This window comes from Labrys sp. F242 (assembly GCF_057813875.1).
Genome location: NZ_JBVASG010000001.1, coordinates 672,110 through 729,780, shown reverse-complemented (window position 1 = coordinate 729,780; position 57,671 = coordinate 672,110). Strand labels below are relative to the sequence as shown.

Here is a 57,671-nt window from a genome sequence, read left to right as displayed (position 1 = left end):
GAAGAAGGGCACTCCGAACAGCACGGGATCGATGCTGTTATAGAGCGGTGTCAGCAATGCCAGTACGCAAGGTACCAGCAGAAGCAGATATTTCATGGCATTTCCCCCGGTATTGCGACAATCTTCCATCAAGATTGCCGCTGCGGATGCGGCCAAAGCCGAATCCAGCCTGCTATAAACTCTTCTGGCAGCTTTTTATTCCCTTGGAGAAAGACTGAGTCCAGAGGGGATTTTGGGGCGCCTGCCCGTGCGGGGTTGCGAGGGCAAAGCCGGCACCATTCGGGACGGACTGTCAAGGCTGTCGAAGACGCGGCCGGCGATCGGAGTCCCGGGCGCAGGCCGAAGGCCACCCTTGTATCCTCAGCCTTCCCAAATTCCTCACGCCGACTTATGCCTATACAAAATAGGAGTGTAGGATGAAGATCACCGCGGTCCGGGCCACCCCCGTCAACATACCGCTGGAGGCGCCCTATCTGTGGTCCTACGGCTCGCTGGCCGGCTTTTCCAAAGCCATCGTCGAGGTCGAGACCGATGAAGGCTTCACCGGCATCGGCGAAGCACCATCCTACGCACATGCGGCGATCATCAATCTGAGCCTCGGCCCCCGCCTCGTCGGGCGCGATCCCCTCGACATCGCCGGGGCCGAATTGATCTCGCTGCCGTGTTGGCAGGGCGTTTCCAACAATATCGACTACAATCTCATTCGCGCCTTCGGCGGCATCGAGATGGCGCTATGGGACCTGCGCGGCAAGCTTTGGAACCTGCCGCTCTATGCGCTGCTCGGCGGTGCGGTGCGCAAGGCCATCCCGGTCACGGATTATTTCTCCTTCCGCGAGAAGGCCGGGCCCGATGGCGGAGAGACCACGCCGGAAGCGGTCGTGGACTATTGCCTTGGCCTCAGGGAAGCGCATGGCACCACTTTTTTCGAGGGCAAGTTCTATACCGCCGATATCGGCCCCAGCGTACGCATGATGGAATTGCTGCACGAGGCGCTCGGGCCTGGCGCCATGCTGCGCATCGATGGCAACATGGCTCATTCGCTGACCTCGGCGCGCCAGATCGCGCGGGAACTCGAGCCGCTCAACATCCGCAACTGGGAGGATCCGTGCGGCTCGCTCTATGACCTTAAGGCCCTGCGCCAGCACACATCGATTCCCTTCTCGGTCCACAGCCTCGACTTGCGCCAGGCGGCACATCTAGGCGTGCCCGATGCCGTGGTCACCGATATCGCGACCCATGGCGGCATTGCCCGAACCATGCGCTTCGTCGGCGCCTGCGAGCAGCTCGGCCTCGATTTCTGGTGCTATTCCGGCGATTCAGGGGTGGCGAGCGCCGCCTATCTGCATCTGTGCGCGGCCATGCCGCATATCCGCGAACCCAACCAGTCGCTGTTCCGCATGCAGCCGCTCGACGTCATCGAGGAAGGTCCGTTTCGTCCCAAGAACAATGTCGTGCCGGTACCGGAGGGGCCGGGCCTCGGCGTGACGCTGTCACAGGACAAACTGAGGCATTTGCATCAACTCTTCCTCCATGATGGTCCCTACAACAAATATCACGACCCGGATCGCCCCGGCGTGTTCCGTCGCCTGCCGCTGAGCTAGCCCTGCAGTTGCGGCGCAGTGTCAGCCTCCTGGCTGACACAACGCTTGCCGGCGAACGTTTCGTTTCCAGATGTCAGCCAGGGGGCTGACACGCCCTATCCGTCACGTCCCAAACGTCAGATCTTGGCCGCCTTGACGAAGCTCGGATCGAAGGTCTTTTCGTAGGGAACGCTGGCATTGGCGAGTTCAGGGTCGAGGGCCTTGAGCGCATTCATCATCGACTCATAGCCGTCCTTGGTGACCATGCCGTCCGGCGAATACATCTGCCGCGAGTTCTGGAACGCCTGCATATAGAGGTCGCGATTGCCCAGCAGATATTCCTTCGGCACGATATCGGCAACGTCCTCCGGTTTGGCCTGGCCGAGCCATTTCAGAGCCTTCATCATGGCGTTGACCACGCGCTGTGTGGTCACGGGGTTCTCCTGCGCGAAAGACTGCTTCAGATAGACGGTTGCCGCCGGATTGGTGCCGCCGAACAGGGCCTTGGTGCCCTCCTCCGTGCGCGTGTCGAGCACGATGGCGATGTCATCGTCGTGCTGCAGCTGGCTGATCACCGGATCGAGATGCGACAGCCCGTCAATGCCGCCATTCTTGATGGCAGCTACGGCGCTGGCTCCGCCGCCGATGCCGATCTGCGCGACATCGGCCGAGGTCAGCCCGTTCTTGTGCAAGGCATATTGCAGCAGGAGAGCCGTAGAGGACCCCGGCGCGGTAACTCCGATCTTGCGGCCCTTGAGATCAGCAATGGTCTTGATCTCGCCGGCCAGGCTCTTGCGCACCGCGATCACGATGCCAGGGAAGCGGCCGAGGTCGCAGACCGCGATGATATCCTGCCCCTTGTTCTGCATGCGGATGGTGTGCTCGTAAGCACCCGTCACCACGTCCACCGAGCCACCGACCAGCGCCTGCAGGGATTTGGAACCACCGGCGAAATCGTTGATGGTGACGCTGAGCCCCTCCTCCTTGAAGAAGCCCTTCTGCTCGGCCACCGTCAGCGGCAGATAATAGAGCAATGGCTTGCCGCCGACGCCGATGGTCAGATCGGGCTTCTCCGGCTTGGCATCCTCGGCGAAGGCCGGCAGCGCTCCGCCGAGCGCGGCACCGAACACCATGCCGCCAGCGCCGATCAGGAAAGTTCTGCGTTTCATGTTTTTTCCTCCCAATTCGATTTCCAATATCATTTAGCCGCGCCAGACCAGAAGGCGGCGCTCCACCGCCGTCATCAGCCAGTCGACGATCAGAACGAAGGCCATCAGGACGAACATGCCGGCGAAGACGCCGGTGACATCGAATACGCCCTCGGCCTGCTGGATGAGATAGCCCAGGCCCGCCGAGGAGCCGAGATATTCGCCCACCACCGCGCCGACCACGGCAAAACCGACAGAGGTATGCAGGCTGGAGAACACCCAGGACATCGCCGAAGGCAGATAGACGTGGCGTAGCAACTGGCGCTCGTTCATGCCGAGCATGCGGGCATTGGAGAGTACGGCCGGGCTCACTTCCTTGACGCCCTGATAGACGTTGAAGAAGACGATGAAGAACACGAGGGTGAAGCCGAGGGCCACTTTCGACCAGATGCCGAGGCCGAACCACAAAGCGAAGATCGGCGCCAGCACCACCCGGGGCAGCGCATTGGCGGCCTTGACATAAGGGTCGAAAATGGCGGCGACCACGGGCTGGCGCGCGAACCAGAAGCCGAGAACCACGCCGCCCAACCCGCCGAACAGGAAGGCCAATGCCGATTCAGCCAGGGTGACCCACAAATGATACCAGATGGAGCCGTCGGTGAACCATTCCACGATCCTGTTCCAGACGCTGAGCGGATCGGCGAAGAAGAACGCCACCGTCTTGGGCGAACCGAACAGCGAGGTCGTCGAGGCGAGGTGCCAAACCGTGATGCCGATGACCGCGACAAGAACCTGCAGGACGAGCAAAACGATCTTGTTGTTCATTGGAGTCCCAAGGGTGTCGTGAAGATATCAGGGTGTCGTGAAGATATCGAAGACATGGAAAAAGCCAGCGAACTAGCTGTAGGCCTTCATCACCTCGTCGCGCAGGGCATCCCAGATGTCGCGATGCAGGCGGATGAAAGCGGGATCGTGGCGAATTTCCGCGATGGCGCGAGGCCGGGGCAGTGGCACGGCGAAATCCCCGATGATGCGCGCCTTCGGGCCGGCCGACATGATGACGATGCGATCGGCCAGTGCGATTGCCTCGTCGAGGTCGTGGGTAACGAACATCACCGCCTTGCGGTCTTCGGACCAGAGCTTCAGGAGCAGATCGCCCATGACCAGACGGGTCTGCGCATCGAGCGGCCCGAAGGGCTCGTCCATGAGCAGCAGCTTGGGATTGCGGATGAGCACCTGCGCCAGCCCGACGCGCTTGCGCTGCCCGCCGGACAGCATGCGCGGATAACGATCGCCAAAACGGGCGAGACCGACCCGCTCCAGCCAGCTCTGCGCCGCCTTCCTCGCCTTTTCGGACGGCGTGCCTGCAACTTCCAGGCCAATGGCGACATTCTGCAGGACGGTCTTCCAGGGCATCAGCGATTCCTGCTGGAAGAGATAGCCGGCCTGCCCGTTCAAGCCCTTGAGCGGCTTGCCGAAGACCTCGACCGTTCCGGCCACCGGGGTCAGCAGCCCGGCCGTGGCATTGAGCAGCGTGGACTTGCCGCAGCCTGTAGGCCCGACGATGGCGACGAACTCGTGATCGCCCACCACAAGGTCAACGGCATCAACGGCATCGAAACGGGAATCCCTGGTCGCGAATGAAATCGAAACGCCCTTCAGCGCAACGGCTTGCGCTGCGCTCATGCGGCCTCGGCCCTTGTCATCTGCGGTCCTCCCGGATTGGTCCTACGAGTCGGCTTTGCGCAAACTCTATACCCCGATGGCGAGTAACGGCCAGCCCCCGGAAGCGGGTTTGCCGGAAGCAGCAGCACCATTCTCAGGATGGCGAGAAACGCGCAACCAATTGATGGCGATCGCCCGGGTAGGTGAAGCGAACCGCCGTGACGAACTGGTCGCCGCGCCAGGTGCGCCGCTCCACCACCAGGCAGGCGCTGCCAGGCTCCAGCTTCAGCAAGGCCGCTTCCTCCCCGCGTGCCGCCGCTGCCTTGATGTGATGTTCGGCCACCGTCCAGGGCACATGGCCCAAGAGCCACACGCCGGGCGGCTCCTTGGTAAAGTCGGTTTCACCGGCCTGCGGCACCGCCTCGAGATCGATCAGGCGTTCCTCCAGGCAGAACGGGCTGTCGCCGGCGAAATGACGGCAGGTCAACGCCAGCAACGGCCGCGCACTTTCCAGCGCGAATGTCAGGCGCTCCGCCGGGGTAGGCCGCCGTTGGCGACGCTGCATCAATTCGAAGCGATAGGGCAGTCCAAGCGCGGTCACCTCCGCCTCGATGCCGTGAATGGCGAGCACGGCTGCCTCGCTGCGCGGCTGCGCCACGAAACTGCCTGCCTTGCGCCGGCGCTCGATCAGCCCGGCGGCGGCAAGCTGTGTTAGCACCTTGTTCACTGTCATGCGCGAGCAGCCATAGATCTCGGTCAGCTCGGTCTCGAACGGGATGCGATAGCCGGGCGGCCATTCGCCCGAAACGATGCGACGCTCGATATCGCCGAGGATGCGCTGATGCAACGTCTGCGCCTTGGCATCCAGCTCGAGGGAGGCGGTGTTGTTCATGATAGGCTCCCCCAGCCATATGGGCCAATCCGGACGGGCGGCGCAATCTCGACGATCTCGAAGAACTCCGCCTGCTTAGCCATCGCCGCTTCCCTCACCAAGTTCTGCTTTCCCGGTCAAGCCAATCGGCATTAAACTTTCATCATTCCACTTGCGCGTCAATTAATATGTCTATACATGTTCCCGCATAATAGCAGGGTGGAGAAATCGATGTCGACAAACAGCCATGGGCTCCGTTTGTGGCGCAATGCGCGCCTGGCAACCCTGGTCGGGGATGACCTCGGCATCGTCGAGCGGGGGGCCGTGCTTGCCGAGGGCGAGCGCATCGTCTTCGCCGGTCCCGAGAGCGACGTGCCCGCCACCATGCGCGACGAGGCCTGGACTGTCGACCTCGAAGGGCGCTGGATCACGCCCGGCCTGATCGATTGCCATACCCATCTCGTCTTCGGCGGCGACCGCGCCCATGAATTCGAGCTGCGCCTCAAGGGTGCCAGCTATGAAGAGATCGCCCGGGCCGGCGGTGGCATCGTTTCCTCGGTCAATGCGACGCGCGCCGCCAGCGACGACCAGCTTCTCGCCAGCGCCCTGCCCCGCCTCGACCACCTGATCGCCGAGGGCGTCACCACGGTCGAGGTGAAATCGGGCTATGGCCTGGAGACCCGCACCGAACTCGCCATGCTGCGTGCGGCCCGCAAGCTCGGCGAAGTGCGCAAGGTCAATGTTTCAACCACCTTCCTTGGCGCCCACGCCCTGCCCGTCGAGGCCAAGGGCGACAAGGACGCCTATATCGACCTCGTCTGCCGGGAGATGCTGCCGGCCGTGGCTGTCGAAGGGCTCGCCGATGCCGTGGACGGCTTTTGCGAAGGCATCGCCTTCCTGCCCGAACATATAAGCAAGGTCTTCGATGCAGCCAGGAAGGCGGGCCTGCCGGTCAAGCTGCATGCCGACCAGCTCTCCAACCTTCATGGTGCCAAACTCGCGGCCGATTACGGCGCCCTTTCGGCCGACCATCTCGAATATGCCGACGAGGAAGGTGCCGCGGCCATGCATGCGGCCGGCACGGTGGCCGTGATCCTGCCCGGTGCCTACTATTTCATTCGCGAGACCAAGCAACCGCCCATCGCTTTGTTCAGGGCTCACAAGGTGCCGATGGCCGTGGCGACGGACTGCAATCCCGGCACCTCGCCGCTGACCTCGCTGCTGACAACCATGAACATGGCCGCCACCTTGTTCCGCATGACCGTCGACGAATGCATCGCCGGCGTGACCCGCAATGCCGCCAAGGCGCTCGGCAAGGCCGGGGATATCGGCACGCTCGAAGCCGGCAAACAATGCGATCTCGCCATCTGGGATATCGAGCGCCCGGCTGAACTCGTCTACCGCCTAGGTTTCAATCCGCTACATCAACGCATCTGGAGAGGCCAGTGACCAACCCCGTTTTGCTGCGTCCCGGCAGTGTCTCGCTCGCACAGTGGCGGGCCATCTATGAAGGCGCAGCCGTCACCCTGGACGAAGGCTGTCGCCCGCTGGTCGAAGCCAGCGCCAAGGCCGTCGCCGACATCATCGCCAAGGGCGAGCCGGTCTATGGCATCAACACCGGCTTCGGCAAGCTGGCGAGCGTGCGCATCGAGAATGCCGATCTTGCCATCCTCCAGCGCAACATCGTGCTCTCCCATGCCGCCGGCGTCGGCGAGCCCCTGCCGGTCGAGGTCGTGCGCCTGATCATAGCTCTCAAGCTCGGCAGCCTCGCCCAGGGTTCCTCGGGCGTGCAATGGTCGACCATCACCATGCTGCGTGACTGTCTTGCCAGGGATCTGATCCCCGTCGTACCTGGCCAGGGTTCCGTCGGCGCCTCGGGCGATCTTGCACCGCTTTCCCATATGACTGCGGCGCTCACCGGCGTCGGCGCCTTCTTCGTGAAGGGCGAGAAGGTCGAGGCCACCGAAGCGCTCAAGCGCGTCGGGCTGTCGCCGCTCGTCCTCGGCCCGAAGGAAGGCCTTGCCCTCCTCAACGGCACGCAGGTTTCCACCGGCCTGGCGCTGACCGGCCTGTTCCAGGCCGAGCGCGTCTTCCAGGGCGCGCTGGTGACCGGTGCGCTCTCGACCGACGCGGCCCGTGGCTCGGACGGCCCCTTCGATCCGCGCATCCACAAGGTCCGCGGCCATCGCGGCCAGGCCGAGGTCGCCGATACGCTGCGCGCTTTGATGGCAGGCAGCTCCATCCGCGCCTCCCATCTCACCGGCGACGAGCGCGTGCAGGATCCCTATTGCCTGCGCTGCCAGCCCCAGGTGATGGGCGCCTGTCTCGATCTGCTGCGCCAGGCCGCCACGACGCTGGCGATCGAGGCCAACGGCGTCACCGACAATCCGCTGGTCTTCACCGATACGGGCGAGGTGATCTCGGGCGGCAACTTCCACGCCGAGCCCGTCGCCTTCGCCGCCGACATGATCGCCATGGCGCTGTGCGAGATCGGCTCCATCAGCGAGCGGCGCATCGCCATGCTGGTCGACCCGGCTCTCTCCGGCATGCCGGCCTTCCTCACGCCCAAGCCAGGCCTCAACTCCGGCTTCATGATCCCGCAGGTCACCGCTGCCGCGCTGGTCTCGGAGAACAAGCAGAGGGCCTTCCCGGCCAGCGTCGACTCGATTCCGACCTCGGCCAACCAGGAGGACCACGTCTCCATGGCCGCCCATGGCGCCCGCCGTCTCCTGGAGATGAGCCGCAACACCGCCAATGTCATCGGCATCGAATATCTCGCCGCCGTGCAGGGCTGTGACTTCCATGCCCCGCTGACGTCAAGCGAGGCGCTGGAGCGGGCCCGCTCGACGCTGCGGGCCGAAGTGCCGCATCTTTCCGACGACCGTCACTTCGCCCCCGACATCGCCGCCGCCACGGCCCTGATCTGGAACGGCGCGGCGCAGAAGGCCGCCGGCCTGAAGACACTGGCCAGCGTGGTGGAGGGCACGGCATGAGCCGGCCCGACTGGCTCGAGATCCGGCAGGGACAGGCACCATTGCTGGTCTCCCTGCCGCATACCGGCACTGAGATCCCGGCCGCGCTCGAAGCGCGGCTGGTCTCGCCCTGGCTGGCCCGCAAGGACACCGACTGGTGGATCGAGACGCTTTACGACTTCGCCGTCGGGCTCGACGCCACGGTCATCCGTACGCCCATGTCGCGCACGGTCATCGACGTCAACCGCGATCCCTCCGGCGTCTCGCTCTATCCCGGACAGGCCACCACGGAGCTCTGCCCGACCACCAGCTTCGACGGTGAGCCGCTTTATAAGGACGGCGAAGCGCCCGGCGCGGCCGAGGTGGCCGAGCGGCGCGCCACCTGGTTCGATCCCTACCATCAGGCCCTGGCCGACGAGGTCGCCAGGCTGAAGGGGCGCCATCGCAATCTCGTCGTCTATGACTGCCACTCAATCCGCTCGGTCATTCCGCGGCTGTTCGAGGGTACGCTGCCTGAGTTCAACATCGGCACCAATGGTGGCACGACCTGCCATCCTGCCCTGGCCGAGACCATCGAAGCGCTCTGCCGCTCCAGCGGGCGCGAGACCGTGATGAACGGGCGCTTCAAGGGCGGCTTCATCACGCGCAGCCTCGGCCAGCCGGACAAGGGCGTGCACGCCGTGCAGATGGAACTCGCCTGCCGCTCCTATATCGACGAGCCACTCGGCCCGGTCAGCGAAGCCGGTTGGCCTGTTGCCTTCGATGCCGCCTATGCCCAGCCCTTGCGCGAGACGCTCGGCAGCATCCTCAATGCCTGCCTGGTCTTCGCCCGGGCGCTGAAATAGTTGGAGTGCCGGTCTTCGGACCGGCATCTGACTCATATTGCGTTCATGCCGACCTCGCTTCATCGATGTATCGATGGAGCTGAGAAGATCGGCACACCGGAACCCCGCCATGAAGCTGATCCGTTTCGCCGACCTCACCCCCAAGCCATGGAAGAATGGCGGAGGCACCACGACGGAGATCGCGGTTTCGCCGGAAGGCGCCGGGTTCGACGATTTCGACTGGCGCCTGTCGGTGGCGGAGGTGGCCAGCGACGGCCCCTTCTCCCTGTTTCCCGGGATCGACCGCACTTTGACCGTGATCGAGGGTGAAGGCCTGGTCATGACCGTCGAGGGGCGAGGGATGGTGACGCTCACGGCGGCCTCCGCGCCCCTATCCTTTCCCGGCGACGTACCGGTTTCGGCCAGCCTGGCCGAAGGGCCCATCCGCGACTTCAACGTGATGACCCGGCGAGGACGGTTTGGCCATCAGGTGACCCGGCACGACCTTGCCGCTGGCCGCTTGGCGCTGCCGCAAGGCGACCTGCGATTGGTGGTGGCGCTCGGTGCCGGCTCTATCCGGCACGATAGGACGACGATCGAATGCGCCTTTGGCGACGTCGTCATCTTCGAGGCAAATGATGCGGGCAGCATCGAAGGAGCGCTGCCCGTTTTGCTGGTTACGCTGATGCGCAAAGCACTTTAGCTCATTGCACCGCGTGCTTGACGGCGCGGCCAGTCGACTTCACGTCCCGGCCGACACCGGTGACCGTGTTGGCGCAGGCGCTCAGGGTGAGCGCGGACACCACGAGAGCAATGATCGCGAAGGAAATTTTTGACATCGGTTCGATCCCTCAATTGGCCGTGCCGAAAGTGGCAACAACACGCGACTCGTTATGCCATATTCGTTCTGTTTGCACAGCCGGACTTTAGCTTCCCGAAGGGAATATAAATCTTCTACTTGATGGAGCCGGCAGACTCGCGTGGCCGACCGAGCCGGCGGCAGCCGTCGTTCCCAGCCGGGCCGCCCTCTCCCCCTATCCCACGCTGGCCGATACCGCTATGCTCCGCCCCTCGAAGCGGTCCGACATTCGTCGCGGGCCCGCAACCCCTCAAAGGCACCTTGTTCCTCGACATCGCCATCATCGTCTTCCTGACGCTTCTCAACGGCGTCCTCGCCATGTCGGAACTCGCGATTGTCTCCTCCCGCCCTGCCAGGCTGCGTGCGCTCGCCGACCGCAAGCGAGGCGCTGCGGCAGCGTTGGAATTGCTTGAAAATCCCGGCCGCTTCCTGTCCTCCGTGCAGATCGGCATCACGCTGGTCGGCGTGCTCTCCGGCGCCTTTTCGGGAGCCACGCTCGGCGCGCGTCTTGCCGGCTGGCTGCAGGCCCAAGGCTTGTCCGTCAACGCTGCCGATACGCTCGGCGTCGGCCTCGTGGTGGTGGCGATCACTTATCTGTCGCTGATCATCGGCGAACTCGTGCCCAAGCAGATCGCCTTGCGCGACCCCGAGCGGGTGGCGGCGCGCGTGGCGCCAGCCATGCGGCTCTTGTCGAAATGCGGAGCGCCGCTGGTCTGGCTGCTCGACATTTCCGGCCGGACCGTGCTGACGCTGCTCGGCCAGAACAGCAAGTCGGAGGAAAAGGTCACGGAAGAGGAAGTGCGCACCATTCTCAGGGAGGCCGAGAGCGCCGGCGTGCTCGAAACGGCCGAGCGTGACATGATCTCCGGCGTGATGCGCCTGGGGGATCGCAGCGCCCGCTCGCTGATGACGCCGCGGCGCGAAGTCGAGGTGATCGACCTCTCCGACTCCGCCAAGACGATCATGGCGCAATTGCGTGCCACCGCCCGCTCCCGCCTGCCCGTACAGGACGGCGAGGACGACAACATCATCGGCGTCGTCACCGTCAAGGACCTGTTCCAATCCCAGCTCGACGGCCGGGCCCTCAATGTACGCGATCATATCGAGGCGGCCCCCATCGTGATGGACACCAATGAGGCGCTCAGCATGCTGCCGTCGCTGCGCTCCTCCAAGGCCCACATGGCGCTGGTCTTCGACGAATACGGTCATTTCGAGGGCGTCATCACCGCCAATGACGTGCTGGAGGCCATTGCCGGCGCCTTCCAGGACGACGATGGGGACGAACCGGCCATCACCATGCGCTCGGACGGCTCCTATCTGGTATCGGGCTGGATGCAGGCCGACGAACTGGCCGAGACCCTGTCGATGCCGATCGAGCGCGGCGACTATGAAACCGCGGCCGGCTTCATCCTGGCCGAGCTCAACCGCCTGCCGCAAACGGGCGAGAGCTTCGTGCGCGACGGCTGGCGCTTCGAGGTTGTGGACCTCGATGGCAGGCGCATCGACAAGATCCTGGTGTCGAAGGAAGCCTGAGCTAGCTCAGGGCCCCCTCAGCGGGCCGAGACCGTCGCAGCCGAGGCGGCATTGGCCCATTGCGTCACCACCATGCCGCCGACGATGAGCAGGACACCGGCGAGGCGCGCCGGATTGACCGGCTTTGCCGCAAAGCCCATCAGGCCGAAATGATCGATCGCCAGCGAGGCGATCATCTGCCCGGCGATCACCGCCACCATGAAATTGGCGGCGCCGAGCCGGGGCGCCAACAGGAGCGCGGCGGTGATGTAGATCACGCCGGCAAGACCGCCCGTCCAGATCCACCACGGCCCTTTCGACGCCGCCTCGATGGTGGGGGCCGAGACACGAAAGGCCGCCATCACCGGCAGGATCACCACGATGCTCACCGCCAGCGAAACCAACGTCGCCCAGAGCGGATGGCCGAGCAGGCGGCCAAGCGTGGCATTGGCGCCGGCCTGAAACGGTACGACCGCGCCCGCCACCAAAGCCGGCAGCAGCAGAACGAGCGAGGTGGGATTGGTCATGGCAGTCTCCTTCAATCGCGGAAAAGCTATGCCATGCCGAAATCGGATGGAAATTCCGATTTCATATCCGTACTATGCACGCAATGAATAATCTTGCCGGCGTCGATCTCAACCTTCTCACCGTGCTCGAGGCTTTGCTGGCCGAGCGCCACGTCTCTCGCGCGGCCCTGCGCCTGAACAAGAGCCAGCCGGCCGTCAGCCATGCCTTGGCGCGGCTGCGCTTGCTGCTGGACGATCCCCTGCTGACGCGCCAGGGCGGCAGCCTCAAACCGACGGCGCGGGCGCTCCAGATCCAGCCCCATCTCGGCGAGGCGCTCGACCGCATGCGCGATCTGCTGGCCCCCGCCGGCTTCGATCCTTCGAGCGAGAGGCGCACCTTCCGGCTGGCGATGTCGGACTATGGCGCCGCCGTACTGCTACCCAGACTCGTACCGCTGCTGCGCACCGAAGCGCCCCACTGCGACCTCCTCGTCACCCAGGCGAGCCGGGAGGCGATGGCGGCCCAGATTCTCGATGGCGAAATCGACCTTGCCTTCGGCGTGTTTCCCGATCTCGGCGAGCGACTGGCCCATGACCTGCTCTTCGAAGACCGCTACATCTGCCTCGCCGATGCAGCGGCTCTGTCAGCCAACGACAGGCTCGATCTCGCTTCCTATCTTGCCCGCCCGCATGCCCTGGTGGCGCTGCGCGCCGATGTCGAGAATGAGATCGACCGCGCCCTTGCCATTCTCGGCCACAAGCGCCGGATCTGCCTCACCCTGCCGCATTGGGGCATGGCTCCGCGCCTGATCGCCGGCACGGACATCGTCCTCACCGTGGCACGCAGCATCCTGCCGCCGGCGATCGAGGCTGACGGCCTTCGCCTGTTCGAACCACCGTTCGCCCTGCCGGCCGTGCCGTTCACCCAGATCTGGCACCCGCGCCGCCGGGGCGATCCCGCCCATCAATGGCTGCGCCAGCGCATCGCTGGATTTTTCCGGGCGGACTGACGTAAAGGAGGCCGCCCGTTGGAGCCGGCAGCTTGGATCTGTCATCCCCGGCACGACCAAAGGCCGTGGAAAGGGGATCGAGGGGCTAACAGCGATGCGTCTGCTACTGGATGCCCTTCCCTCGTCACTGCGTGGCTCGCCAGGGATGACAACTCGGCTGTCGGCGCCCCTCTCCTCAATCCCCAAGATCGACCGGTTTGAGCGTGGGATAGAGATCGCCGGGACCGGGATTTTCGGCCGGCGAGTGGCCGCCGAGATGGGTCATCACGCCCCAGACCGCGTTGAGCGCCGTCTGCACCGCGCCCTCGACCCAGGCCGGCGTCCAGCTCACGCCGTCCCCGGCCATGAAGATGCCGCGCTGGCTCTCCGGCAGGTCCCCTTGCATGAAATGGCCGTACATGCGGTGGTTGTAGCGATAATGCCCCGGCAGCGCGCCCTTGAAGGCGCCGAGGAAGTTCTCGTCCGCCTCCCAACTCACGCAGATCGGCGAACCGATGATGTGGCTGGCGATGTCGAGCCCGGGATAGATCTTGCCGAGCGCCGAAAGGGCGAGCTCCACCCGCCGCTCGGCCGAGAGCGGCAGCACCTTCAAGGCATCCGTCATCCAGGAATAGGACAGGCAGATCACGCCCGGCCTGTCGTCGCCATTGTCGAACAGATAGGTGCCGCGGGTGATGCGGTCGGTCAGCGTCATCGACAACACGTCGCGGCCGGTGGCCGGATCCTTGTCCTTCCAGAACGGACGATCCACCATGATGAAGGTCTTGGCCGCCTGCATGTAGCGGGTGCGGTCGAGCGCCATCCACAGCTTCTGGTCGAACAGGCTCTCCTCGGCGGCGATGGAGGTGGTCAGCAGATGGCTCTGGCAGGTGACCACCACCGCCTCGTAATCCTCGCGATTGCCCCACTGGTCCGTCACCGTAAAGCCGCCCTTGCCGTTATGCGCGATCGCCTGCGCGCGCCCCCTGGTAGCGCCGGCATTGAGCCCGGCCAACGTGGTGCCGGCGGGCCAATGCGCGAGCTTCTCCGGCGCCTTGGACCAGATGCCCTGCGCCACCTGCTCGACCCCGCCGACCACATGACGCTGCTCGTCGTCGAAGGCGCCGAGATTGACGCGCAGGATCTCCAGCATCGAATTGGGGAAATCCGAATCCCAGCCGCCGGTGCCGAAGCCCACCTGCCCGAACACTTCGCGGTGGCGGAAGGAGAGCTTGCGGAAAGCCTCGGAGGACACCACGAAATCATAGAAGGTGCGCTCGTCCCAATCGCGCACGATCGGATCCCAGATCTCCTTGATGCGTTTGGCGTCGCGCGCGCGCATCGCCGCCTGCAGGGCCGAGAACTGGGCCCCTTCCTCCAGCGCCTGGTGATAGGCGTCAGCGACCTCCCGGTAGAGCGGCGGCAAATCGTCCAGCGTGCGGGCATAGAGGGTCTCGCCCTCCAGATCGATCACGGTGGAGCCGGCTGCCGGCGTGAGCGGATTGGGAAAGTCCCGCGTCTCCAGCCCGAGCAGGTCGACATAATGATAGAAGCCGCGAGAGGAGATCGGAAAGCGCATGCCGCCGAGTTCGGCGATGATGCCATCCGTGCCTTCGAAGCGCTGCGAGCGCAGCCGCCCGCCGAGCCGTGCCGATTCATAGAGAACCGGCCTGAGGCCCAGGCGCATCAGCTCATAGCCGGCTACCAGCCCGGCCGCGCCCGCCCCGATGATGGCAACACGCTTGCCATGCTTGTCGGCCGGCACCGCACCGAGCCCGGCCGGATGGGCCAGCCACGCGTCATAGGCAAACGGGAAATCCGGCCCGAAGGCGCTGATGGCATCGGAAGGGTGGTTCGGCATGGTTGTTTCCCTGCTGGCATGATGGGCGCCGGAAAGCGCACGCCATCATGCGCGAGGCAGGGGAATAGGGGAAGTGGGGTGATTTGGGGAGGGGGGTTCAAACTGCCCCTTGGTCGAAAGGCACTTCCAGAGCCAACGCGACGGCGTAAAAAAAATACCCAGCCGTCACTTTCTATGAACCGCCCCACGGTTGCGGACGGAGAGTGTGGACCATTTTCGCTGCACAACCAGATCTGGAAATTATTCCTAACCGCGCGCTAATCTTGCAATGCATCGCAATAATAATAATAGATATTAGACTTCCTAATTCAAGTATCGCAACCGAAAGGCACAGTTAAGATCCAAACTCACACGGCAACTCACGAAAAGACACTTTCAAGCCGCTATCTTCACATAATTTCTTGAATTCGCTCCTACATATTATAATATTTGGCTTCTTCAAATCCACCCCTATTTGACAATCATCGGGCATCTTCCTTGTAATAACGAAATCTTCATGTTTGAACTTTTTTAATTTAGGCCAATACTTAATCGGCTTAACATTCGTATCTATTATATCCAAAGTTTTTAAAGAAGCCGTATAAAAACCAAGCACTTCATCACCAATTATATTGGTTAAATTTTCACCACCCCACCATAAAGTAGTTTTTTTAAATTTTATGCAATTTACATTGAGCCCCCTCATAGCATCGGCAAATTTATGAGAATAAACTGAAACACAAAAAGATTTAATATAATCTATAAAATAAAAAGCGTCCGGATTAAAAGCGTCCGCGATAAAATCGCCATCATATGCCTTTCCCTCACACAAGGCCTGATCACAAGCACTTACATCTTTTGCCTCCAGATATGCAGAAGGGTGATACTTATTATGCTCTACGAGTCTATAGTACATACCACATCTACTCCTCACATTTAGCTATCTGAAGGGCGCCTGTACCCAGCATAGTTCTGGTTTCCAGCAACATTTCACGAAGAGCAAGTTGCTTACACGCCTTCCCCATGTTTCTTGTCATATTTTTTAGTACGTTCAATCTATCATCCATATATTGATTATAATCAACATGCCCACCAAAACCACGATGCTGTGCCGACCCACGCTGACCAGCAGTACCACCGCCGCTAACACTGCACGCCCTGCTTGGCAAATACATCATATTTTGCCTACTATTGATATCAAATCCTAGGCTTCGAAGAAATGGGTCATTCTGCATATGAAAAGGAATAATATGATGCCTCTGGAATTACGGTGACAGTGCATTTAATTAACTATCATTCGTCTCGTTTGTGCCTTGACTTCAGGCCCCTCTTGCCGGGACGAGGGTCTCGTCCCGTTGCTCGTGCGATCCGATCCATGAAAGCCTCGCCCCGCCAAGGGGCCTGCCGATTGTCTCGGAATTACGGTGACAGTGAATTACGGTGACAGTGCATTCTATGCCAGTCCAGTCGATCAACACCAGCTACCCTTGCTTAGGCTCAGGCCCGCGTTTCCCCGGCCTCACCTCGCGGCCGGTCAATACCGCGATGCGATCGATGAAGGCAGCATCGCCAAGAGGGCGTCCGATACTCTCCGCCCGGCGAATGCGGTTGAACATCGCCTCGTCCACATTGTCGAGCAGATCGGAGAAATCGGCGATACGCTGGCGGACCGGCGAAAGGCTGGTGATGCCGTCTTCCTGCCCGAACAGATGGGCCCGCGTGCTGGCCCAGGGCCAGTCCTGAGCCCGCTCCACTAGGCCGGCCCGCACCGGATTGAGGCTGACATAGCGCACCGCGTGCAACAGATGCGCCTCATCCATGGCAACCGCGCCATAGCGCCCCTGCCAGAAATGTCCCGTCCGTTGCTCACGCGCATGGACATGGCCGGCATAGCGACGATGGGTTGGCGCCAAGCCCCGCCGCAGGCCATCCGGATCAGGCGGCACGAGAATGAGATGCACGTGATTGGGCATCAGACACCAGGCCCACACCTCGACGCCGGCAGCCCGGCAATGATCAGCAAGACAGTCGCGGTAGAAGGCGTAATCCTCGACACCAAAGAAGGTGCGCTGCCGCCCATTGCCCCGCTGAGTGACATGATAAGGCAGACCGGGAACCACGATGCGTGCAAGCCGAGCCATCGTAGCACAATGCGGCCAGACTTAAGTGCCGTCAATAGAGTGCACTGTCACCGTAATCTAATCAATCACCTGTCCCCGCAATTCTCATACAGCATCTATTTCAATTCAGCTGGAATATGTTCTGGCCGTAAATCATACTCAGGAGGAGACTGCGCCGCAGTTGTGCTCAAACGTTTCCCTGCCCGTAACATCTGTAGTGCTTCAGGTCCCAACCACCATGACTGTATTTTTTTAAATTGTGTTTGCTTCAACAATGAAACCAATTTTCGCATTATCATTTGCGTAAAAGGAGTATTGTGAATAGTTTTTACAGATCCAGGTAGAAGAACTTTACCTTCCCAAATTCCGGCAAGCGTCATCTCAACAGAATCTTCATTAAATCCATTATAAACGCTCCATTGTTTCCTCCCAAACGTCGTCGGATCTTCGCTTATATATTCGCGAGAAATTACCTTGGAACTATTTGGCATAATAAGATACGATATAGAAGTACTTGCTGTCTCACTTGTTGCGATGCCCACATTTGATAGATCTTCACTTGATAGTGTAGGGGGATTAATAACGTCGTAATGCCCAGATCTAACAAATATTATACCAGAGCCTTTCTCCAGCGACTTGATCACTGGATATATGTCACTTTGAGTGGAAAAGAAAAGAACTTGTTTCACGGCTTTACCTTTGGCACTAAAATAAGTTGATCATTTGGAAAAGCGGCCCTAATACGTGCAGCGTTCGCCAATTCTCGTGGCGTAAGTGTAACACCATCTGCCAATGTATCAACTGTTTGCACCCTTATAGTTTGACCGTTCTTACTTGCCGTAATATCTACATAAGTTCCGCCTTTAGTACTGCCTTGAACCGCAATACTCGGAGGTGGAGGAATGTATTCCTCTGGGCCAAAACCGCCTCCCTGAACTCGATACCCTCTGGCATCGTAGCCTTTAGCGATATCAAAATTTTGTCTTCGGGTCGCCGCCGAACCCCACCTACCCCCTGGCCCATCATAGAGATAATGTCGCTGTGCAGCTGTCAATGCCTCCAAACCAAGTGGATCGACCCAGTCGCTGGGGCTATCCACATACCCTTGCGGCCTGTCACCGCCATCCAACCTGATGGGATCGGGGCTGGTATATTGGCCAGCCAGCGGGTCGTAATGTCGATGACGGTTATAAAATAACCCAGTTTCCCCGTCTTGCCATTGCCCCTGAAAACGGATTGGGCAGATGCATGCTTGAGATGCATCTTCGGCTACTGGCTTCAACACCAAATTACCGAAAGCAGGAGGAACCGTGCTGCCTTGGGGTACACAGGTATTCGCATAATCGTCGTTTGCCGCTTGAGATGCTGCAACCCTGAGCCCACGTATAAGACCCCACGCTGTGTAGCTCGCCGCCCACTGCACCTTACCGCGCTCATCCACCATCTCCCGCGGTGTGCCGAGATGATCGGTGATGATATAGAACAGCGCGTCAAGCCCCTCTTCCCAGCCGCCATCTGGCTTCTGAACTGGCTGTGGCGCTTCCTGCTTGGCCAGCGGGCGGAACGAGTTTGGCTCATAGTGCCAGCGCACGGCCCGATGCCAATAGATGGCACCGTCGAGCCGTAGGGGTGCTTCCTCAGCGATGACATCTCCATCCCAAGAATAGGCAATGCCAATGATCGGCGGCTTGTCCCTACCATCGTCCGACTGCCCCGGCAGGCCGCCCCGACGCTCAGAAGGCGGCGGCAACAGGCTGCTGGCATAGTCGGGCGTTACCTGGCCGACCGCAATCAACCCTGAAAAGCGGCCTGCATAGCTTCTTGCCTCGGCCTGGGTGAGTTCCCGCACCTTCCACACCCGCCGCCCGAACGGGTCGTAGCCATAGCGCCAGATATCGCCCTCTGGCGTAATGCACTTCACCAACCGGTCATGCCCATCCCACTCATAGCGCCAGACCTTGGGCCGGAAGCCGTTGCGCTCGACCTTGCGTTCGGTCACCCGCCCGCAGGCGTCATGGCTCAGGGCGAGCCTTTCCCCGAACGGGCCACGGGCGATCCGCACCACGCCGCCCGGCGTGTTGCTCCAGGCCGACAGCTTGCCGAGCGCCTCGCCGAAGCCGTGCAGCTTGCCGGCGCCGGCCGCCGCCGTGCCGACGAGATTGCGCGCCGCGTCATATTCGAAACGCTCGCGCAGTTCGTCGCTGGTGCCCTCGCCCGCCTTGGTCACTGCCACTTGACCATTGGCGTCGTATTCGTATGTGGTTTCGCCCCACAGCCCGTCGAGGATGGCAAGCGGCGAGTTGGCGCGGTCCCAGCGATAGCGGCGCTCGATGGCAGGGCTTGCGCTTCGGGAAGAAGCCTCCCCGAACGCCGCCTGTCGCATACGTTCGGCCGGATCACCACCACCTGTCTGCTCGATCAGCTGACCCACGGCGTCATGCCGGCTCGTCAGTTGGAAGCCGGCTGGGCTCGAGCGCCGTGTCTCCCGCCCCAGCGCATCATGCTGAAAGGAGAGCGGCGCGTGGCCATCGATGGTCAGGCCCTCGATCAGCCCCAGTGGATCGCGGCTGTAGGCAACCAAGCTTTCGCCTGGGCTGGTGACCTTGGGCGTGGAGAGCCGACGCTCGGTTCGCCGGCCCATCGCGTCGAGTTTCACCTCGACCCGGCGTCCGTTCATCGTCTCGGCGACGATGGCGCCATTCTTGTCTCGCTCATACTCGACCAAGGAGGCGCCATTCTCGGCCTTGATCACCAAGCCCCGCGCATCATACCAGAAGCGCGTCACATCCTGGGGAGCATCTTCGGGCTTGGCTTTCGGCGCGAAGGTTTCGATGCGCGTGACCCTATTGGTCTTGTCGTAGCCATAGACCAGCCGCCCGCCATCGGGCTTGATCGTCTCGATCACCCGCCCAGCGGCGTCGTGGCGGTAACGCGCCACCCGTCCGTCGAAGTCCTCTTCCTCGACCACTCGGCCGGCGACGTCGCGGTTGAGAGAATAGACCCGCCCCATCGCATTGGTCACGGTAATGAGGCGCCCTTCACTATCATAGGAAAAGGAGAGTTCGCCGCCCTTGGGATCGGTAATCGCTTCCAGCACCTCGAAAGCGCCGAAACGGTAATTCCAGCTGCGCCCTTCGCCGTCGCTCACCGAAGCAAGGGAGCCTTCCGCGTCGAAGCGGCGGCCGATACTCACGCCATCCGGCCGGGTCAGCCGGGTCGGGGTGGCAAAGCCGCCAGCACCGGCTTCGTAATCAAGCTTGGTGACCCCGCCGAGAGCATTAACGCGTTCGACAAGGCGACCGAAGACGTCATAAGCAAAGCGCGTCAGTCCGCCCTTGGCATCGCGGATCTGAGCAAGGCGGCCATAACCGTCATAGGCCCGACTTTCCTCAGTGCCATCGGCGAAGATCGTTTTGGTGAGAAGCCCGCGCTCGTTGCGCTCGAAGCGAGTCGAATGACCTTCCGCGTCCGTTTCGCAAATCACATTGGCATGATCGTCATGCTCGTACTGCTTCTTGTTGCCCTCACCATCCGCGACCATGAACAACTCGTCAGAATCGCCCCAGAAGTAGGTACTCGCTCGGCCTTCGGCGTCCAACGTCTCCTTCACCCGTCCGCGAGCATCATAGCGTGTTACCGTCTCATGCCCCAGTGGGTCAGTTGTCGAGATCCGAAAGCCATCGGCGTCATAACGGTGCACCACTATCCCGCCCAGCGCATCGATCTCCGCGGTAACATTTTCACGCGCATCATAGTCGAATCGCTGTGCCCGAGCCTCATCGCCTGCCGGCAGATAAATTGTCTGCCGGTGCTCACTGTCATAGCGAAACCGATCATCGTTCCAGATGCCGTTGGTGGCGGTATGGATAACGCGACCTTCGGCATCGTAAGTGAAGGTCGTCTCAGAACGTCGGGTTTGGTTATGCCAACGCGCAATCAGGTCCCTGCGTGCCTGCCACTCATAACGCACCGACATGCCGAATGTGCAGTCAGCCGAGACCATGCGACCCTTGTGATCATAGGCATAGCGGACAAGCGCCTGCGCCGTACCATCGGCACCGATCAGCGTTATGCCTAGCCGCCGCCCCTTGCCATCATTCTCGAAGGCAAGCGCCAAGCCATCCGGCCCCTCAACCCGGTTCAGCATTCCGGTTTCAGCATCCCGGGTGAACACCAACTCGAACCCGTTCATCTCCGCGATTTTGTCGAGCCGATAGAAGCCGTCGCCATATTGGCGGAAATGCTTCGTGAGCCGCCCGTCGCGCAACTCAAGCCGTTTTAACCAGGGCGCTTTCAGTTCCAGGTGCGGACAGGCTGAATTGACCGAGGGCAAAAAGCTGAATGGCCTCTCGAAGCCGATCCGTTTACCGTCCGCGCTATGAAACAACAGCTCACCGCGCGCCGGATTTGAAAAAATCTCGTCAAATACAGAAATTTGGCACGGCCCCAGCGGACCCATATAGCGCGTGGGTAGGCCCAGCTTCATCCCCATATAGCGCGAGCCGTCAAGAGAGAGGGTTCCGGGAATTAGAAAATCCCGCCACGTCTCCAGATATTCGCCAGTGGCGACCGAAACGGGTTCGCCCAAGAGAGGGGAGAACTTTCCCAGCATCGTTTTCGTGGCTAGCCCAAGACCTTCCCCTGCTAAGACCCCCCCATACATCCGCCCCAAATCTACAGCGCCGGTCCCCTGCGCGGCGCTTTCGTCCGCATTGAGAGCAGCTGTTTCCAGCGCATCCCCTGGGTGCGTCGCAGTATCTTTTATTGCTTTTGCTACATCACCAGGCTGAGTAAAAACATAGTAAATCCCCTTAGGAGTATCTATAAAAATTCCCTGAGCTGTCCCCTTTCCAATATCCTTCACCGTAGATCCGAACTGCGACAGAAAGGCCATTGGCGTGTCGGCCATCGTTATAGCCTCGCCACCATTTTGAATTCTATTATAATTCGCAATGGAAGGGCGTATACTTCTTGCTATTTCTTGTGAAGGATAATTATGATCATATCCGAATTTTCTGTAAAACTCTATTGTATCTACCGCTTCGTTTAAAGCCTTCTGCTTGTGCTCCAACTCTGATGGGTTATTTTCAATTCCCTCCTTCGCTTTATCGGATAATTTTCGTGAAAAAACAGTTGTTTTAGCGGTAGCATCTACTAGACACAGAGCATTTCCATTCGCATCTCTGGTAGCAATGCATTGTCCAAGAATTTGCCGCTCTCTGGCCCTGACGTTATACTTCTCCCTCAATACCTTTAGATTGCCCTCGAACGGAGATTTTTCCGTGGGCGCAGGAGTCTTGGTAGACGGAGAAGGAACAGAACCATCGTCAGCCATGGCGCACCCATGCATAAATTAATTTATACTTATCGAGATCTAGATGAAATTATAAGATCGCGAAGAACTACTCGACAAACCTACCAAATGAGGGAATCACCCTCTCTGTCTCACTCTTTTGAGGCTCCTGTGGTCCAGCGTCAGGCCGATTGATCCAGGCTTCTTGCATGTGCGCCCAGGTCGCGAACCCTTCCGAATATACGAAGGTCGAAGCGATATTTACGAGCGCGTACCCCTTATAGCCCGGGCTAACGACACCGCGCTCGGTACCTGGCTCATGCCCAGTTACACCCGGAACGGCAGTATTCAGTTGGCAATCAAACTTTCCGTTGTCACGCACCGATTTCGAATAGCGGATTGCCTTGTCGAGCGTCACCATGGAGGAATAAGCGACGGGCTTCACACCGCTCCCTATTGGTGTCAGGCACACGTCCGGCCCCTTTGATGCGATGACGTTTGAGGCGCATTTGCGCGCTGAAACCATGGCTTGACTCATGCCGCGCTCCTTTCTCTCAGACTTCTACGCAGATCAGCGGCTGAAACTGCTTTGATCACACGTTGGATAATGGCTTCTTCATGGATGTGCGGTTCGAAATTTACCCGCCATGACAGGAATACACGCCAGTCGCGCCAAGATGCGGCGGCGATATCGAGAAACACGGTATCGAGCACCATATCCTGGCGTTTCTCATGACCGTCCTCGCTGACGAGATCGACGAATATGCTTTCATTCGGTAGATTAAACGCCAAGGTCTCCCTTCCCATGGACAATCCGGTAAGTGTCACCCGCTCGCCACCTTTCAGATATGGTGTGACGATCAAATCGGGGTGCGCCGAATTGTGATAGGCAAAGTCATAATCCGCTGGCCACTTAGGCCAAATATTATCGATCCAGTTCTGATCGTAAGTTCCGCCTAGAGGATAACGTGGCTCCCAGGCAGGTGGAATCGGCCCTAGATTCTGAGGCACATAGGCCATGTAAGGCTCTATAATCGGAATCTTCGGATCTTCGATCTGCGGTGCGGGCACGTCATTTGCATGATCGGTCCATTCCCGGTCGAGTTTGCCCTGACCGATTGGATTGCACGCGTCCGTATCAAAGCATGCGGTGCCGTCATCATCCGCACCAGTAGCGATTTCGCCGCCATAGGCATATTCATACTGAAGTGGCAGTTGCGTAATCGGCTCGGGTTCAGTGAGCCGCCATTCCAGAAAATGCTCCCGGTACGCACACCAGTCGGATTTAGCCTTCTCGCGCATCTGTCCCCGCCAGATTGGCTCCCACTGTCGTGGGCCCGTGACACGTAATTGCTTGTCGAGGAGGATCTGCGCTCCATCCATGATCTTAATGCCGCAGAGCCAAGACGGCGTGGGCTTGCTACCTGGCGCGTATGCTATCGCGTTGACGATGACATCTGTGGCGGGCTTATTCGGCACCATATCCGAGGGATGCCACAGGGATGAGATATTCAAGGCACCATGCGTCAGGTCGGTGAACACCAGCGGTGCCTGCTCTTCGGCAATGAGTAACCGACCGGAGGGCGCAAGTTCATAGGTCGCTTTGACGATGATGACTCCAAAGTCGCGATTTTGATTGTCCGCACTGTAATAGCGAAAATTGGGATAAGGCGTGTGATTGACGAGCTTGGGCATGGTCATTTCTCGTGGTGGATTGCGCGTACCACACATACGGAAGGTCTGGATTTCGCGGCGACGGCAGAAAACAACGGGCAACCGAATGCATGGGTAGCTGCACATCTCTCCAAGCCACGAAAACCATTCATCATCATCTCATCTTCATCCTCTCAATTATTGTCTTGCATCGGTGTAATAAGTTGAATGTGAGTATCACCCTCAACGTATATACGTATGCCTTTGATTAGAATTGTTCCGTCAGATTTCATTAGCAATACAGATTTTGGTTCCTTCCCGTCATTTCCGCCGACTTCGACAAGAAGCTCTTCACCGACCCTTACCCGCTTGGTATGGCCGACTTTCTCCATCGACACTTGCCCCACATTCGACACCTTCGCGGTGCCGATATGCTCAGCGCTGGCCACGCCTACGTTCTTGACCTGCATCCGCCCGATGGTCTGGCTAAGCACGCCTCCTCCCAATAGCCCCCCCAGCGTACCCAGCGCCGATGTGCCAGCCGCAGCCATCGGGGCGCCGCCGGCTTGGAACAGGGCCTGGGGGGCGACATTGGCGGCAGCCTTCAGGCCTTGGTCAAAGAGGCCTGAGGCGACGCCGAGCACGTTGTTCATCAAGGAGCCGGCGATGCCCCCGGCAATGCCGCCCTGCCCACCGGCATCGGCCGGTGGCACGAAGGGCGGGGTGGAGAGGATGCCGCCATCGCTGGCACCGCCGCCTCCCCCTGCTGCCGAACCGCCGAGGCCGGATCCGCCGCCGAGACCGCCCAGCGCCGCTTGCGTCACGGCCGAGGCCGCCGCGCCGGCGGTCTTGCTTGCAGCGCTGCCCGGCTGGCTCGCGGCCGCCTGCGCGGCGATCGCCATGGCCTGCTGCAGCATGCCCGCGCTCTGGCCCATCAGCCCGGCGAGCGGGGCCAGCAAGGCAGCCGCGCCCATGCCGGTGGTGGCGCCCACCACCTGGTTGAGCCCGCCGCCGACCTGGTGGTTCATGTTGGCGCCCACGGTGAGCTGGTGCTGCTGGCCGTAGGAATGCAGCGCACTGGCATCCACCGTGTGGATCTGGTTGTTGAGCACCTTCGAGGTCATGTCCTTCTGGGCATGCAGGTGGAAGTTCTCCTGGCCCGGCGCGTCCTCGAAGGAGAACTCGTTGAACTTGGTCGGATCCTTCGACTTGTAGGTGTTGGAGCGGAAGATGCTCTTGGTCTTGTGCTCGGGCAGTTGGTAGGGCACCTGCTGGCTGGCATTGGGCACCAGCGCGGTGATGATCGGCCTGTCGGGGTCGCCGCCGAGATAGGAAACGATCGCTTCCATGCCCACGCGCGGGATGATCTGGCCGCCCCAATTGCCGCCGCCCCAGTTCTGCGCCACCCGGATCCAGCAGGTGTCGGTGCCGTCCTTCTTGGCGCGGCGGTCCCAGGGGAACCACACCTTCACCCGGCCATATTTGTCGGGATGGATCTCCTCACCCGGCGGGCCGGCGATGATGGCGATGTCGGTGCCGTCGATGCGCGGGCGCTGCGTCGAGCGGTGCGGCGTCGCCGGCACCCGGCTCGGCAGGGCCATGAAGCGGTTGGAATATTCCGGCTCGCCCTCATTCGTCTCGTAGGAGCGGTCTCGCGCCATATGCACGATCTGGAAGGTGACGTGCTCCTCATAGGCGTTGCCGGGATTGGCGACGTCATAGGGCCGGAAGAGCCGGCCGGGCTGCAGCGTGCGGATGGAGGAAGCGCCCTCGATGCGCTCGAAATCGGCCTCGGCCGCCTGCATCCTCAGCTTGGACTGGCGTTCCACCCGATCATTGGCGATGCCCTCGGAGGCACTGTCGGAACCGTAGCCGCCGACCATGGGATATTCATAGAGTTCATAGGCCTCGTTGCCCGGCAGCGACACCAAGCTCGGCGTCTCGCCGGAAGGCAGGGAACCGGGGGTGAGGAAGTTCCAGTCCCCCGCCGAGCGCTTGCCGGGCACATAGGTGAAACTGCGCTGGAATTTGGTGAGGTGGTTGCGGTCGCTCGAGCCCATGGCGAGACGCACATCCGTCTCCGGCCCGCTGGTGTAGCCCGAGACATGCGAGGCGATATGCATGACGTGCCTGGCCGCGACCGAGCCGGCCTCCCCGCCCTCATGCTCGAACCAGAAGAACAGGCCGTCCTCCTCCAGGCGGCGCAGAAGATAAGCGAGGTCCGTTTCATTGAACTGGACCGAATAATGCTGGGGCTTGGGTTCGGGGATGACGCCCGAGGTTACCGGCGCCTGCAGCTTGTGCTCGGAGAGCAAAGTGCGGGCAACGTCGAGCGAGCTCTTGTCCTGCCAGATCCGGCAGTCCGAACGCTGGCTCATCAGCCAGTGCTGGGGCCGGATCTCGAGCTGATAGGCGCGCAGGCCCCGCGTCACCGGCGGTCCCTCAACGAGGCGCACCACCAGCCCATTCCAGGTGCGCCGCTCGCCCTGGCCGAGTTCGAGGGAGACGTCGACCAGCTTGCCCACGATCTCGTTCGGCTTGATGTCGGTCTTCTTGGAGCGCACCGCGATGACGAGCGTGAACAGATCGTTCACCGCCTCGCGCATCTCCACATGTTCGGGCAGCAGCACATCCGAGCCCAAGGGCGTCTCGATGCGCAGGATGCGTTCGGCCTGGATGTAGGATGCTGAGCTGGCGTCGCCGTCCATCGAATGCAATTCCTGATCTGATGCTAGAATTCAAACCTCACGCAAGGCGGGGAGTATCGTTCTCCTGGCCTTCGAAGCGGCTATCTATGATCCAGACGAATATTCCGCGGCGAAGCGCCGAATGAAGTCGTCAGCGAGCGTCTTGAGATTGAACTGCCGCAATATTTCCAAGCGTCTCGTCTTGGTGTTGTAATAGGCGGCCGCGATGAGGTTCTCGTCGCCGTACTGGATGAACGGAACCGTCGCATTGGTATGCAGGATCACGCTCGGTGCCGGGTCTTCCCCGTAATAATCGATGAATCCGAGGGAGAGCTTCTTCTCGGCGCTGCCCAAAAAAGTGGCGCTGAAGGTGTTGTATTTCCCGACATAGGCGAGCGTTGGCGTCAATTCACCGGTTGGGCGCGTGGTGATCTGCTGGCCTGGCGTAATCCATTCCTCGAACAACTCCCTAGCCCCGGGCATGCCCGGCAATTTGCGCCCCTTGAAATAGACGTCCTCGACCTTGGCCAAAGTGATCACGTGCCGCAGGCCATGCTTGTGCTTGGTGCCGACGACCTTGATCCCCTTCACCTTCTGGCTTGGCGCGACCATGTCAAACAGAGGGCTGCTGCTATATTTTTCTTCGACAATGAGATGCTGGGGTGTGAGAGAAACCTTTCGAATACCGTCCTGGAATCCCATCGTACTCCCCTTCGCTGATGTGAAGCCTGTGTTGGTGGCGCCTCGATCGAAGATCCCGAGGCGTAAACGAACGAATTGGACGCCAGCCGATGAAGGCCGGCGTCCAGTGCGGCGCAGCTCTTAGGCGGCCTTCGTCGTGGCCAGATCGTAGGTGGCGATCGTCGGCGAGCCGTTGCTGTTGTCCTCGCCGTAGGGGGTGTACTTCACCTGCATCTTGGTGAAGTTGAGCCGGATCGTCTCGACCGGGCGGTCGCCATTCGAATCGACCGAATAATTGGCCAGCAGCGTGTTGGTCAGCGTGTATTCGATATAGGTGTTGCCGGGGCTGCCGGTGGACACCAGGTGGATCACCGCCGTCTTGCCAGTGCGGCCCGAGCAGGCTTCCTGGAACAGCCGGGTGGAGGAGGAATCGCTGACCTTGGTCAGGATCACTTCCGAAATCGTCGGCTCGGACGCTTCACGGTTGGCGGCGGAACCCGCCGAGGTGTTCATGTTGCGCGAAACATTCCAGTGAATGGCTTCGATATCCATCCACTTCTTATGCTGTTCCTGGGTGGCGTCGCCCTGGATACCATCGAGCTGCAGATAAATCGGCATACTACTTCTCTCCTGTTCGAAGTTGAATCGGCCTTGTCAGGTCAAGGCGCTCGCGCCTTTCTGGGTCGTACCGCATCCGAATGAGCCTTCTTGCCATTCGAGGCTGCTTTATCCGCCGGCCGTTTCCTCGGCCCGGCGAATTCCTTGGCGGCCGCCGCCGGCTCAGCGCCAATGCTGAAACGGCGTCCGTCAAATCCGATCTCGATCCGCGCCGCCTTGCTTCCGGCGGCGACCTGATCGAGGAAAAAGGTGGACAGATCCGGCAGAAGCTCGCGCGCGATCATCGCTTCGATGGCACGTGCGCCCATCTCGCTGGTGCCGGCGCGGGTAACCAGGGCCTCACGCGCCGCAGGCAGAAGGACAACGTCGCTGCCATAGCTCGCCGAAACGCGGCCCTGAATGCGCCCGATCTGGATGTCGACGATGCCCGACATCGCCGCCTTGTCGAGCGGCATGAAGGGCAGGATGGTGGTGCGGCCGAGGAAGGCGGGCTTGAATTGCTTTTGCAATTCGCCGAGCAGCAGCCCCTCCAGCGCCTCGCCTTCCGGCATGGTGTCGGGATCGCCAGCCAGTGTGGCCAGCAGTTCCGAGCCGGTATTGGCCGTCATCACGATGGTGGTGTTTTTGAAATCGATGTCGCGGCCTTCGCCGTCGCGCAGCGTGCCCTTGTCGAAGACCTGGTAGAAGATCTCCTGGACCCCGGGATGGGCCTTGTCGATCTCGTCCAGCAGCAGCACGCCATAAGGCCGGCGCCTGATGGCCTCCGTCAGCACGCCGCCCTCGCCATAGCCGACATAGCCGGGCGGCGAACCAAGGAGCATGGAGATCTTGTGCTCCTCCTTGAATTCCGACATGTTGATGGTGGTCAGATGCTGGCTGCCGCCATAGAGCAGGTCGGCGAGCGCCAGCGCCGTCTCGGTCTTGCCGGTGCCGGACATGCCGACGAACAGGAACACCGCCGGCGGCCGGCGCGGATCGGAAAGCCCGGCCCGGGCCGTGCGCATCGCCGAAGCGACACGACCGATGGCGCCGTCCTGGCCGATCACACGCTCCTTCAGGCGCGCTTCCAGCGTCTTGACCGTCTCGATCTGGTCGGTGAGCAGCTTGCCGATGGGTATGCCGGTCCAGCGCGCCACCAGCGAAGCGATCACCTCGCGGTCGACGGCGCGCGGCAACAGAGGCGTTTCGCCGGTAAGTTCTGCGAGGCTGTCTTCGGCGACCGCAAGCGCGGCGCGGGCGCTTTCGCGGGTACCGGGCTGCTCGGGGAAAGGCGCGACATTGCCGTCATCACCGACTGGCGACGAGGGCTCGCCTGCCTCGTCTTCGCCCGACAGGATCGCCTCCAGCCGATCGGCCTCCTCCACCAAACGCGCCTCGGCCTCGAAGCGGGCCTGAAGCCCCTCGATCTCGTCGGCGATCATCGCGAGTCGGTTATCGATCTGCCCGCGCCGTTCGAGACCTTCCGTGCTCTCCGGCTCCTTGACGAGCCAGGCGGCCTCGACTTCCAGCAATTCGCGTTCGCCCCGCAGCGATCGGATCGCCTCCGGAACGGCCTGCCGCCCCAGGGATACCGCAGCTGCGGCTGTATCGATGAGACTGATCGCCTTGTCAGGCAATTGGCGGGCTGGAATATAACGTGCGGATAATCGTACCGCCGCAGCCAGCGCTTCGTCGCGAATGCGCACCTTGTGATGGGACCGGAAGGCACCGGCCACGCCACGCAGCATGCGGATCGCGGTTTCTTCGTCAGGCTCATCGACCTTCACGGTCTGGAAGCGGCGGGTCAGAGCCGCGTCGCGCTCGATGAAGCGCTTATATTCACCCCAGGTCGTGGCGGCGATGGTGCGCAGTTCGCCGCGTGCCAGCGAGGGCTTGAGAATGTTGGCGGCATCGCCTTGTCCGGCTTGGCCGCCGGCCCCGATCAGGCTGTGCGCCTCGTCGATGAACAGGATGATCGGCACAGGCGAGGCCTTGACCGCATCCACCACGCCATGCAGCCGGCGTTCGAACTCGCCTTTCACCCCGGCCCCGGCCTGCAGCAGGCTGAGATCGAGCGACAGCAGGCGCACACCCTTCAGCATGGCCGGCACATTGCCGCCCGCAATCTCCAGGGCCAGCGCCTCGGCGATGGCCGTCTTGCCGACGCCGGCCTCGCCGACCAGAATCGGGTTGTTTTGCCGACGGCGCATCAAGACGTCGATGACCTGGCGCAGTTCACGGTCACGCCCGATCACCGGATCGATGCGACCGGAGCGGGCATCCGCCGTCATGTCCTGGGTGTAGAGACGCAGGAAATCGCTCTCGCCGGCGGCCGCCCCGGTCGGCGCTGCCACCCCAGCCAGCGCCTGATCCGCATTCCCGGTCTTGAGATCGGCAAGCGCCGCTTCGACGGCCTTGAGATCGATGTCCCGCAGGCTCGGGGCCGTGGCTCGCGCTACGATGCGAAGGCTCTGCTCGGTGGCAAGCGCCACCAGGAGATCGCCGAATTCCACGCGGCTGCGACCAAACTGCAGCGAAGCCACCAGCCACGCCTCACGGGCAAGCGTCAGCACATTCTGCGACAGAGTCAGCTGCGCCTGACCGTCCCGCGACAGGTCGGCAATGGCCATGTCGAGCTCGCGCCTGAGAGCTTCGACGCGGAGCCCTGCCTGTTCAAAACGCGCCACCAGATCGGGCGCTTGGACAAGCCCGCTCAGCCAGTGCGCGACCTCCACAGTGGGGTTCGCATTGCGTGCGGCGATGGACGCAGCTGTCTCAAGAGCGACACGTAGCTCCGGTCCCAACATCCTGACAAGTTGGTTGAGATCAATATTCGGCATCCACGAATTCCACGTAGGTTTTTCTGCTCATGCACAAGTGCGCCGTAACGTCAATTGAGTTAAGCAGGATTCCTATTTTCCGTCTATAGAGCTATTATTACAAAAGCCAAGATACCGGTACACCACTGCGAGTCTATCCCTAAATTGGTGGTACGATAGTACATGACAATTTGATGACATTCGCGTGACATGATTCATATAATTCTTCATCGATTGGAAAACTGTAAGCTAATACCATAGTCCGTCATTAATTCATCATACCGGCTGTGGCATTGACATTACTGTACCTTTGGAAACAGAATGCTTGAGCATTTGGAAGCAGACTGCCATCGGGATGTGTCAGGAGTTTAAAGCTTGGGGCCGCTGTGCTGATGGATTTGAGGGAGATTATCTCTCCACTTGGGCAGGACAGCCCATGCGGCGAGAATATCAGGGTAACTCCCAAATATCAGGAAAAGTATTATCGGATTAAGGACGCTCGCAATGCTGCTCGAAGCGTTGAGCGTAGTGCGTCTCCGAATGAAAATATTCGACTTACGCCGGCCTGGCATGAAGTCAATGAACTAGGTCTGCAGATCTTGTCGTCCAATAGCAAGGATATCGAAATCCTTGCCTGGCTCGCCGAGGCCCAGCTTAGGCTGCGTGGCTTCGAAGGGCTGCGGGACAGTTTCGCGGCCATGATGTCGCTTTTAGACAATTATTGGGAGCAACTGCATTCCATTGGCGACGACGACATCGAGGAGCGATTGGCCCCCCTTGCCGGTCTCAATGGCGTCAACAGCGAAGGCTCGCTGATCCAGGCGATTCGACTGGCCTCGCTGGTGCCCAATGGCAGTTTTGCCCAGCACTCGCTATGGGACTACCAGCTCGCTCAGCGCGCCGGAGAAACCGAACGTCGCGATCTCCTGCACGAGGCAGCCACGGAGGCGGGAATCACCGCCATGGCCGCACATCTGGCCGTCGTCAACGACTGCATCGCCTCCTTTGCCAAGCTGGCAGCGGTGCTGACCGAGCGCTGTGGGGATCGGGCACCGCCGAGCTCCAACACCCGCAACGTATTGCAGGAAGTTGCGGCAGCCATCCGGGATCTCACCGGCCTTGGTGGGGAAGAAGGCGATACGGCGCCAGTCTCCACGGCCGAGATCCAGGCGGCCAGTGTCGGTGACGCCGCTCCAGCATTGGCAGCACCGCGCTCTCTTGCCCCCGGCAGCGTCATCGGCTCGCGCGAGGAAGCTTTCGAGATCCTGCTCGCCGTTGCCCGCCATTTTCGACGGACGGAACCGCATTCCCCGATTTCCTTAGCCATCGAAACACTGGTGCGCAGAGGGCGCATGGACTTTTCTGAACTGCTGGCCGAACTCCTTCCCGAGGCGCAGACGCGCAATGCCGTCCTGACCGCGGCCGGGATTCAGGCCAAAGCCGAGAAGCGGGACACTTGAGAGGCGCCAGCGGACTTGACGGAGGCTGAGGCCCTCGCCCCCGCCAGCATCTCCCGTTCCGACGATACAAGAAATTATCAGCGTGCTTCATGGCACAGATAGGAAGACCAAGATGGAAAGCGTTCACGCCAAGCTCGAGAGGGTGCGCAAACCCCGGGTTCACATCAAGTACGAAGTCGAGACCGAAGGGGCGATGGTGGTCAAGGAGCTGCCCTTCGTCGTCGGCGTGCTCGGCGATTTCTCGGGCAATCCGACCCAGCCGCTCAAACCCTTCGGCGAGCGCAAATTCGTGCAGATCGACCGCGACAATTTCGACGACGTCATGCGCCGCATGACGCCCGGCCTCAATATCGCGGTCGAGAACACCCTGGCCGATGATGGCACCGATCTCGCCGTCAACCTCAAATTCGAGAGCATGGAAGACTTCGAACCCGGCTCGATCGTCAACCAGGTTCCGGCGCTCAAGGCCCTGCTCGACGCGCGCAACCAGTTGCGCGACCTGATGAGCAAGGCCGACCGTTCCGAGGATCTCGAGCGTCTGCTCGAAAGCATCCTGCAGAGCCAGTCCGACATCAAGAAACTGGTCGGCCAACTCGACGGCAATAACAAGGACGGCTCGGCGAACTGACGCCTGAGCGATACGAGGATCGAGCCATGAATGCCAAGACTCAAGCCCAGCGCGATGTCGTCGTCGAAACCTCCGCGGACGAGAATCTGCTCACCCAAGTGGTAGCGGCTACGCGTCAGACCGAGCCGGACCGCGCCCAGGACCTGCTGCGTACCCTGACCGACCAAGCTCTCAAGGGCACGGTCGTCTACGACCGCAACCTGACGGTGACGCTCAACAACGCCATCGCCGCCCTCGACAAGATGATCTCGCGCCAGTTGGCGGCGATCATGCAGTCACCCGAATTCACCAAGCTCGAAGGCGCCTGGCGCGGCCTCAACTATCTGGTGAAGAACAGCGAGACCAGCGTCAATCTGAAGATCCGGGTGCTCAACGCCTCCAAGCGTGATCTTGCCAGGGATCTGTCCAAGGCCGTCGAGTTCGACCAGTCTCGCCTGTTCAAGTCGATCTACGAAGACGAATTCGGAACGCCGGGCGGCGAGCCGATGGGCGCCATTGTGGGTGACTACGAATTCGACAACTCCTTCGATGACGTCCAGTTGCTGCAGGGCCTGTCCTCGATCGCGGCAGCGGCTTTCGCCCCCTTCATCTCGGCGGCGAGCCCGCGCATGTTCGGCTTCGAGGACTATCGCGACCTTGCACGCCCGCGTGATCTCGAGAAGATCTTCGAAACGGTTGAGTATGCCAAGTGGCGTTCCTTGCGCGAAAGCGATGATTCACGCTTCGTCACCCTGGCCCTGCCGCGCGTCCTGGCCCGCATGCCCTATGGACCCAAGACGCATCCCATCGATGAATTCGGCTATGACGAGACCGGCGATTCCAAGACCGGCGAGCTGCCGCATGACAATTACTGCTGGATGAATGCCGCCTATGTGATGGGCACGCGCCTGACCGAGGCCTTTGCCAAATATGGCTGGTGCACCGCCATCCGCGGCGCCGAGAATGGCGGCAAGGTCGAGAACCTGCCGATGCATATCTTCTCCAGCGACGACGGCGACCTCGATCTCAAATGCCCCACCGAAGTCGGTATCACCGACCGGCGCGACGCCGAACTCGGCAAGCTCGGCTTCCTGCCGCTGTGCCACTACAAGAACACCGATTATGCAGTGTTCTTCGGCGCGCAGACGACGCACAAGCCCAAGCTGTACGATCGGCCCGAGGCGAATGCCAATGCCGCCGTCTCGGCACGCCTTCCCTACATGATGGCGACCTCGCGCTTTGCCCATTATCTCAAGGTGATGGGCCGCGACAAGATCGGCTCCTTCATGGAGGCCAAGGATTGTGAGGCTTGGCTCAACCGCTGGATTTCCAACTATGTCAACGCCAATGACGAGGCGGGCGAGGAAACCCGGGCGCGCTATCCGCTGCGTGACGCCAAGGTGACGGTGCAGGAGGTCCCGGGCAAGCCCGGCTCCTACAACGCCGTGGCCTGGATGCGTCCCTGGCTGCAGATGGAGGAACTGACGACCTCACTGCGCATGGTCGCTCGCATTCCTGCCAAGAACTAAGCCGGCAAATATATCCTGAGCCGTGCCGCCGGCCTGCCCGGCGGCACCTTCGGCTTTCCCAGGAAAGCCCATTCCGACGATAGGTTCGAGAACTTGCTGCGAGGCAGAGCAGATCAGCTCATCGCCCTGATCGACGAGGCATTGAATCGCCAGGTCAACGCGATCCTGCATCATCCCGAATTCCAGGCGATGGAAGCACGCTGGCGCGGGCTGGCGATGCTGGTGCGCGCGGCCTCGCGCTCGAGCGAGGTCAAGATCAAGCTGCTCAGCCTGAGCTGGAAGGAGCTGGCACGCGCCATGGAGCGCACATCCGATTTCGATCAGAGCCGCCTGTTCGAGCTGGTCTATAATCGCGAATTCGGTATGCCCGGCGGGGAGCCCTATGGCCTGCTCGTCGGGGACTATCACCTCTCGCCCACCGATCCCCAGGCCAATGGCGATGTGGTTGGCACACTTGCCCAATTGGCCCTGGTGGCCGCAGCGGCCTTCTGCCCCTTCGTGGCGGCCGCCTCACCCCATGCGATCGGGCTGGAGAGCTTTTCAGAACTCAACCGCGTGCAGGATCTCAACTGGCTCGACACCAGTCCCGACCGCATACGCTGGAACCGCCTGCGGACCCATGAGGATACCCGCTTTCTCGGACTGGTCGCGCCACGCATCCTGATGCGGCAGCCCTATGAGCCCTATTCGCGCCGGCGCGACGATGGCTTTCCCTTCCGCGAGGCGATCTCGCAGGACGGCGCCAGCCTGCTGTGGGGCAATGGCGCCTTCGCCTTCGCAAGCGTCGTCATCCGCAACTTCATTCACTCCGGCTGGTTCGCCGACATTCGCGGCGTTACCCAGGATGCCGTCGACGGTGGCATGCTGAGCAGCGCCGAACTTGCCGCCTATGATTTCGGCACGGAGAGCCAGGGACTGTCTGCCCAGGCGCCCGTCGAGGTTCGCCTGACGGGCGGCCAGGAACAGCAGTTCTGCGATCACGGCCTGGTGCCGATCGGCACCACCTATATGTCCGCCTGCGCCATCTTCAACGCCAACCAATCGCTCCATGCGCCGCAGCATTACGCCAACGAGAACGCGCGCCAGAACGCCCGTCTCGCTGCCATGCTGCAATATGTGCTCTGCGCTTCGCGGTTTTCCCATTATCTCAAGGTGATCATGCGCGACCAGGTCGGCCGGCTGGCCGATGCCGCCTCGCTGCAGCGCAAGCTCGAGGACTGGCTGTCGGGCTACACGCTCGGCAACGACGATGCCGACCTGCCGCTGCGCACCCGCTATCCGCTGCGCTCGGCCGGTATCAGCGTGGAGGAACTGCCCGGCAAGCCCGGCACCTTCATCTGCACGGTGCGGCTGCAACCGCATTTCCAGCTCGACGACGTCTCGACCAGCTTCCACCTCATCGCCGAAATGGCGCCGCCGACGAGCAGCGTCGATACCGCTTCTTTGCCCAGAAGGATGACAGCATGACGCTCGCCGCCAGCATCGCCAATTCTCTTTCCGAAGGGGCACTGAGCCAGGCGCTCGACCACGCCAGGGAGCATATGCGGGCTCACCCCTCCGACAAGGATGCCCGTCATCTCTATATCGACCTGCTCATCCTCGCCGGCGATTATGAGCGGGCCGACACGCAATGCAGCCTCGCCGTGACCCTGGCGCCGCAGGATACCATGGGCTTTGCCCTGCTCCGCAATCAGTTGCGCGCCATGGCGGCCCGCAAGGCCTGGTTCGAGACCGGTGCCGTCCCCGAATTTCCGCATGGGCCGAGCGCACTCGACAGGGCGGCAATCGAACTCGCCATCATCAACCGTGAAGGCAGCCCGGCAGGGCCGGCGCTGGCGGCCCTGGACGGACTGCGCGGTGAACGGCCGATGCTGTGGAACGGCGAACCGGTCGGCGATTTCCGGGACCTGGACGATCGGGTTCCCCATGCGCTCGAAGTGATCATGACGGGCGGGTCCTATCTGTGGATCGACTTCGCCAAGATCGCCTCCGTGGCGGTGGAGCCGATCGCCCGGCCACGCGACCTCGCTTTCCGCCGGGCAGAATTGTCGCTGGCCGACGGCGCCTCCGCCTCGGTCCTGCTGCCAGCGATCTATCAGGGCACCGAAGGCCGCGAGACGCTGTTGCTGGGGCGCGAGACCGAATGGGTCACCGAGCCCAGCGGCATCACCGCCGGCCGCGGCCAGCGTTGCTTCCTCGCTGGTGACGAGCTGGTTTCCTTCCACGACATGCAGAGCCTGGGCATGCCCGAAATCATCAGGCAGAAGCAGGCTGCCCATGGTTGATCCGCTCGAACGTTTCCGGGCCCGTGAGCAGGTCCTGTCGCGCTCCATCCTGGACCGGCTGCTCGACGCAGCCCCGGACCTTCCTCGGGACCCTCCCCTCAGCCTCGCGGATCAGGCACGCGAGATGCGCGAAGCCATCCGCCGCGACCTTGAAGCCCTGCTGAACACCAGGCGCTGTCCGACAAGCCCGCCGGACAAGCTGGCGGAGCTCAAGGATGCGCTGGTCAGCTACGGGGTGGAAGGCATCGTCTCAGCCAACCTTGTCACCGACGAGGCCAAGCTGCATTTGGCGCGCGCCATCGAGCGGCGCATCGCCCTGTTCGAGACCAGGCTGTCGAACATACGCGTCACCATCCTCAAGAACCGCACCCAGGGCGAAAGAGCGCTGCGTATGCGCATAGAGGCGACCTTCCGCCTCTATGACGGCATGCCGCCGATCAATTTCGAGTCCACCATCGATCCCACCAGCCAGCGCTTCCAGGTGGAGGCGGCGCATGGTTGAGGGCTTTCTGCGACGCTATAACGAGGAATTGTCGGCCCTGCGCCGACGGGCGTCGCGCTTTGCCGATGCCTTCCCCAAGATCGCCGGACGGTTGCGCCTGACCGGCGAGGTTGCCGACGATCCCCATGTCGAGCGCCTCATCCAGAGCTTCGCCTATTCCGCCGCCAGGGTACGCCAGAAACTGGACGACGAGTTTCCCGAGCTGACCGATGGCCTGCTCGAAACGCTCTACCCGCATTATCTCGCGCCCCTACCCTCCATGAGCATCATGCGCTTCTCGCCCGGCGAGACGCTGGCCGCCACGCAGATTCTGCTGCGCCATACCGAAGTGCAGGCCGAACCGGTCGGCGGCGAGACCTGCCGCTTCCTGACCACGCAGGACGTCGAAATCGCACCAGTGGAGGTCAGCGCGGTCTCGCTGTCGGGACAACCGATCCAGGCACCGCTCTCCCGCCATGCCGGCGCGGCCGGTTGCCTGCGACTGTCGATCCGTTCGCTGGCGGGCCGCCGGCCCCTGTCCGAACTCGGGCTCAGGCGCCTGCGCTTTCACATCGCCTCGCCCTGGCGGCAAGCAAGCGCGCTCTACGAATTGCTCGCAAACCACACGCTCGGAATCGCGCTGGCGCGGCACGCCGACGATGACAAGGCGATCTTCCTGCCGGCCGATCATCTCAAGCCGGTCGGTTTTTCGCCAGACGAGACGATGCTGCCTTATCCGAGCACGAGCTTCACCGGCTATCGCCTGCTTACGGAATTCTTCGCGCTGCCGCAGAAATTCCTGTTCTTCGAGATCGACGGACTGCAGCGCTGGCACGGCGACGGGCTGGAGATCTTCGTCTATCTCGGTGAGACGGACGGCAAGCTGGAACGCTCGGTTACGGCCCGGGACCTGGTGCTGCATGCCACGCCGGTAGTCAATCTGTTCCGCCAGACCTGCGAGCCCCTCGCGCTCGACGGCACCCGTACCGAATATCGGCTACTGTCCGACTCGCGGCGGCAGAAGACGCGCGAGATCTATGCTGTCGAGCGGGTGATGTTGACTGGATCGAAGGGAGAGCAGCAATCCTGCCAGCCCTTCTTCGGGCGCACCCAGCGCTCAGGCGCGGCGGCCGCCTATTGGCAGAGCTATCGCCGCTTCGACCCAGACGACGGCACCTGCGACCTCGACATCGCCTTCGTCGACCACAATCGTCGTGCCACCGGCAATCTCGATGCCGTGGCAAGCGTCGATGCCTGGTGTCTCAATCGCGCTTTGCCCGAGCGCCTGCCCTTCGGTGGCGGCCATCCACATCTCAAGCTCGCGGCCGGCAACGAGGCGGTCGGACGGATCGAGGCGCTGATCGCGCCCACGCCAGCCGTGCGCATGAACGACGAGGACGGCCGCAACTGGCGGCTGATGTCGCATCTCCTGCTCAATCATGTCTCGCTGTTCGACAATGGCGGGGCAGCGCTCAAGGACATCCTGTCGCTCTACGCCTTCCGCGACCTGCCGGAGACGCGCCAGCTCGTCGATGCCATCATCCAGGTGGAGGCAAGGGCTGCCACCGCCCGTATCCGGGGCGGCATGGTGCCCGGCACCGAGATCGCGATCGAGTTCGATCCGGCCGCGATCGATCGCCCATCAGCCTTCCTGTTCGGCAGCGTGCTCGATCGCTTTTGCGGCCTCTACACCTCGGTCAACAGCTTCACGCGGCTGACGGTCTCCATCAAGGGCCAATCCAAGCCAATCGCCACCTGGCCCGCCCGGGCGGCCGAACGCCCGCTGCTCTAGGAGACCTTCGCGCACCATGCTTCCCGACCGTAGCACAGATGCCCTTGCCGATCTGCTCGAACGCGACCCCGGCCGCTTCGAGCCGACCACGGCTTTTCGCGTCGCCCAGGCGGCGCAAGAGCAGGCGGCGCAGGGGCAGCTTGCTATCACCGCGCATGCGGGCGTCTCACCAGCTGCCCTCCCGGTATCGGAGTTTCGCCGAAAGGAAGGCCAGGCCACCTTGCGTAGCGCCCTGGCCGGGCTTGCCGGGCCGCTGGGCTCGCTGCCGCCGACCTATAATGAACTCATCATGCGCGAGGAGCGTAACAAATCCTCCTCCCTCGCGGCCTTCCTGCAGCTGTTCGGCGCCCGCATGGACGAGTTGTTCGTCGATGCCAGCGAGAAATATCGGCTTGCCCGGCTGTTGCGCTGGGGCAACCGCGAGGACCGCAACGGCTTCATCAGGACTTTGCTGTCCCTCACCGGCTTCGGCACCGCCAGGTTGCGGGAGCGCAGCAACGTCGAGGACGATGTGCTGCTGCGGTTCAGCGGCTTCTTTGCGGCACGCACCCGCAATGTCAGCAATCTCAGGGCCATGCTGCGCGAGGTCAGCGGCCTGCCGGTTGAGATCGAGCTCTTCCAGGGCCGTTGGCTTGGTGTGCCCGAGCCTGAACAAAGCCAGATGACACGCGAGGCCACGGTCCGGCTCGGCGTCGATGCCATGGCGGGTTCGGCCATCCGGGACCTTTCCAGCACCTTCCGCGTGGTGATCGGCCCACTCGACTATCGGGACTATCTCTCGCTGGCGCCCGGCAGCCGCAATATCGGCGAGCTCTTCGCGCTCACGCGCCTGTTCATCGGCTGCGGGCTCGATTTCGACATCCAGGTCGTTCTCAAGAAGGAGCATGTTCCCTTCTGCCAGCTCGGCCAGGCGGGCGATCCGCCACGCCTGGGCTGGAACAGCTGGGCGCGGAGCGCGCCGGCAGCTCGGGACAGCGACGACGCCGTCATCACCGAGCGTCAAGCAACGCTGCAACCGGTCTCGTAAGGAGATGGCCATGCGGTTGGAACTCAAGCAGGTCGAAGAGAGCGGAACCAGGGTAGGCGGCCAACGCTGGGTTCTGGAGCGGGGGCGCCGAACGCTGGGACGCTCGGTCGATTGCGACTGGCAGGTGCCTGACGCCGGCCGCACCCTTTCCAAACACCATTGCACCATTCTGCGTGATCGTGACGGCTATCTGCTGCGCGATGAAAGCGCCAACGGCACCCGTGTGGACGGCATCCTGGTCCTGGAGGGCGAGACCGCCCGCCTCAGGCATCAGTCGCGCCTTGAACTGGGCGGCCAGGCGTTCTCGGTATCGGTCACCGGCGAGGCCGACCGCGACATCGTTGACCCCGCAGCGGGCCTCGCGGTCAGCGAGGAGAATCTGACGATCACCGCCATCCTTGCCGATATCGCACCGGGCGGGCAGACCGCGACCGGGGTCATGGGCGGACGCGTTTCGGACGACTGGCCCTTGCAGCAGGCGAATGCTTCCCGTCCTGCCGGGCGCAAGGCTGAAGCGGCGCCCTCCTCGCGCCATGTCGAGATCGGCTGGAATGGCCCGCCGGATCCCAAGGCGATCAAGCCGGTGTTGCCCAACGACTGGAACGAGGACTTCGACTACGGCAATCGCCTCGAACATGGCCGGGCCACCTTCGTTTCCGTGCCCATGGCGCGCGATCGCGGCAAGAGCGGCTCCGAAGCAGCACCGGCAAACGACGATACGACCCAGGCAATTCCCTCTTCGGACCGGGACGAAGATCCCGCCGAATTCCTTGCCGACCTGACACCTGTCTTTGCTTGGCAGCCACGCTGCGAAGGCCTGCTGGCCCAGTGCGAGGAAACCCTCGAAAAGGCTTTCGCCACATTCGAGATCGGCACCGAATCGCTGGCGGAAACTCCGGATCTCTTCGGTCTCGATCGGGAAGAGGCCATGCTGGCGCGGCTCGAGACCTTGCTCACGCGACAGCAGGCACTCGCGGAGGCTCTCGGCACCCTGGTGCGCGAGGTCAGCCCGCAATTGGAGCCACGCATCATCGAGGCAAGCACCGATGCCCGGACGATCGGCCTGCCCTGGCGCCGCAACGGGGCCTATTGGCAGACCTATCGACGGCAGTTCAACGCCGACGGCCGGGATCTTTCAGTCCGAGACCTGTTCCGCAGGGCAATGCTGAGTTCGCTTGGCCAAGTTAGGAACGAACCAGCCGGTGGCCAGACGCCCCGGACGGCGGACGGCACGACAAGCAAGGACGACGAAGTCGCATGAGAAACGAGAACAGGGTTGCGTGGAGCGAAGGCATGTTTCTTCGCGTGCAGCATTTCCAGCAGGCCGATCGCTGGACCGAGCGGCTGGTTCGTGCGACCACGCGTGAGCTTGCCGCCTATCCCTGGGGCATCGCCGAGATTGGCATCGACCGCGGCGCCCTGGCGATCGGGCAGTTCGCCCTGGCCAATCTGCGCGGCACCCTGCCGGACGGCACGCCTTTCGAGGCTCCCTTCGACACCGATCTGCCGCCGCCGCTGGAGCTCGACGAAGCCACCAAGAACGCCATCATCTATCTGGCGCTGCCGGCCCGGCGGCCCGGGCGCGCCGACATCGCCATCAATGGGGGCGCTTCCTCGCCCGGCGTCAGGGTGGTCGCCTCGCATTACGAAGCGCCCGACGCCAATGTCGAGACCGACTTCATGGCACCCATCGATGTCGGCCGGCTGAGCCTGCGCTATCTCAAGAGCGGCGATGACCTCGCCGGCTATGAGCTGATCGGCCTCGCCCGCGTCATCGAGGTGCGCTCGGACAAGGCCGTGCTGCTCGATCCCGATTATATCGCGCCCAGCCTGAACTGCGCTGCCGAGGCGCGGCTCGGCGAACTCATGACCGAACTCCTCGGCATCGTGCGCCATCGCGCGACGGCCATCGCCGAGCGCATCGGCGACCCCACCATCCGCGGCACGGCCGAGGTCGGCGATTACTTCCTGCTCCATATCCTCAATCGGGCCGATCCCTTGCTCAGCCACATCGCGGCCAACGCGACGCGGATACACCCGATGACCTTCTATGAGCATTGCATCCAGCTCGCCGGGGAACTTGCCACCTTCACCATGGATTCCAAGCGCGCCAGCGAGTTTCCGCCCTATCGGCACGAAGATCTCAAGGCAACCTTCGCCGCGGTGTTCGACGATCTCAGGACCTCGCTCTCGGCCGTGCTCGAGCAGGCCGCCGTTGCCATTGAGCTCGCCGAACGCCGGCATGGCGTGCGGGTCGGCACCATCAACGATCGCACTTTGCTCAAGGATGCCGGCTTCGTGCTGGCTGTCAGGGCCGAGATGCCGGCCGAGGACGTGCGCCGCCGCCTGCCCGCCCAGATCAAGGTCGGGCCAGTGGAGCGCATCGCCGAACTGGTCAATGTTGCCTTGCCCGGCATTCCCGTCCGGCCCCTGCCGGTGCTGCCGCGCCAACTGCCATACCGCTCGGGCACGATCTATTTCGAACTCGATACCAAGAACCCGCTGTGGAAACAGCTCGATACCTCGGGCGCCATCGCCCTCCATCTCGCCGGCGACTTTCCGAGCCTGGAGATGGAACTGTGGGCCCTGAGGGAGTGAAGGACGCCAGCCGATGAACAAGGCAACGACAGCCCCCTGGCAGTCCCTGCCGACGGTGGTTGAGCTCACCGAAGACGGCGCCAAGAAACAGCAGACGGCACGCAAGATGGCCGAGATGCTGGATGACGCTCCACAGGATGGCTCGGCTCCGGCCGAGCCGCTGCGGTCGGGTGGTTGGTCGACTGATACGCTGGTGCGCAATTTCCGTTTCGGCGGCGAAGAAGTGCCGACCATCGTAGCCTCGGCCGCTCCCCTGCTCAACCTCGCCCATGCCTTGCGCCACACCGCGGACCAGCCCGACATCGAGCAGCTTCGCCGCACCACTACGGAAGCAATCAACCGGTACGAGCACGATCTCGCCGGTGCCCGCGTCAGCCCGGAGCGGGCGCGCGCCGCCCATTATGTCGTGTGCGCCACCGTCGACGACGTGGTGCTGAGCAAGCCCTGGGGCGTGCGCGCCGGCTGGGCCCGCTCGGGCCTCGTCTCGACCTATCACATGGATGTCACCGGTGGCGACAAGGTCTTCGACCTGCTCGACCATTTCCACCAGAGCCCGGGGGCCAACAAGGACCTGCTGCTGCTGATCTATCTGTGCCTGTCGCTCGCCTTCGAAGGCCGCACCCGCGTCTCCCCGCGCGGCGCCCTCGAGCTCAGCCGCATCCGCGACAGCCTCTACAAGACGCTGCTCGGCCAATATGGCGCATTCGAGCGTGAATTGTCCCCACACTGGCGCGGCGTTGCCGCCAGGCACAAGCCGTTGCGCACCGCCGCGGCGCTATGGACGCTGCTCAGCATCCTCGCCCTCCTGTTCGGGCTCGGCTACCTCTTCTTTTCGCTGTCGCTCGACCGGGCCTCCGACGGCACCTTCGCGCGCCTCGGTGATCTGCCGCCCAATGAAGCGCCCAGCATCTACATCGAGCCGCCGCCCAAGGCGAAGGAGCCACCACCGGTTCAGGTCCAGGCCAAGGCAGAGGTTCCCCCGGAGCCTGCGGGCGTGACCCGCCTGCGCGGCTTCATGAACTTCCTGCAGCCGGAGGTCGACAAGAAGCTCGTGAGCTTGTGGAACGACAATGGCCACGTGCTGGTCCGCATCAACAATGCCGGCCTGTTCGATACGGGCAAGGCGGATGTCAAACCCGGTTTTCAGGACCTGATCGACAAGATCGGCACCGCCCTGGCAACAGCCCAATTCAAGGCGAAGGTGATCGGCTATACCGACAACAGGCCGTTCAACGGCAACCGGCGCGCCCGCACCAATCAGCAATTGTCGGAGGAGCGGGCCGATGCCGTCGGCAACATCCTGAAGACCTATGCTCGCGACGGCGTCACGACCGAAGGGCGGGGCGAGGCCGACCCGATCGCTTCCAACGATACCGAACCCGGACGCGCGCAGAACCGCCGCACGGAGATCCTGGTGATCGGCCGGCCTGAGGACGGCTATACCGGCTCGCCTCTCGTGATGAGCCTGCCGGTTGTCGATCGCAACGTCACAGGGCCGGGAAGCGTCGCACCATGAACCCGCTCAGCTATTATTATACGATCCGGTCCTATGTCGAAGCCTACGGGACCCTGCTCGGCCAGCGCTTCCTGCCCATCGTCTGGATAGCGGCACTCTGCCTCATCATCTGGTTCTACGGCCACCTCATCGGCTATGGCGAATTCTATCCGCTCGCCAGTACCACCAATCGGCTGATCGCCATCGGCATCGTACTGATCGCCGGCCTCACCTATATCGGCGTCAGCATCTACAAGGCGCGCAAGCGCGACAAGGCGCTGGTCGCCGATCTCGAAAAGAGCGCGGAGGCCGAGGCGGCCGCCAGCCAGCAGGCCGAGGTCAGCGAAATTCGCGACCGGCTGAAGCAGGCCCTGGCACTGCTGCGCCGTATCACCAAGAAGCGCTTCGGCTATGTCTATGAACTGCCCTGGTATGTGATCTTCGGGGCGCCGGGATCGGGCAAGACCACGGCCCTCACCCATTCGGGCCTGAAATTCCCGCTCGGCGATGCGCTCGGCGCCAATTCCGTGCAGGGCATCGGCGGCACGCGCAGCTGCAATTGGTGGTTCACCGATGAAGCCATCCTGATCGATACCGCTGGCCGCTACACCACCCAGGACGACCTCAACGGCAGTTCCAAGGCCGGCTGGGAAGGCTTTCTGACGCTCCTGAAGAAATACCGTCGCTCGCAACCGGTGAATGGCGCGCTGGTCACGCTGTCGATCGCCGACATCCTGAACCGCGAACCCACGGCGCGGCTGGAAGAGGTGCGCGCCGTCCGCCAGCGCCTGTCGGAGCTCGACGAGTATCTGCAGGCCCGCGTGCCCGTCTATCTCGTGCTGACGAAATCGGATCTGCTCACCGGCTTCGTGGAATTCTTCGACGGCTTCAATGCCAGCGATCGCGAGCAGGTCTGGGGCACCACCTTCGGTCTCGACGAAAGCTACCAGGCAGACAACCTGCCCGAGCGTTTCCTGGAGGAATTCAGCCTGCTTCAGCAGCGCGTCGACGCCTTGCTGCTCGAGCGCCTGCAACAGGAACCCGACAGCGAGGTGCGCGGGCGGATCTTTCGTTTCCCCGCCGAACTCGCCGCCCTCAAGGAACGCCTGCACGAGGTGCTCGTCGAACTGTGCGCCGGGTCGAAACTGGTGGAATCTCCGCTGCTGCGCGGCATCTATTTCGCCTCCGGTACCCAGGCGGAGGTGCCGGGTGCGGCCAGCGCGCCACGCATGCGCCGAAGCTATTTCCTGCCGCGCCTGTTCAAGGAGGTCATCTTCGGGGAAGCTGCCCTTGTCGCACGCGACAAGCGCCTGACCCGCCGCCAGTTGATGCTGCGCCGCGTTGTCTATGGCGCATCGGCGGTGGTGCTCGGTGTGGTCTTCTCAAGCTGGATCGCCACCTATTACCAGAATTCCCGCGCCTTGGCGCAGGCTGACGAACGCATCAATTCTTATGAGAGGCTGGTGCAAGGCATCCCAGTGCGGGATGTCGCCGACACCGATTTCCTGCGGATCCTGCCCGCGCTGAACGATCTCAGGGGCGTGAGCGACGGCTTCTCGAACACCGAAATCTGGCAAGTCGGCTTCGGCCTGGACCAGCGGGACAAGATCGCGGGCCGGCAGCGCGAGGCCTATCAGCGCGCCCTCAATTCGCTGCTGCTGCCCCGCCTGATGGTACAGTTGCAAAAGCAATTGGCCGACACCTCAAATGTCCGCCAAACCTTCGATGCCCTCAAGCTCTACGGCATGCTCGGCGGGCTGGGCCAGGTCGACGCCAAATTCGCCGCGCAGGAAACCGAGCAGATCTTCTACAGCCTTTATCCCGGAGAGGGACGGGTAGCCGCTCGCAACGAGCTTCTCCAGCATGTCGAGCAGTTGGTGGCAAGGAGGCTGCCGCCGATCGATATCGACCAGACTCTGGTCGCCAAGGCCCGGCAGGCGATCCGCGGGCAGAGCCTGGCAGCGCGAGCCTATGACATCCTGGAGGAGAACCGGCAGGTCCGCGCTTTGGCGCCCTGGATTCCCGCCGACGCACTTGGTCCGCTGGGTGAACGGGTGTTCCAGCGCAAATCCAAGGCCTCGCTGCGCGAAGGCATTCCCGGCCTGTTCACCGGCGAAGGCTATCGCTCCGTCGTCTTGCCCGAAGCCGCCGATGCTGCACGCCAGGCGCTGGACGAGCATTGGGTGCGCGGCGAACCCGCGAGTGCCGGCATGACGGTGGAGAGCCTGTCCCTGGCCGCATTGCAGCTTTATTTCGATCAGTATGAGAAACGCTGGGCCAGCCTGCTGGCCGATCTCGGCGTAAAGCCTTTCCAGTCGCTCGCCGATGCTGCCGATACGCTTCGGGTTCTCTCCAGCGAGCCCGGTCCGATCGAGACCCTGGCACGTTCCATTGCTAACGCAGCCGACCTCAGGCCCCCGGCGAACGCCTCCGTCGCCACGGCTCAGCAGAGCAACCAAAGCACCGCGTTGAACAGCAGTGCGATCAGTGTCCCCGATCCCTATGGCCGTCTGCGGGAGGCCCTGGAGACGCCCAAACAGAGCGATGGCAACAGTTCGGAAAAGCCGCGCTCGCAGATCTCGGGCCTCAAGCCCCTGCTCAGCGCCATGTATACCCAGCTCTCGCGCGCCGCTAGTTCGACGGCGCCGGTCAGCAAGATCTTCGACGTCGACAGCCAGCTCACCGCAGCTATCCAGTCGCTGCAGGAAGAGAGCCGGCGCCTGCCGCCACCGCTCGATACCCTGATGGCCGGTGTCGCCGGCGATGTCGGTGCACTGTCGTCCCGGACCGCCCGCAATCAGGCCTCCGACAAATGGGCGGCCGATGGTGCCGGGCTTTGCTCCACCATCATGGTGGGGCGCTATCCCTTCGACCGGAACGCCCGGCAAGACATGGCGCTGACCGATTTTTCCCGCCTGTTCGGCCCCAAGGGACGCTTCCATACCTTCTTCAAGGAAGAGCTCGAGCCCTTCGTCGACACCACGGCCAATCCCTGGCGCTGGAAGGGCGCCACCGGCAGCGAGGGCATCGCGAGCGAGGCGCTTGTCCAGTTCGAGAATGCCGACAAGATCCGCAAGGCTTTCTTCCCCAATGACGCCGAGATGCCCTCCGTCCGGATCACCGTAACCGGTCTCGCCGTAAACGAGGCGACGAATTCGGCTGTCTTCACTTTCGCTCCGGGCGAGGCGATCCGCGCGGTGAAGGGCATCGAGCAGGCGAAGATCTTCGAATGGCCGACCAAGGACAGCTCGGCTAGTGCCTGGGTGATGCTGACCCCCGGCGACTTTAGTCGGAAATCCGAGGCGACCGGTGAATGGGCCCTCTTCCGGCTGCTCGACAAGGCCGGCATCACCGAGGAAGGCACCGATCTCTTCCGTGCCCGCTTCACTCAGGATAGCAGGAGCGGCGAATTCCGGGTGCAATTCGGCGGTACGCTCAATCCCTATCGCCTCAAGGCGATAGCGGATTTCAAGTGCCCGTCGCAGTTCTAAGGCGGATCGATGGCTCAGCGCGGCGCCCCCCATGCGGCTCCTTCCGAGCAGGACGGTATCGGCTTTTTCGGCAAGGTGCCGAGCCATGGCGATTTCGTCTCGACCGGTCTCGGCCGCCAGGCCGAGACCGAACTCGTCAACTGGCTGCAATCAGGCCTGCAGGAAAGCGAACAGACGCTCGGCGCACAATGGCAGGACCTGTTCCACGCTACACCGCCTTGGCGCTTCGTGATCGAGCGTTCTCTCTGGGGGCGGGCCACCATGGTCGGCATCCTGCAGCCGAGCAAGGACAGGGTTGGCCGCAGCTTCCCACTGGTTATCGCAGCCAGGGTCAGCAACTATGACGGCCCGGCCCGCCTGTTCTGTTTCGACGAGAGCTGGTTCACGGCCGCCGAAGCGATTGCCGAGACTTCCACGCTGCGCAACTTCGACATCGCCGCCTTTCTGGCCGGGCTGAAGCGGCTGCGCCTGCCACGGGCCAAATCCGCGCCTCCACCGCCGCCCGGAGCCGTGGACGGCCGTGTATCGCTGTGGTGGACCATAGAGAGCGAGACGGGCCGAGCCAGCGGCTTCAAGACCCAAGGGGCACCACGCGCCGGCGATTTCGTGCGCCTCCTGAGAGGCGGCAACCCCATCGTGAAGCCCCCTTCACAGCCTAATTCTCCCCCTGTGCCGACCAAAGCACCTCCCCCATCCACCCCAACGCCGGCTCCCTTGCTTGCCATAGAGCGCGGCTATGCCACCCATGCCGGCACGCGGCTGTCTGTTAATGCCGACGCGTTGCTGGTCTCCGACAATCCTCGCCTTTTCGCGGTTGCTGATGGCGTCGGCGACGGCAATGGCGCGGCGGAAGCAGCAAAGATCGTCACCAACACGCTGGCCGATGTCTCAGCGGCTGATAGGCTCGAAACCCTGGTGCAGGATGTGAAGGGCAAGCTCGGGCGCGCGCACAGCCTCGTGCAGTCGATTCGCTTTCCCGGCGCCGTGGAACCCCCAAGCGCCAGCGTCGTTACCCTCGCCATGCAGGGCAGGGATTTCGCCGTGATCTGGGCGGGCAATGCGCGCTGCTATCTGATGCGCGAGGGCATGATGCGTTGCCTGACGCGCGACCATGTCGAGATCGGCCTGCGTTTCGCGCTTTCGCGCAGCATCGGGGCGCCTCGGCAATTAGTGCCGGAGATCGTGCATGACCTGATACAGCCGGGCGATCGCTTTCTGCTCTGCAGTGCCGCACTGGCCCGGGTTCTCGATGAGCGCACCATTGCCACCCTCATCGCCGAGCAGCCGGCGAAGGAAGCCGCTGCCGCCCTGATCCAGGATGCCCTGATTGCCAATGTGCGGGACAATGTCAGCGCCGTCGTCGTGACCGTCCAAACGGCATGAGCGGGGAAGCGCCACCGCAAGATCTAGAGGCGATCGCCACCCGTTTTGCCGCGTTGTGGCAGGCGCTCAGCCAGGCTGACGGCGAACTGCGCCCGCCTGCCGAAACCCGGCTGCTGGCCGATCGCGTGCGCGATGCACTCGACCGGCGCGTCGGCCGGCTGGAAGCGGTGGAGACTTCCTTCATCGCCAACAGCTTTGCCCTGGAAGCAATGGTCCATGACGGCGCTCTCACGCAGATTCACCAGCTCCGCCATCGCGACCTCGGCACCCTCCACGCCCTCAAGGCGCTGCGGCCGGATCAGGCCGACAATGTCGTCGCCCGCGATCTCCTGCTGCGCGAGGCCGGTTTTGGCGCCAGGCTGCGCCACCGCCATGTCGCCGCGGCTACCGCTGCCCTGCGGCTTGCCGACGGCCGGCCGGCCCTATTGATGGACTGGCTGCCCTCCAGCCTTTCCGATCGGATGCGGAAGGCCCCGTTTCGCCGCGACGAAGTCGCCACCATCGCCGCCGCCCTGCTGTCGGGGCTGGAAGCGGTGCATGCGGCAGGTTTGGTGCATGCCGATCTCGCACCGGACAATCTGCTCTATGACGGCGAGGATCTCGCCACGCTGCGCATCGCCGATTTCGGCATCGCTCTGGAAACCGGGCAGCGCCACGCCGATGTCGACCTGGCAAGGGCCGGCCGCGAAAGCTTCGGCGCCCCCGAACAGCAGGCCGGCAAGCCTCTCGATGGCCGGACGGACCTTTATGCCAGCGGACGAATCCTGCAGATGCTGCTGGAACGATGCGCCGATGGCCAGGGTGCCCAAGCCCCCTTGAGAGAAGACCCCTTGAGAGAACTCGCCGGGAAACTCGCCCGTCCTGATCCGGAGGTGCGGCTGTCATCGGCAGGCGTCGCCTTAGCGATGCTGCGGGGCGACTGAAAGGCTTCTTGAAGCCCTCCCGCCTTATTGAGACGGCAGGTTCAGCGAGACACCCGGTGCCGGAGGCGGGCTGGAGGGTATTCCTCCCGAGGGTTGCGGCGCCGCCGCCGTCGGCACGCTCTTCTGGAACACGGTGAAGAGCTTGGCGAAATCGACCATGCCGGCATTGCTGGCGAACAACATGTCGCCGCTTTCCATCTGGACCTGCTGCATCATCAGGAGACTGGAGGCGTCCCGCATGTTGATGCGAAAGATCACGGCGCGCGGCGGCGGCGGCGAGGCCATGGCTTGCGGGCAACTGGTCCGCGGCGGCATGGTGCCATTGCCATAGGGCGATGGCCGCACCAGCACGCAATCCTTGGTCGTCCAGTAATAGGCACGCTTGCGGAACAGATAGACGTAGCGGGAATCGGCCCGGTCATCGAGCAGACCGCCGCTGCGCGCGATGGCCTGCGCCAAAGTCAGCTGACCGGGTTCGAAATTGAACTCGCCGGCGCTCTTGAACGCCCCCATCGCGGTGAAGCTCGGCGTGTTGCCACCCAGGATGACCTGATCGCCCGGCTGCAGATAGATGTTTTGCTTGGGATCGGCCATCACCTGGTCGAGGCTCTGGTCGGCGCGCTGATTGCCGCGAATCACCGTCACCGTCGTCGCGTTGGCGGGTCCGGTGGCACCACCGGCCCTCGCCACCACGTCGAGGATGCGTTCCTTGCCCGAGGCCATCGCCATGCGGCCGGCTCCGCGCACCGCGCCGGAAATGGCAACCGCGCTGTTGGGCCGGTCGATGATGGTCACGACCGCCTGAGGATTGACGGAAGAACCCTTGAGGCTGCCGACGATACGCTTCTGCACCGATTCCGGCGAAGAACCCGCCACCCGCTGCTTGCCGACGAAAGGAATGTCGACCGAGCCATTGTCGTCGACCGTGAAGCGGCCGAGATCCAGCGTCTTACTGTTCGTCGGCGAGAACAGGCCGTCCTCGCCGGTATCCAGCACGGTGATCTGCAGGACGTCGCCGCGGCTGATCTGCGTGCCGGTATAGCCAGCCGAACGCAGTTTCGAAAGACCCGGCGTGCCGGCGAAAGGCGAGGCGCCCGGAGCCAGGGCCGTCTGCGCAGCGTAGGTGATATCGATGACCGGAACGCGCTCATTCGTATAAGGCTGGCGCGCATTGAGAAAACTGCCGGCACTCGGGCCGTCGGACGGGCTGGAGCAGCTACCCAGCAGGACAAAAAGGCCTACGGCCAGCAGCTTCTGCATTCCCAATCCTCATAACGAATCGTTAATCGCACAGATAACCAAATGCCACATTAAAGACAATATCGCTACGCCGGAGATGGAATAACGACGAAGCTTAAACAAGCGGCAATCTATTGCACGCCGGCGCATTGTCATAAAATTGTTACACTGTATTCAGTTACCCACGTAACAGTTGCGCAGCGTTGAGGCATCCGCACAGTCATACTTGGCAAGGCAGAGACGCTGCACCTCTCAAGGACGGTATCATCATGACTTTAAACAGGGAAGAAACCAAAATACTGCTTCACGTACCAGTACGGCAGCGCACGCACGCGGCAAACGCCACAATGGAGGCGTTAACGGATTTGGCAAATCTGTGGCTTGGATCTCGGGAAAATCGACTGGTCGGAGTGGCAGGATTTGAACCTGCGACCCCTACGTCCCGAACGTAGTGCTCTACCAGGCTGAGCCACACTCCGTATTCCAGTCGTGGGCGGGTCTATAGCGGGATCATCGCCGAGCCGCAAGCAGGATATGCGCTTTTTTGATGATGAAATTCGTAGCGCTTTTTTGTAGCCATGCCTTGCAGCCTCCGAGGGAACCGTTTATTGAGCCGCACCGATTGGGGCGTAGCCAAGTGGTAAGGCAGCGGATTTTGATTCCGCCATTCGGAGGTTCGAACCCTCCCGCCCCAGCCAGATTTCTCTCGGCTCCGTAGAACAAATGCCCGTCATGCCGAACATTGGCGGTTGCGGCCAGAGTGTCGAGGACAGGCGGGCGAAGAATTGCGTTTCTGCACCAGACTGACGCCTTGCGGCTGCCCTTTTGTTTGCGCAGCATGGCGCGGCAAATCAATGCGATGGAGGCGAATGTGCGCGTGACGATGGCAGCAGTCCTGGCAGGCGCCCTTTGTGCAGGCGCCCTCTCGATTCCACTGGCGCTGGCGACAGAAAAGCCCCCTGCCGACAAGACGGCACCGACGAAACCGGAGGCGGCGGCGCCTGCCGCCGTCAAGCCCGCGACACCCGCCAAGCCGCATGTACCCGTCAGCCAGGCCGTCGACTATGGCGACATGCGCTGCGGTTTCGCCGTGCGCCGTCGCGACATTCTCGACAGCCAGATCATCGCCTGGGCAAGCGGTTATGTCGAAGGCTATGCCAAGGCCAATCCCGGTCATTTCGGTAACGAGCGCGCGCTTGCCGACATCACCGATCCGGCTAGCCTGCGCGCACATCTGCGCGGCTATTGCCTGAAGCACCGCGACAAGTCGCTCGAAGCCGCCGTACTCGCCATGGCGCCCCACCCCCATGGCGCCGGCACGCCCGCCACGCCGGTGCAGCACCCTGCCCCCAAATAGGCTCGCTCAGCGCCGGATGAAACGCTCGACATAGTCGGCGCCCAGGCCATTGGCGGCATAATGGGCACGGCACATGTCGATCTTGGAGAAGACGTCCTCGAAGCCCGTCACCTTGCCCCAGGGATCGACATAGATCATGGCGCCGGTGATGTGGAACAGGGTGATCATCTCCTCGCAATCCTCCGGCACCACTAAGGTATGGGTCTCGCCGGGCGGCTCGAATACATAGGAGCCGGTCTCGGCCACCCAGTCATGCTCGAGATAATGCCAGCGCCCTCTGAGGACATGGCCATGCACCGGCGCCGGATGGCGGTGACGCGAGAGCACGCCGGATTTACGCACGCGCAGCAGGTTGACCCAGTAGCCCTGCCCGACATGCAGGCAGAGCGGGCGAAACCAGACATTCTCCATCTGCGGCACCCAGACGCGCTCGTCGTCGGGCAGCACATGCGGCACCACGATCTCGGGGGCCGCCTCCGCGGGCATGGGCAGTTGATAGGGCATTCGGCTCTGGTCGAGCTTGCGGTCGGACACACTCATGGTTTCATCCAATCAGATAGCCGCCATCGACGGGCAAGATCGTGCCCGTGACGAAAGCGGCGGCGGGGGAACATAGGAACAGCACGGGTCCGACCAGGTCTGCCGGAACGCCCCAGCGCCCGAGCGGGGTGCGCGCCAGGATCGGGCCGCTGCGGGCAGGATCCTCCACCAGTGCTCTGGTGAGCGGCGTCTCGATCCAGCCGGGAGCGATGGCGTTGACGCGGATACGCTCACCCGCCCAGGCGATGGCGAGCGACTTGGTGAGCTGGGCGATGCCGCCCTTGCTGGCGCTGTAGGCCGGCACCAGGCCGCCGCCGAAGAAGGACAGCATGGAGGCGAGGTTGACCACGGCGCCGGCGCCCGACGCCGCCAGCGCGCCGCGGCAGGCAGCGCAAAGGCGCATCGTGCCGTTGAGATTGATGTCGACGACCTCTTCGAAGACCTCCGGTTCGTGCTCGGCCCCGCGCCGGATGATACCGGCAGCATTCACCAGCACATCGAGCCGCCGATAGCGCCCCGCCAGCGCCGTGATGGCCGCGCCATCCCTCACGTCGAGCTCCACCGTTTCGATGCCGGCAGGCGCGGCCACGCCGGGCAAGCCGGGCAAGCCGGGCAAGCCGGCAGCCACCACGGAAGCTCCGACCTCGGCAAACCCCGCCGCAATCGCGGCCCCGATGCCGCTGGTGCCGCCGCTGACCAGCACCAGCCTGTTTTTGAAATCGAATTGCATAATCCAACCACCATGGCGCCGGTTAAGCCAGGCACCCGGCAATGATCTGACAATACCCCCTGCCCGGCGTCAATCCGGGTGCGACCATGGGAACGGTGAGAGGACGGCACGGGTTCTTCGTGCACCGGCAGGTAGGGCCGTCGCATGATGCTTGACACCTTTGCTCATCTTGAATTTACTCAACGGCAATAAATAAAGGGCGACGCGGTGACCGTGCCCACGCCCAGCGCATTTTGTGATTTGATTGAATCACGTCAAATCGCAAAGACGCTCCAGCCAATCCGTATGGTTGGCTCGGGACCAGAGAATGAGAGCAAACAAGCGTTCACACCTGAACGTGTTTTGCTCTAAGCAGATTCTTCCTGATCGGGTCACCGGCCCGATCAGGAAGAATCTGCAAGATATCAAACATTTGCAGAATTTCCTGGCGAGGCTCATCCGTGGATCTCGCCAGGAAATTCTGCTTAGCGGTAATGGGGAGGAAGCCATGGCGCCCGCGTCGATGGCGGAACGCGGATTGACCTCCGCGCGCATCCGTCACTACCACCACCGTGTCGTGCTGCAACGCTTGCGACGCCTGCGCGAAGCCTCCAAGGCGGACCTTGCCCGCGCCGCCAACCTTACCAACACCGCCATCGGCGAGATCGTCTCGGACCTGCAGGCCTTCGGGCTGATTTCGGTGGTCGGCAAGCGCTATCACGGCCAGCGCGGCCAGCCGGCAACGCTGTTGCGCCTGGAGCCGACAGGCGCTTATGGCATCGGGGTGCGGATCGACCGCAACCGCATCGAGACCGCCCTTGTCGATCTCGGCGGCCAACTGGTCGACAAACGTTCGCATGACTATCCCCTGCCCGCCCCTCAGGAGGCCCTGGCCGTGGTCGCGGCCGATGTAGCCGACCTCAAGGCCATTGCCGACAGCCTGTCGCCCGGGCGCGTGCTCGGCATCGGCCTGGCCCAACCCTACAATCTCGGCGCCTGGCTCGACCGGCTCAATCTGGAGATCGACACGCTGGCGCTGTGGGATGGCTATGATTTCGCCGCGGCTCTGCAGAGCCTGACTGGTCTCGACGTCCATGCCGAAAATGACGGCACGGCTGCCGCCATCGCCGAACTCTTCTATGGCTTCGGCCGGGAATCCGACGATTTCGTCTATTTCTTCCTCGGTCCGGCCATTGGCGGCGGCGTGGTGCTGGGCGGCGACTACCGTCGCGGCTCCCAGGGCAATGCCGGCGATGTCGCCATGCTGCCGGTGCCACCCTCCCGCTTGCCTTCGGTACCCGCGCCCAAAGGCTCCTACGACATCCTGCTGGCCCGCGCATCCATTGCAGCCCTGATGCGCCATCTTAGCTGGCATGGCCGCAAGATCGCCGGGCCGCACGACCTGCCGGCGGCCATTGCCGGCAGTCCCGCCGTACTGGAGGAATGGATCACCGATTGCGTCGATGCCCTGGTCGGCCCGGTCCTGTCGGCGCAGGCCCTGCTCGATGTTCCCAATGTGGTTGTCGATGGCGACCTCGGGCCAGCGATCATGCAGGAAATCGTCACGCGCCTCGAAACGGCGCTCGCCGCCGCCATTCCCGAGGCCCGCACCGCGCCGGTGTTGCGCCTGGGAACATTCGGCTCGATCGCCCATGCCTTGGGCGCGGCGAGCCTGCCGCTTTTCATCGATTTCGCACCTCGAGCATCACTGACCGCCAGCGCCCGTCCCATCACCTCGCTGGGCGAGTCCGCACGGGCCGACACGCCCTAGGGCGTGTCGTCTTGCTTGAGCCAGTCGAGGCGCACGAGACCACTGCCTTCCTTGGCGAAGAGCGGCGCGAGATAGGCACCCACGGCCCGCAGTTCCTCGTCCAGCTTCCAGGGCGGGTTGAGGATGATCATGCCGCAGCCATTGAGGCGATCGATACGCTGCACGGCATAGCGGCTGAGTTCGAACCGCAGGATGCGGCCGGCAACAGGCAGAGCTGCTACCTTGCGGGCGAAACTCTCCACCTCGCGCATGCCCTTGATGGGATACCAGATGGCGTAGACGCCCGTTGCCCACCGCCGCAGGGCCTGCGCCAACCCTTCGGAAATGGTGCGGAACTCGTTGTCCTCCTCGAAAGGCGGATCGATGAAGACGAGGCCACGCCGCTCGGGCGGAGGCAACAGGCCTGATAGCAGGTCCCAGGCGTCGCCCTCCATCACCTTGACCCGCTTGCCGCGGGCAAAGTTCCCCCGCAGCCTGTCGGCATCCTCCGGATGCTTTTCGCAAAAGACCAGGCGATCCTGGTCCCGCGTCAGATCGGCGGCAAGCCAGGGCGAGCCCGGATAGAGCGGCGGAGATTGGGCCATCAGCCCCTGGCACAGGCCGTACCAAGGCGCGATCAGTTCCGCGACCCGTGCCGGCGGCGGGTTTTCGGCCACCAAGCCGACGCCCTCCAGCCATTCGCCGGTGCGGCGGGCTTCGCTGGCTTCCAGATTGTAGAGCCCGGTGCCCGCATGGGTGTCGATCACGCGGAAGGGCGCATCCTTGGCCCCGAGATGGGTCAGGATACGCGCCAGCACGATATGTTTGAGTACGTCGGCGAAGTTGCCGGCGTGGAAGGCGTGGCGATAGTTCATGATGCGTGATGCAGAGCCTTCGATTTTGCTTTCCTGCCGATATAGCCTTCCCAGATCGCCACGACGAGGAGAATGACGGTGGTGATGCCGCTGATCATCAACAGATCGGTCACGAAGGCGAACGGCGCCATAATGGCCAGTGCCAGCAGGCCGGCGACGTGGGTGATCGGCAGACCGCCATAGATCAGGCGCTTATAGAGCGCGTTGCCGATCAGATAGATGGCCGGCCCGCCGAAAATCACCGCCATGCCCCCGAAATCGACATGATGGGCGGGATGCGCGATCGACAAATCATTGCCAACGGCCGTGACGATCACGCCAGCGATCAGGGCTACGTGCAGATAATGGGTATAGGCGGCGATCTGCCCGGGATTCTCGGATTCGACAATGGCCTCCGTGGCGTCCTTGGTGCTGATGTCGAAATAGACCCACCACATGGCGATAGAACCGAGGAAGGCGACGAAGAAGGCGATCAGGCCGGGCGCATCCCAGGCCGGCGATTTGGCGAGGGTGGCTCCTGTGACCAGGACGGACTCACCCAGCGCCACGATGACGAAGAGCGCGCAGCGCTCGACGATATGGCCGCCTTCCACCGTCCATTCCTTGCCGGGATCCGAACGGCCGAGCCCAGGCAACCAGAAGCCGAACCAGGGGGCGAAATATTCGCACGCAACCGCAATGATCCATAGCACGATCCGGGCCTCGCCCTCGGCGAGGCCGCCGGCGATCCAGATGCAGGCCGCGATCAGGTTCCAGCCGATCATGCGCTGGAAATTGCGGGAGATCGGCGTGCCGGCGCCCAGACTGAACACGGCGAAGGCGGTGCGGCCGACCTGGATGGCCGCAAAGCAGAGCGCAAAGATGAGCCCGCGCTCACCGAAAGCCTCCGGCAAGGCCGCCGCCATGATCAGCCCGAGCGCCATCAAGGCGAAGAGGCAGATGCGAACCGGCGTCTTCTCAGGATCGAACCAGTTGGTGAACCAACAGGTATATTGCCATGCCAGCCAGACGGCGAACCACAGCACCAGGGTTTGGAGCGCCCCGCCCCAGGAAAGATGCTCCAACAGCGAGTGGGAAAGCTGCGTCACCGTGAAGACGTAGACGAGATCGAAGAAGAGTTCCGCATAGGAAACGCGGGCCTCATGACCATCGCGCTCGCGCAGAAAACTAGTGGTGCCGCTCTGCTCTGCTGTCATTGTACCTGTTACCTCCGCCCACCCCATATCGCCGGGAACCCGCTGGCGTGGCAAGAGGGGAAATGGCAGCCTGGCGGCACAGGAGGAGGAAGTCTACGGCTCGGGCTTACTCTCCAACCAGACCCATGCCGCCGGCACGTCGGCCTCCGCCAGGCGGTCCGGCAATCCAGTGTGATCCAGATGCTCGCCGTTCCCAGGGATCCGTTGCCCCCTCGGGCTGCGCATGCCTTCATCGATTTCGTGATGTAGCTGGAAATAGCCGCGGCAGCTGCAACCCGTGTTTCCACCGCGAACAAGGCCGAGCTCTATCCCAACGCC

The 57,671-nt window shown here is 62.5% G+C and carries 46 protein-coding genes, 2 tRNA genes and 1 pseudogene (1 of these 49 cut by a window edge); 24 read left to right on the top strand and 25 right to left on the bottom strand.

Features of this window, described 5'->3' with window-relative positions:
- On the bottom strand, window positions 1–96 hold the 5' portion of the coding sequence (locus ACZYTC_RS03455; RefSeq protein WP_434957399.1) for a DUF3311 domain-containing protein. It extends 72 nt beyond the left edge of the window; the window shows 96 of its 168 coding nt (coding positions 1–96); the start codon lies at window positions 94–96; the stop codon falls past the left edge of the window.
- Window positions 97–416: 320 nt separating this feature from the next.
- Between ACZYTC_RS03455 and ACZYTC_RS03450 the strand changes: the two genes are divergently transcribed.
- Window positions 417–1,601: a mandelate racemase/muconate lactonizing enzyme family protein gene (locus tag ACZYTC_RS03450; RefSeq protein ID WP_488988912.1), complete on the top strand. Its 1,185-nt coding sequence runs from the start codon at window positions 417–419 to the stop codon at window positions 1,599–1,601.
- A 116-nt stretch (window positions 1,602–1,717) separates the two neighbouring features.
- On the opposite strand, the gene ACZYTC_RS03445 is transcribed toward ACZYTC_RS03450, so the two are convergent.
- From ACZYTC_RS03445 to hutC, 4 genes are all read right to left on the bottom strand, one after another.
- A complete protein-coding gene (locus ACZYTC_RS03445; protein WP_488988911.1) occupies window positions 1,718–2,749 on the bottom strand; it encodes an ABC transporter substrate-binding protein in 1,032 nt (343 codons plus the stop codon).
- Window positions 2,750–2,782: 33 nt separating this feature from the next.
- A complete protein-coding gene (locus ACZYTC_RS03440) occupies window positions 2,783–3,553 on the bottom strand; it encodes an ABC transporter permease (RefSeq protein ID WP_488988910.1) in 771 nt (256 codons plus the stop codon).
- A gap of 72 nt (window positions 3,554–3,625) precedes the next feature.
- Window positions 3,626–4,414 (bottom strand): ABC transporter ATP-binding protein, encoded by a 789-nt coding sequence (locus tag ACZYTC_RS03435; RefSeq protein WP_434957403.1) that lies wholly within the window; start codon window positions 4,412–4,414, stop codon window positions 3,626–3,628.
- Window positions 4,415–4,547: 133 nt separating this feature from the next.
- Window positions 4,548–5,285 carry a histidine utilization transcriptional repressor HutC gene (hutC, locus tag ACZYTC_RS03430; RefSeq protein ID WP_454815011.1) on the bottom strand — a complete coding sequence of 246 codons (738 nt, stop codon included), beginning with the start codon at window positions 5,283–5,285 and terminating at the stop codon, window positions 4,548–4,550.
- A gap of 210 nt (window positions 5,286–5,495) precedes the next feature.
- Here hutC and hutI point away from each other — a divergent pair, with 210 nt between their 5' ends.
- The 4 genes from hutI to ACZYTC_RS03410 all read left to right on the top strand — a co-directional run bounded on the left by hutI (window position 5,496) and on the right by ACZYTC_RS03410 (window position 9,763).
- Window positions 5,496–6,713, top strand: coding sequence for an imidazolonepropionase (gene hutI, locus ACZYTC_RS03425; RefSeq protein ID WP_488988909.1), 1,218 nt, complete (start codon window positions 5,496–5,498; stop codon window positions 6,711–6,713).
- Window positions 6,710–8,257 carry a histidine ammonia-lyase gene (gene hutH, locus ACZYTC_RS03420; RefSeq protein WP_488988908.1) on the top strand — a complete coding sequence of 516 codons (1,548 nt, stop codon included), beginning with the start codon at window positions 6,710–6,712 and terminating at the stop codon, window positions 8,255–8,257. The genes hutI and hutH overlap by 4 nt, the downstream gene beginning before the upstream one ends.
- Window positions 8,254–9,081 (top strand): N-formylglutamate deformylase, encoded by an 828-nt coding sequence (gene hutG / locus ACZYTC_RS03415; protein ID WP_434957407.1) that lies wholly within the window; start codon window positions 8,254–8,256, stop codon window positions 9,079–9,081. The genes hutH and hutG overlap by 4 nt, the downstream gene beginning before the upstream one ends.
- A gap of 109 nt (window positions 9,082–9,190) precedes the next feature.
- Entirely contained in the window at window positions 9,191–9,763 is a 573-nt protein-coding gene (locus ACZYTC_RS03410) for a HutD/Ves family protein (protein WP_488988907.1), read from the top strand.
- A gap of 1 nt (window position 9,764) precedes the next feature.
- On the opposite strand, the gene ACZYTC_RS03405 is transcribed toward ACZYTC_RS03410, so the two are convergent.
- On the bottom strand, window positions 9,765–9,899 hold the full coding sequence (locus ACZYTC_RS03405) for an EncA/B family entericidin (RefSeq protein WP_434957409.1): 135 nt from the start codon (window positions 9,897–9,899) through the stop codon (window positions 9,765–9,767).
- 281 nt (window positions 9,900–10,180) lie between these two features.
- Between ACZYTC_RS03405 and ACZYTC_RS03400 the strand changes: the two genes are divergently transcribed.
- Entirely contained in the window at window positions 10,181–11,452 is a 1,272-nt protein-coding gene (locus tag ACZYTC_RS03400; RefSeq protein ID WP_441772098.1) for a hemolysin family protein, read from the top strand.
- A gap of 17 nt (window positions 11,453–11,469) precedes the next feature.
- On the opposite strand, the gene ACZYTC_RS03395 is transcribed toward ACZYTC_RS03400, so the two are convergent.
- Window positions 11,470–11,958 (bottom strand): DMT family transporter, encoded by a 489-nt coding sequence (locus ACZYTC_RS03395; protein ID WP_488988906.1) that lies wholly within the window; start codon window positions 11,956–11,958, stop codon window positions 11,470–11,472.
- Between the two features lie 83 nt (window positions 11,959–12,041).
- Between ACZYTC_RS03395 and ACZYTC_RS03390 the strand changes: the two genes are divergently transcribed.
- On the top strand, window positions 12,042–12,947 hold the full coding sequence (locus tag ACZYTC_RS03390; RefSeq protein ID WP_488988905.1) for a LysR substrate-binding domain-containing protein: 906 nt from the start codon (window positions 12,042–12,044) through the stop codon (window positions 12,945–12,947).
- Window positions 12,948–13,122: 175 nt separating this feature from the next.
- Here ACZYTC_RS03390 and ACZYTC_RS03385 read toward each other — a convergent pair whose 3' ends face one another.
- The 12 genes and pseudogenes from ACZYTC_RS03385 to tssH form a co-directional block, all read right to left on the bottom strand.
- Window positions 13,123–14,787 (bottom strand): flavin monoamine oxidase family protein, encoded by a 1,665-nt coding sequence (locus ACZYTC_RS03385; protein ID WP_488988904.1) that lies wholly within the window; start codon window positions 14,785–14,787, stop codon window positions 13,123–13,125.
- Between the two features lie 334 nt (window positions 14,788–15,121).
- Window positions 15,122–15,682: a hypothetical protein gene (locus ACZYTC_RS03380; protein WP_488988903.1), complete on the bottom strand. Its 561-nt coding sequence runs from the start codon at window positions 15,680–15,682 to the stop codon at window positions 15,122–15,124.
- Between the two features lie 7 nt (window positions 15,683–15,689).
- A pseudogene (locus ACZYTC_RS03375) lies at window positions 15,690–16,019 on the bottom strand (AHH domain-containing protein); the annotation flags it as partial.
- Window positions 16,020–16,247: 228 nt separating this feature from the next.
- Window positions 16,248–16,907, bottom strand: coding sequence for a transposase (locus ACZYTC_RS03370; RefSeq protein ID WP_488988902.1), 660 nt, complete (start codon window positions 16,905–16,907; stop codon window positions 16,248–16,250).
- 95 nt (window positions 16,908–17,002) lie between these two features.
- Complete coding sequence (locus ACZYTC_RS03365) at window positions 17,003–17,575, bottom strand: hypothetical protein (RefSeq protein WP_488988901.1); 573 nt, start codon at window positions 17,573–17,575, stop codon at window positions 17,003–17,005.
- Window positions 17,572–22,221 (bottom strand): RHS repeat-associated core domain-containing protein, encoded by a 4,650-nt coding sequence (locus ACZYTC_RS03360; protein WP_488988900.1) that lies wholly within the window; start codon window positions 22,219–22,221, stop codon window positions 17,572–17,574. The genes ACZYTC_RS03365 and ACZYTC_RS03360 overlap by 4 nt, the downstream gene beginning before the upstream one ends.
- Window positions 22,222–22,288: 67 nt before the next feature.
- Window positions 22,289–22,717, bottom strand: coding sequence for a PAAR-like domain-containing protein (locus ACZYTC_RS03355; RefSeq protein ID WP_488988899.1), 429 nt, complete (start codon window positions 22,715–22,717; stop codon window positions 22,289–22,291).
- Window positions 22,714–23,874, bottom strand: a complete 1,161-nt coding sequence (locus ACZYTC_RS03350; protein WP_488988898.1) for a DUF2169 family type VI secretion system accessory protein — start codon at window positions 23,872–23,874, stop codon at window positions 22,714–22,716. The genes ACZYTC_RS03355 and ACZYTC_RS03350 overlap by 4 nt, the downstream gene beginning before the upstream one ends.
- A gap of 152 nt (window positions 23,875–24,026) precedes the next feature.
- Window positions 24,027–26,540 (bottom strand): type VI secretion system tip protein TssI/VgrG, encoded by a 2,514-nt coding sequence (tssI, locus tag ACZYTC_RS03345; protein WP_488988897.1) that lies wholly within the window; start codon window positions 26,538–26,540, stop codon window positions 24,027–24,029.
- A gap of 84 nt (window positions 26,541–26,624) precedes the next feature.
- Window positions 26,625–27,221, bottom strand: coding sequence for a hypothetical protein (locus ACZYTC_RS03340; RefSeq protein WP_488988896.1), 597 nt, complete (start codon window positions 27,219–27,221; stop codon window positions 26,625–26,627).
- A gap of 120 nt (window positions 27,222–27,341) precedes the next feature.
- Window positions 27,342–27,818, bottom strand: coding sequence for an Hcp family type VI secretion system effector (locus ACZYTC_RS03335; RefSeq protein ID WP_434957428.1), 477 nt, complete (start codon window positions 27,816–27,818; stop codon window positions 27,342–27,344).
- 41 nt (window positions 27,819–27,859) lie between these two features.
- A complete protein-coding gene (gene tssH, locus ACZYTC_RS03330; protein WP_488988895.1) occupies window positions 27,860–30,637 on the bottom strand; it encodes a type VI secretion system ATPase TssH in 2,778 nt (925 codons plus the stop codon).
- Between the two features lie 371 nt (window positions 30,638–31,008).
- On the opposite strand from tssH, the gene tssA reads away from it, so the two are divergent.
- The 14 genes from tssA (at window position 31,009) to ACZYTC_RS03260 (ending at window position 49,687) form a co-directional block, all read left to right on the top strand.
- Window positions 31,009–32,076, top strand: a complete 1,068-nt coding sequence (gene tssA / locus ACZYTC_RS03325; RefSeq protein ID WP_454816809.1) for a type VI secretion system protein TssA — start codon at window positions 31,009–31,011, stop codon at window positions 32,074–32,076.
- A 112-nt stretch (window positions 32,077–32,188) separates the two neighbouring features.
- Entirely contained in the window at window positions 32,189–32,704 is a 516-nt protein-coding gene (tssB, locus tag ACZYTC_RS03320) for a type VI secretion system contractile sheath small subunit (protein ID WP_434957430.1), read from the top strand.
- 26 nt (window positions 32,705–32,730) lie between these two features.
- Window positions 32,731–34,212, top strand: coding sequence for a type VI secretion system contractile sheath large subunit (gene tssC, locus ACZYTC_RS03315; RefSeq protein WP_488988894.1), 1,482 nt, complete (start codon window positions 32,731–32,733; stop codon window positions 34,210–34,212).
- A gap of 33 nt (window positions 34,213–34,245) precedes the next feature.
- Window positions 34,246–35,679: a type VI secretion system contractile sheath large subunit gene (gene tssC / locus ACZYTC_RS03310; protein WP_488989973.1), complete on the top strand. Its 1,434-nt coding sequence runs from the start codon at window positions 34,246–34,248 to the stop codon at window positions 35,677–35,679.
- Window positions 35,676–36,497 carry a type VI secretion system accessory protein TagJ gene (locus ACZYTC_RS03305; protein ID WP_434957432.1) on the top strand — a complete coding sequence of 274 codons (822 nt, stop codon included), beginning with the start codon at window positions 35,676–35,678 and terminating at the stop codon, window positions 36,495–36,497. Before tssC (ACZYTC_RS03310) ends, ACZYTC_RS03305 begins: the two co-directional genes overlap by 4 nt.
- A complete protein-coding gene (tssE, locus tag ACZYTC_RS03300) occupies window positions 36,490–36,999 on the top strand; it encodes a type VI secretion system baseplate subunit TssE (RefSeq protein WP_434957433.1) in 510 nt (169 codons plus the stop codon). Before ACZYTC_RS03305 ends, tssE begins: the two co-directional genes overlap by 8 nt.
- Complete coding sequence (tssF, locus tag ACZYTC_RS03295) at window positions 36,992–38,770, top strand: type VI secretion system baseplate subunit TssF (protein WP_488988893.1); 1,779 nt, start codon at window positions 36,992–36,994, stop codon at window positions 38,768–38,770. Before tssE ends, tssF begins: the two co-directional genes overlap by 8 nt.
- Window positions 38,771–38,786: 16 nt before the next feature.
- A complete protein-coding gene (gene tssG / locus ACZYTC_RS03290; RefSeq protein ID WP_488988892.1) occupies window positions 38,787–39,797 on the top strand; it encodes a type VI secretion system baseplate subunit TssG in 1,011 nt (336 codons plus the stop codon).
- 10 nt (window positions 39,798–39,807) lie between these two features.
- Entirely contained in the window at window positions 39,808–41,058 is a 1,251-nt protein-coding gene (locus ACZYTC_RS03285) for an FHA domain-containing protein (RefSeq protein ID WP_434957436.1), read from the top strand.
- Window positions 41,055–42,395, top strand: a complete 1,341-nt coding sequence (gene tssK / locus ACZYTC_RS03280; RefSeq protein ID WP_488988891.1) for a type VI secretion system baseplate subunit TssK — start codon at window positions 41,055–41,057, stop codon at window positions 42,393–42,395. The genes ACZYTC_RS03285 and tssK overlap by 4 nt, the downstream gene beginning before the upstream one ends.
- 13 nt (window positions 42,396–42,408) lie before the next feature.
- Window positions 42,409–43,911: a type IVB secretion system protein IcmH/DotU gene (gene icmH, locus ACZYTC_RS03275; RefSeq protein WP_434957438.1), complete on the top strand. Its 1,503-nt coding sequence runs from the start codon at window positions 42,409–42,411 to the stop codon at window positions 43,909–43,911.
- Window positions 43,908–47,381 (top strand): type VI secretion system membrane subunit TssM, encoded by a 3,474-nt coding sequence (gene tssM / locus ACZYTC_RS03270; RefSeq protein ID WP_488988890.1) that lies wholly within the window; start codon window positions 43,908–43,910, stop codon window positions 47,379–47,381. The genes icmH and tssM overlap by 4 nt, the downstream gene beginning before the upstream one ends.
- Window positions 47,382–47,390: 9 nt before the next feature.
- Window positions 47,391–48,764, top strand: coding sequence for a type VI secretion system-associated protein TagF (gene tagF / locus ACZYTC_RS03265; protein WP_488988889.1), 1,374 nt, complete (start codon window positions 47,391–47,393; stop codon window positions 48,762–48,764).
- Window positions 48,761–49,687 (top strand): protein kinase domain-containing protein, encoded by a 927-nt coding sequence (locus ACZYTC_RS03260; RefSeq protein ID WP_488988888.1) that lies wholly within the window; start codon window positions 48,761–48,763, stop codon window positions 49,685–49,687. Before tagF ends, ACZYTC_RS03260 begins: the two co-directional genes overlap by 4 nt.
- A 24-nt stretch (window positions 49,688–49,711) precedes the next feature.
- On the opposite strand, the gene ACZYTC_RS03255 is transcribed toward ACZYTC_RS03260, so the two are convergent.
- Both ACZYTC_RS03255 and ACZYTC_RS03250 read right to left on the bottom strand, forming a co-directional pair.
- Entirely contained in the window at window positions 49,712–50,947 is a 1,236-nt protein-coding gene (locus ACZYTC_RS03255; protein WP_434957442.1) for a polysaccharide biosynthesis/export family protein, read from the bottom strand.
- Window positions 50,948–51,328: 381 nt separating this feature from the next.
- Window positions 51,329–51,405: transfer RNA gene (locus ACZYTC_RS03250), tRNA-Pro, on the bottom strand.
- A 144-nt stretch (window positions 51,406–51,549) separates the two neighbouring features.
- Here ACZYTC_RS03250 and ACZYTC_RS03245 point away from each other — a divergent pair.
- Both ACZYTC_RS03245 and ACZYTC_RS03240 read left to right on the top strand, forming a co-directional pair.
- A tRNA-Gln gene (locus ACZYTC_RS03245) sits at window positions 51,550–51,624 on the top strand.
- 173 nt (window positions 51,625–51,797) lie between these two features.
- A complete protein-coding gene (locus tag ACZYTC_RS03240; RefSeq protein ID WP_488988887.1) occupies window positions 51,798–52,283 on the top strand; it encodes a hypothetical protein in 486 nt (161 codons plus the stop codon).
- Window positions 52,284–52,289: 6 nt separating this feature from the next.
- Here the strand turns inward: ACZYTC_RS03240 and ACZYTC_RS03235 are convergent, their stop codons facing one another.
- Window positions 52,290–52,823, bottom strand: coding sequence for a 2,4'-dihydroxyacetophenone dioxygenase family protein (locus ACZYTC_RS03235; protein ID WP_454815062.1), 534 nt, complete (start codon window positions 52,821–52,823; stop codon window positions 52,290–52,292).
- Window positions 52,824–52,827: 4 nt separating this feature from the next.
- On the bottom strand, window positions 52,828–53,553 hold the full coding sequence (locus tag ACZYTC_RS03230; RefSeq protein ID WP_488988886.1) for an SDR family oxidoreductase: 726 nt from the start codon (window positions 53,551–53,553) through the stop codon (window positions 52,828–52,830).
- A gap of 487 nt (window positions 53,554–54,040) precedes the next feature.
- Between ACZYTC_RS03230 and ACZYTC_RS03225 the strand changes: the two genes are divergently transcribed.
- Window positions 54,041–55,303 carry an ROK family protein gene (locus ACZYTC_RS03225; RefSeq protein ID WP_434957446.1) on the top strand — a complete coding sequence of 421 codons (1,263 nt, stop codon included), beginning with the start codon at window positions 54,041–54,043 and terminating at the stop codon, window positions 55,301–55,303.
- On the opposite strand, the gene ACZYTC_RS03220 is transcribed toward ACZYTC_RS03225, so the two are convergent.
- Together ACZYTC_RS03220 and ACZYTC_RS03215 are read right to left on the bottom strand one after the other, a co-directional pair.
- Window positions 55,300–56,157 (bottom strand): 23S rRNA (adenine(2030)-N(6))-methyltransferase RlmJ, encoded by an 858-nt coding sequence (locus tag ACZYTC_RS03220; RefSeq protein ID WP_434957447.1) that lies wholly within the window; start codon window positions 56,155–56,157, stop codon window positions 55,300–55,302. The two genes, ACZYTC_RS03225 and ACZYTC_RS03220, sit on opposite strands and share 4 nt — an antisense overlap.
- On the bottom strand, window positions 56,154–57,353 hold the full coding sequence (locus tag ACZYTC_RS03215; RefSeq protein ID WP_488988885.1) for a low temperature requirement protein A: 1,200 nt from the start codon (window positions 57,351–57,353) through the stop codon (window positions 56,154–56,156). The genes ACZYTC_RS03220 and ACZYTC_RS03215 overlap by 4 nt, the downstream gene beginning before the upstream one ends.
- Window positions 57,354–57,671: the final 318 nt, after the last annotated feature.

Bases quoted from the DNA above. Each gene is read 5' to 3' on its own strand.
- ACZYTC_RS03450 (WP_488988912.1), top strand. From the start codon at position 417: ATGAAGATCACCGCGGTCCGGGCCACCCCCGTCAACATACCGCTGGAG.
- ACZYTC_RS03445 (WP_488988911.1), bottom strand. From the start codon at position 2,749: ATGAAACGCAGAACTTTCCTGATCGGCGCTGGCGGCATGGTGTTCGGT.
- ACZYTC_RS03440 (WP_488988910.1), bottom strand. From the start codon at position 3,553: ATGAACAACAAGATCGTTTTGCTCGTCCTGCAGGTTCTTGTCGCGGTC.
- ACZYTC_RS03435 (WP_434957403.1), bottom strand. From the start codon at position 4,414: ATGAGCGCAGCGCAAGCCGTTGCGCTGAAGGGCGTTTCGATTTCATTC.
- hutC (WP_454815011.1), bottom strand. From the start codon at position 5,285: ATGAACAACACCGCCTCCCTCGAGCTGGATGCCAAGGCGCAGACGTTG.
- hutI (WP_488988909.1), top strand. From the start codon at position 5,496: ATGTCGACAAACAGCCATGGGCTCCGTTTGTGGCGCAATGCGCGCCTG.
- hutG (WP_434957407.1), top strand. From the start codon at position 8,254: ATGAGCCGGCCCGACTGGCTCGAGATCCGGCAGGGACAGGCACCATTG.
- ACZYTC_RS03410 (WP_488988907.1), top strand. From the start codon at position 9,191: ATGAAGCTGATCCGTTTCGCCGACCTCACCCCCAAGCCATGGAAGAAT.
- ACZYTC_RS03405 (WP_434957409.1), bottom strand. From the start codon at position 9,899: ATGTCAAAAATTTCCTTCGCGATCATTGCTCTCGTGGTGTCCGCGCTC.
- ACZYTC_RS03395 (WP_488988906.1), bottom strand. From the start codon at position 11,958: ATGACCAATCCCACCTCGCTCGTTCTGCTGCTGCCGGCTTTGGTGGCG.
- ACZYTC_RS03390 (WP_488988905.1), top strand. From the start codon at position 12,042: ATGAATAATCTTGCCGGCGTCGATCTCAACCTTCTCACCGTGCTCGAG.
- ACZYTC_RS03385 (WP_488988904.1), bottom strand. From the start codon at position 14,787: ATGCCGAACCACCCTTCCGATGCCATCAGCGCCTTCGGGCCGGATTTC.
- ACZYTC_RS03380 (WP_488988903.1), bottom strand. From the start codon at position 15,682: ATGTACTATAGACTCGTAGAGCATAATAAGTATCACCCTTCTGCATAT.
- ACZYTC_RS03370 (WP_488988902.1), bottom strand. From the start codon at position 16,907: ATGGCTCGGCTTGCACGCATCGTGGTTCCCGGTCTGCCTTATCATGTC.
- ACZYTC_RS03360 (WP_488988900.1), bottom strand. From the start codon at position 22,221: ATGGCTGACGATGGTTCTGTTCCTTCTCCGTCTACCAAGACTCCTGCG.
- ACZYTC_RS03355 (WP_488988899.1), bottom strand. From the start codon at position 22,717: ATGAGTCAAGCCATGGTTTCAGCGCGCAAATGCGCCTCAAACGTCATC.
- ACZYTC_RS03350 (WP_488988898.1), bottom strand. From the start codon at position 23,874: ATGCCCAAGCTCGTCAATCACACGCCTTATCCCAATTTTCGCTATTAC.
- tssI (WP_488988897.1), bottom strand. From the start codon at position 26,540: ATGGACGGCGACGCCAGCTCAGCATCCTACATCCAGGCCGAACGCATC.
- ACZYTC_RS03340 (WP_488988896.1), bottom strand. From the start codon at position 27,221: ATGGGATTCCAGGACGGTATTCGAAAGGTTTCTCTCACACCCCAGCAT.
- ACZYTC_RS03335 (WP_434957428.1), bottom strand. From the start codon at position 27,818: ATGCCGATTTATCTGCAGCTCGATGGTATCCAGGGCGACGCCACCCAG.
- tssH (WP_488988895.1), bottom strand. From the start codon at position 30,637: ATGCCGAATATTGATCTCAACCAACTTGTCAGGATGTTGGGACCGGAG.
- tssA (WP_454816809.1), top strand. From the start codon at position 31,009: ATGGATTTGAGGGAGATTATCTCTCCACTTGGGCAGGACAGCCCATGC.
- tssB (WP_434957430.1), top strand. From the start codon at position 32,189: ATGGAAAGCGTTCACGCCAAGCTCGAGAGGGTGCGCAAACCCCGGGTT.
- tssC (WP_488988894.1), top strand. From the start codon at position 32,731: ATGAATGCCAAGACTCAAGCCCAGCGCGATGTCGTCGTCGAAACCTCC.
- ACZYTC_RS03305 (WP_434957432.1), top strand. From the start codon at position 35,676: ATGACGCTCGCCGCCAGCATCGCCAATTCTCTTTCCGAAGGGGCACTG.
- tssE (WP_434957433.1), top strand. From the start codon at position 36,490: ATGGTTGATCCGCTCGAACGTTTCCGGGCCCGTGAGCAGGTCCTGTCG.
- tssF (WP_488988893.1), top strand. From the start codon at position 36,992: ATGGTTGAGGGCTTTCTGCGACGCTATAACGAGGAATTGTCGGCCCTG.
- tssG (WP_488988892.1), top strand. From the start codon at position 38,787: ATGCTTCCCGACCGTAGCACAGATGCCCTTGCCGATCTGCTCGAACGC.
- ACZYTC_RS03285 (WP_434957436.1), top strand. From the start codon at position 39,808: ATGCGGTTGGAACTCAAGCAGGTCGAAGAGAGCGGAACCAGGGTAGGC.
- tssK (WP_488988891.1), top strand. From the start codon at position 41,055: ATGAGAAACGAGAACAGGGTTGCGTGGAGCGAAGGCATGTTTCTTCGC.
- icmH (WP_434957438.1), top strand. From the start codon at position 42,409: ATGAACAAGGCAACGACAGCCCCCTGGCAGTCCCTGCCGACGGTGGTT.
- tssM (WP_488988890.1), top strand. From the start codon at position 43,908: ATGAACCCGCTCAGCTATTATTATACGATCCGGTCCTATGTCGAAGCC.
- tagF (WP_488988889.1), top strand. From the start codon at position 47,391: ATGGCTCAGCGCGGCGCCCCCCATGCGGCTCCTTCCGAGCAGGACGGT.
- ACZYTC_RS03260 (WP_488988888.1), top strand. From the start codon at position 48,761: ATGAGCGGGGAAGCGCCACCGCAAGATCTAGAGGCGATCGCCACCCGT.
- ACZYTC_RS03255 (WP_434957442.1), bottom strand. From the start codon at position 50,947: ATGCAGAAGCTGCTGGCCGTAGGCCTTTTTGTCCTGCTGGGTAGCTGC.
- ACZYTC_RS03235 (WP_454815062.1), bottom strand. From the start codon at position 52,823: ATGAGTGTGTCCGACCGCAAGCTCGACCAGAGCCGAATGCCCTATCAA.
- ACZYTC_RS03230 (WP_488988886.1), bottom strand. From the start codon at position 53,553: ATGCAATTCGATTTCAAAAACAGGCTGGTGCTGGTCAGCGGCGGCACC.
- ACZYTC_RS03225 (WP_434957446.1), top strand. From the start codon at position 54,041: ATGGCGCCCGCGTCGATGGCGGAACGCGGATTGACCTCCGCGCGCATC.
- ACZYTC_RS03220 (WP_434957447.1), bottom strand. From the start codon at position 56,157: ATGAACTATCGCCACGCCTTCCACGCCGGCAACTTCGCCGACGTACTC.
- ACZYTC_RS03215 (WP_488988885.1), bottom strand. From the start codon at position 57,353: ATGACAGCAGAGCAGAGCGGCACCACTAGTTTTCTGCGCGAGCGCGAT.